Source organism: Hymenobacter sp. DG25A, from assembly GCF_001280305.1.
GTDB lineage: Bacteria > Bacteroidota > Bacteroidia > Cytophagales > Hymenobacteraceae > Hymenobacter.
The window spans coordinates 1-57,671 of the sequence record NZ_CP012623.1 but is presented as its reverse complement, the minus strand read 5'-3'; the positions used below and the strand labels follow the sequence as shown (position 1 = coordinate 57,671).

The window sequence follows — 57,671 nt, the reverse complement described above, 5'->3', positions numbered from 1 at the left end:
AAGATTGAAGTTGTTCCCACCAAGCCCGTCAGTACCCAGCTGGATCTGGCGCTGGCCTACTCTCCGGGAGTTGCCGAGCCCTGCAAGGAAATTGCCGCCGATAAGGACGCCGTTTATAAGTACACCGCCAAGGGCAACCTGGTCGCCGTTATCAGCAACGGAACGGCCGTGCTGGGCCTAGGCAACATCGGCCCCGAAGCCAGCAAGCCCGTGATGGAAGGCAAAGGCGTACTGTTCAAGAAGTTTGCCGGCATCGACTGCTTTGATATTGAAATTGATGCCACCGACCCCGACGAGTTCATCCGGATTGTAAAGGCCCTGGAGCCCACCTTCGGCGGCATCAACCTGGAAGACATTAAGGCCCCGGAGTGCTTCCGTATTGAAACGGAGCTGCGGGAGAAGATGAACATTCCGCTGATGCACGACGACCAGCACGGCACCGCCATCATTTCCTCGGCGGCGCTGCTCAACGGTCTGGAAGTGGTTGGCAAGCGCATTGACGAAATTAAGCTGGTCGTAAGCGGCGCCGGTGCAGCGGCCATTTCCTGCCTGCGCCTGTATCTGGCGCTGGGCCTGAAGCTGGAAAACGTAGTGGTTTTTGATAAGGATGGGGTGATAAACTCCAGCCGCACCGACCTCGACCCGCTGCAGTTCCAGTTTGCCACCCAGCGCCCCATTACCAAACTGGCCGAGGCCATGGAAGGCGCCGACGTATTCCTGGGCCTGTCCGCCGCCAATGTGCTGCCTGCCGAGCTGCTCCTACTGATGGCCGACAACCCCATTGTGTTTGCGCTGGCCAACCCCGACCCGGAAATCCCCTATGAGCTGGCCATGGCCACCCGCCCGGACATTATCATGGCTACCGGCCGCTCCGACCACCCCAACCAGGTAAACAACGTGCTGGGCTTCCCCTACATTTTCCGGGGGGCTTTGGATGTGCGCGCTACGGAAATCAATGAGGCCATGAAGTTGGCGGCGGTGAAAGCGCTGTCGGAGCTGGCGAAGGAAGCGGTGCCGGATATGGTAAACCGCGCCTACGGCGACAACACGCTGGCGTTTGGCCGCACTTATCTCATTCCCAAGCCGCTGGACCCCCGTCTGATTACCACCGTGAGCCCGGCCGTAGCCAAAGCCGCTATGGACAGCGGCGTGGCCCGCATTCAGATTGATGATTTTTTGGCGTATGAAGACGAGCTGCGCAGCCGCCTGGGCGTAAACCAGAAGCTGATGAACCGCATCACGCAGGCCGCCCGCAGCAACCCCAAGCGCGTGGTTTTTGCCGATGGCGACAGCTATAAAACCCTCAAAGCCGCCCAGATCCTCAGCGAAGAAGGCATTGCCAAGCCCATTCTGCTGGGCAACCGCAACAAAATTGCGCGCTTGGCCGCCGAAAACAGCCTAGACCTGGAAGGCTGCGAAATTATTGACATTCTGCAGCAGGACGCCAAGCGCGAAGAGTATGCCAACCTGCTCTACCAGAAGCGCCAGCGCCGGGGCATTACGCTCTACGAAGGCCGCCGCCTGCTACGGGAGCGGAACTACTACGGCTCTATGATGCTGGAAACTGGTGAGGCCGATGCCTTTATTACCGGTCTGAGCAAGGACTACGGCAAGTCCATTGTACCTTCTCTGCAGGTGATTGGAGTGGAAGCCGGCGTGAAGCGCGTGGCGTCTATGTACATCATTCAGCACAAGAAAGGCCCGTTCTTCTTCGCTGATACCACCGTGAACATCGACCCCACGGCCGAGGAGATGGTGGACATTATTGGCCTCACGGCCCGCGCCGTGCGCTTCTTTGATGCCGAGCCGCGCGTGGCCGTTATCAGCTACTCCAACTTCGGATCCAACCCCGGCGATCTGCCCGACAAGGCCCGCAAAGCCACCGAGCTGGCCAAAAAACGCTACCCGGAGCTCATTATTGATGGCGAGATGCAGGCCAACACGGCCCTGAACCCGGAACTACTGCGCGAGCAGTATCCCTTCTCCGAGCTGGCCAACAAAGGCGGCGCCAACACCCTCATTTTTCCGAACGTTATCAGCGGCAACATTGCCTATAAGGTCATCCAGGAAATTGGCGGGGCCGAGGTAATCGGGCCGGTGCTGATGGGCATGCGCAAGCCGGTGCACATTCTGCAGTTGGGCGCCTCGGTACGGGAAATTGTGAACATGGCCGCTATTGCGGTAGTAGACGCTCAGGAACCGCAGCGGGGACTGTAGGCTCTAAACTTATGGCCGTAGCGCAACGCTTTTCGGAGGGTTGCGTTACGGCCATTTTATTTCCCAATAGTGCAGTTTACAGGATAGAAAACCGGCTTTCTGGTGTTAGTTTCTTACCTTCTGGGCTCGTAGCCCGCTCCTCCTTCCTTTCCGCTTTTACTTTTCAACTGCATGATTGCCTACCTCGACGGTAAACTAGCTTATAAAGATCCTACCCTAGCCATTATCGACCTCAACGGCCTGGGATATGAAGTAAAAATCTCTCTGGCCACTTATTCCAAGTTGCCGGCCGAGGGCGAAAAAGCGAAACTCTATACCTATCAGCATATTAAGGAAGACGCGCAGGCGCTGTACGGGTTCCTCGACCCCAACGAAAAGTCGCTGTTTATGCAGCTGATTTCTGTGTCGGGCATTGGGCCGGGCACGGGCATTGTCATGGTATCTTCCATGTCGGTGGGGGAAATCCGGCAGGCCATTGTGCAGGAAGATGTGCGCTCTATCCAGAGTATTAAAGGCGTGGGGCCCAAAACGGCCCAGCGCGTGGTGCTGGAGCTGAAAGACAAATTCCGCAAGGAGGAGCTTTTGGCAAAAGCCGGCTATGATACGGTGCCTTTGGCGCGCCAGCACAATACCAACCGCTCGGAGGCGTTAGCAGCTTTGGTTACCCTGGGCTTTGCCCGGACGGCTGCCGAGAAACAATTAGACCAGATACAGCATCGCCATGGTAATGATCTGAGCGTGGAAGAATTAATTAAATTTGCCCTTAAGTCCCATTAGGAATCCCCCTGTCCCTGCTGACAATTGAATACCGGTAAGCACTCCTTTACCGCCGTATCCGTCGTTTTTGCGTCACTACTGGCTTGGTGGTCGCAGGCTGAGGCCACCGGAGCCGGCGCTTTTGCATTTCAGGACCTATGGTCAGCAGGCCGGTTGATGCTGGCTGTGGATACGCCGCGCACGGTATTGCCGGCCGATACCAGCCGCTACCGGCCCAGCCGCCGCCCCAAAGTGGCCCCGGCCGACCGGGTGGGCAACCGCCTGAGCCCGCAGCGCCGCGAGTCGCCGCTGCTGCTGGATCTGCCTTCCAACGTGAACCTGAACGTGACCGTGGACGACAGCCTGCAGGGCGTGGACCTGTCGGAAACCGTGGGGGACAGCATCAACTACCGCGACCCCACGCGGATGACGTTTGAGGAGTATTCCCGCTGGCAGGAACAGCAAACCATCCGCAACTACTTCCGCAATAAGGCGGCGGGTGGCGTAGCTGGCGAGGCCAACACGCCGGCTGTAGCCCAGCGCCTGATTCCTAAAATCTACCTGGGCCCGGCCGCCGACCGTATTTTTGGCGGCAGCTTCGTGGATATCCGCCCCAATGGCTCGGTTACCGTGCGCGCGGGCGCCAAGTTCAACCGCAACCGCAACCCCACGCTCACCCTGCGCCAGCAGAAAACCGGCGACTTCAACTTTGAGCAGCAAATGAACCTGAACCTCGCCGGCCAGATTGGTGAGAAGCTGCGGGTAACGCTCAACTACGATACGAAGGCGGCTTTCGACTTCGAGAACAACATGAAGCTCGATTTCACGGGCTTCGATACAGACATTATCCGCAAGATTGAGCTGGGCAACGTGAGCTTGCCGCTCAATAACTCGCTTATTCAGGGCGGGCAGAATTTGTTTGGGGTGAAAACCCAGCTGCAGTTTGGCAAGCTGGCCGTAACGGCCGTGGCCGCCACCCTGCGCGGCCAGGCTGATGAGGTGCGCGTGCAGAACGGCGGCCAGAGCCGCCCCTTCGAGATTAAAGCCAGCCAGTACGAGCGGGACCGGCACTTCTTCCTGTCGCAGTTTTTCCGCGACCGGTACGATGCTTCCCTGCGCAACCTGCCCACCATTCAGTCGGGCATAGAAATCCGGCGGCTGGAGGTGTACGTGACCAACGACAACCGCGCTACGGATAATCTGCGCAACGTGGTCAGCCTCATGGACCTGGGTGAACCCCGCGTGATATACCGCAATGAGCTGTTCAGCAAGCAGCAGCCCCCGCGTACTCCGGCTGCCAATGATGCCAACAAGGAGTTTCAAACGGTGATAGCCGGGGGCCAGAGCGCCCGCAGCAACCTCACCACCGATACCTTTCTGAATTCGCTGGGGTTGTCTAAATCCGTGGACTATGAGCACGTGCGGGCCCGCCGGCTCGACCCCCGCGAGTACACCTTTAACGCGCAGCTGGGCTACCTCTCCCTGAATACCTCGCTGCTGCCGGAGCAGGTTTTGGCCGTTTCCTACGAGTATACCTACAATGGCCGCGTATATCAGGTAGGCGAAACCGTAAACGAGTACGGCCCCGATGTGCAGCAGGACGAGGTGGTGTTCCTGAAAATGCTGAAGAGCACCAACCCGGCGCTGCAGTTTCCCACCTGGGATTTGATGATGAAAAACATCTACTCCCTCAATGCCAATCAGCTAAACCGGGACAACTTCCGCCTCGATATTATCTATAAGGATGATGCGTCGGGCATTGACCTGATTTCGCTGAAGGAAGGCGAGAAGGTGAAAAACATTCCGTTGGTGCAGGTTTTCAACCTCGACAACGTAAACGCCAACAACGACCGGCCAGCCGACGGCAACTTCGACTTCCTGACCGGCATTACCGTGGACCCCGAGCAAGGTCGCATCATCTTTCCGGAAGTAGAGCCCTTTGGTTCTTACCTGAAGAGCAAGTTTGACACCGTAACCGAGAAAGGCCTGGTAGACAAATACGTGTACCAGGAGCTCTACGAGCAGACCCAGAGCGACGCGCAGCAACGGCAGGAGAAGGACAAATTCTACCTGCAGGGCCGCTACCAGGCTACTTCTACCGATGAAATCAGCCTGCCCGGCATCCGGGTAGCAGAGGGCTCGGTGCGGGTGTACTCCGGCAGCACGCTGCTGCAGGAAGGCACCGATTATCAGGTATTTTATGATCAGGCCAAGGTTAAAATTCTGAATCCGGCCTATCTGAATGCGGCCAACGAACTGCGCGTAGCATTTGAGAAAGATGCCCTGGTGCAGGTGCAGCCCCGCCGCCTGCTGGGCGCCCGGTTTGATTATCGCCTCACTGAGGACATCAATTTTGGCGGCACCGTGCTGCACCTGGTAGAAAATCAGGCTCCGGGCATCAACCGCGTCAACATCGGCGACGAGCCCGGCAATAACACCATGTACGGGCTGGACGTGAACATGCGGCGCGAATCACGGGTGCTGACCAAGTACCTGGACATGCTGCCGCTGATTGAAACCAAAGCGCCTTCGTCGGTCGCCTTTAGCGGGGAGTTTGCGCAGCTGGTGCCGGGCAAAACCAAGCTGGGCCGCGGCGAGAATGGGGTTTCCTATGTCGATGACTTTGAAGGGGCGCGCACGCCCTACACGCTCAGCGGCATCAGCTCCATCACCTCCTGGCGGCTGGCGGCCACGCCCCTGCCACTGCTGCAAGGCACTGGTTTGGCATCGGCCTACAATCGGGCCAAGCTGGCCTGGTACACCATTGATCAATCGTACTACAACAACGGCTCCAGCAAGCCCAACAACATCCGGGCCGCCGACCTGCTGAACCACTACACCCGCGGCATTGCGCGCACGGAGATTTTCCCTAACCGCGACAACGGCACTCTGGGCAACGGCTACGAGTACCCCCTGGACCTGGCGTATTTCCCCACCGAGCGCGGCCCCTATAACTACAACCCGGCCGTGGGCGCCGATGGTAAAACGCTGCCCGCGCCGGATAAAAACTACGCCGGCATCAGCCGCGAAATCACCTTTGATACGGACTTCGACAACGCCAACGTAGAGTACCTGGAGTTCTGGCTGATGGACCCTTTCATCAAAGGCAAGAACGGCCTGATTGACGATAGTGAGCACCCGGCTGTGAACAACACCACCGGCGGCGAGCTGTACCTGAATCTGGGCGCTGTGTCGGAGGATGTGCTGAAGGACCAGAGCCGCTACGAGTTTGAGAATGGCCTTTCCGATGATGAAGCCAACCCCGAGCGGGATACGGAGCGCACGGAGTGGGGCCGCGTGAGCACCCAGCAGTTTCTGACCGATGCCTTTTCTACGGCCCCCGGCGGCCGCAACCGCCAGGATATCGGGCTGGATGGCCTCAATGATACAGAGGAAAAAACCTTCTTCCAGGGCGTGTATAGCACTTTGGAAGACCCCTCGGCCGATGACTTCCGCCACCACCTGAACGACTACTACAATTCCGGCGGCCGCGACATTAAGATTCTGGGCCGCTACAAGGAGTACAACGGCATGGAGGCCAACTCGCCGGAGAACAGCCAGCAAAGCTCCACGCCCCTGCCCGATAAGGAAGACCTGAACCGCGACAACGTCATTTCCGACACGGAGCGCTACTACGAATACAAGATTTCCCTAAAGCCCGGCCAGCTGCGCGTGGGCGAGAACTTCATTGTAGACAAAGTCTCGAAAAACGTAAACGGCGACGCCATAACGTGGTACCAGTTCCGGGTGCCGGTGCGGCAGCCTACGGCCGTGCGCGGCACCCCCGATGGGCAGCCCTTCGGCTTTAAGTCCATCCGGTTTATGCGGCTGTATCTCACGCAGTGGCAGCAGCCTGCCGTGCTGCGCTTTGTGCAGATGCAGTTTGTGGCCAACCAGTGGCGCCGCTTCCTGGGCACCGTGGCCGAGCCCGGCAAGCCTAACGTGAATACGGATGCCGACGTCGATGCCTTTGCCATATCGACGGTGAGTCTGGAAGAGAATGGCAGCTCCAGCACCAATGCGGTAACGGATGCCATTCCCTACGTGCTGCCGCCCGGCATCCGCCGCGACCGGGAGTATGGCTCCAGCACCGTAAACCGGCAGCAGAACGAGCAAAGCCTGCGCCTGTGCGTGGAAGGCCTGCGCGAAGGCTACGGCAAGGCCGCCTACAAGAATGTGAGCATTAACATGCTGCGCTATAAGCGGCTGCGCATGTTCCTGCACGCCGAAAGCGAAACCGGCACCCGCAACGACCAGGTCCGCGCCATTGTGCGCATTGGCACCGACTATACCCAGAACTACTATGAGTACTCGCTGCCGCTGAAAATTACGCCCCAGGGCAGCATCAACGAGACAGAAATCTGGGACCCAGCCAACAACATTGATATTGCCTTTCAGGAGTTTGTAGATGCCAAAATGGAGCGCTACAAGACGGTGGGCGGCGCCAACCTGCAGGTGCCTTATGTAAAACAGCTGGCCGATGGCCGCACCATTACCATCGTGGGCAACCCTGATTTCTCGGAGGTGCAGGGCGTGCTGATTGGCGTGTTCAACCCCACCAATGACGGCGCCGAGCAGTCGGTGTGTATATGGGCTGATGAGCTGCGCGTGGATGACTTTGACCGCACCGCCGGCTGGGCCGCTACCGCCCGCTTCAATACCCAGCTGGCTGATCTGGCCAACGTAACAGCTACCGGCAGCTACCTTACGGTGGGCTTTGGCGGCCTGCAAGACAAGGTGCAGCAACGCTCCCTGGACGATGTAGCCCGCGGCGACCTGAACGCCACCGTAGCGGCCGAAAAGCTGCTGCCCAGTAAGCTGGGCCTGCGCATTCCGGTGCTGGTGCAGGCCGGCACGGAGTCCCGCTCTCCCCGCTACGACCCGCTGGACCCCGATGTGGAGCTAAAACAGTCGCTGGAGAAGTTTGAAACCAGCAGTGAGCGGGATACCTACCGCAAGGAAGTAACCGACCAGACGCGCAGCCGCAGCATTAGCGTGCTGAACCTGCGCAAGGAGCGCGTGAACCCGGAGAAGAAAGTACGCCCGTATGATATCGAGAACTTCGCGCTGAGCTACTCCCTGAATGAGCAGCTGCACACCGACATTCGCACGGACCGGGACTTCACCAAAACCTTCAATGCCGCGCTGGCCTACACCTACCAGACCACGCCCAAAAGCTACACGCCGCTGGCAGGTGTCAAGGCCCTGGAGTCGCCGTACCTGAAAATGCTGCAGGAGTTGAACTTCACGCCCCTGCCCAGCCGCTTTGCCTTCCGCGCCGACCTGGACCGCCGCTACAACGAGCGGTTCCTGCAGCGCACCACGCTGCCGGGCCAGGTGCCCTCGGCCGAGGGTATTCCGGGCGTATTCCAGAAAAGCTTCTTCTTCAACCGGATTTATGATCTGAAGTGGGACCTGACCAAGAGCCTGGCCCTGGACTATACGGCCGCCAACCGCGGTACCATTGATGAAGGCCCCGGCCGCACCATCGGCGACGATGACATCTCCCGCCGCAACCGTACCCAACTGTGGAAAAACCTGAAGCGCGGGGGCCGCACCACCAATTTCAACCAGACCATAGCGCTTACCTACCGCCTGCCGCTGGACAAGTTTCCGCTGACGGACTGGCTGAGCGCCGACACGCGCTACGCCGCAAATTACTCTTGGCAGGCCGCGTCTACCGCCCTCACAGCACCAAAGGACCCCACCAACCCAGATAGCGAAACCGAGCCGCTCAATTTGGGCAATACCATTCAGAATAATGCCGAGCTCAGCGCCAATGGCCGTATTGACCTGGTGAAGCTCTACAACAAAGTGCGCTTTCTTAACATCATCAACAATGCCCCGCCCCCCCCGCGCCGCCCTACGGCGGAAGAAGCCAAGCGCAACCCGCAGGCACCGGTAGCCCAGGCCCCCGCCGACACCACTGCCGGGCCCGAGCTGCGCGTGCTGAAAGGCGTGCTTCGCTCCCTGATGACGGCGCGGAGCCTCAATTTCACTTACACCCGCACGGCGGGCACGCTGCTGCCGGGCTACATGCCTAAAACCCGCTTTCTGGGTATGAACAGTGATTTTGATGCCCCGGGCCTGCCCTTTATCCTGGGGCGTCAGTATGAGTTGAATGACCTATACAACCGGGCGCAGAGCAATGGCTGGTACACCGAGCGCAGCGACTACTTGAACACGCCGCTCAGCTCCCTAGAAACCACTAACCTGAACCTGCGCACCGCGCTGGAGCCCTTCCGCGACTTCAACATTCAGCTGGATGCTACCCGCCTGACGGTGCGCAACCGGGAGGAGTTCTACCGTTGGAAGATAGACTCCCTCACCCTGGAGCCTTACCGCGACGGCAATGGCAACTTCCAGCTGGCCAATAAGCTGCCATCGGGCACGGGTTCGTTCAGCACTTCTTTCATTTCCATTCAAACCCTGTTTGGTGACCAGAGCCGGGGCGGCACCGAGTCGAAAGCCTTTGACCGGTACGTGGCCAACCGGCAGATCATTCGTGACCAGCTGGCCAAGGCCAACACCAACCCGGGCAACTACGGCTTTAACTCGCAGGATGTATTGATTCCGGCTTTCCTGGATGCCTACCGCGGCCGTTCTTCCGATGGATACAAGCCCAAGAAGTTTGACCCGTTTGCCATGCTGCCGCTTCCTAACTGGCGCATTGATTATAATGGACTGGGCGAACTGCCCTTTATGCAACGCTTCTTCCGCTCGGTTTCTATTACGCATGCCTACGCCTCTACCTATAATATAGGCAGCTACTCTACCTCAGCGCAGTACAACAATGAGCCGGAGGGCCTGGCCTCGAAAACCAATACCAACGGGGACTTTATTCCCTACTTCGTGTTGGGGCAGGTCAGTATTCTGGAGCGGATGTCGCCACTGCTGGGCCTCAACTTCCAGACTCTGGAAAAAGTGACCGGCCGCGTAGAATACCGCACCGAGCGCAACCTCTCCCTGAACACCACCAACGCCGAGGTAACGGAAGTGCACACCGAGGAAATGGTAATTGGCTTTGGCTACGTAACCAACCAGCTGAAGCTCCCTTTCCGCATCGGCGGCGAGCAGCGGATTCTGCGCAATGAGCTGACGGCCCGCCTGGACCTGTCTATCCGGGACAACAGCACCATTCAGCGCCGGATCAATAATGTCTCGGACACCGACCCGGGCCAGCCCAACAGCACCACCACCAATGGCGGCCGCCAGGTGCAGCTGCGCCCCACCATCGACTACGTGCTAAACCAACGGCTGAATCTGCAGTTTTACTTTACGCGCCTCATTTCGGAGCCGCGGGGTAACTCCGGCTACCGCAATGCAGCCACCGAAGGCGGCCTGCAGCTGCGCTACAGCCTCTCGGAGTAAGGATTTTGAAAACCAGCCGCCCGGTTCTTTGTATAGCAAGGAGCCAGCGGCGTATTTCAGATTCCCAGGGCCCATGTCCGGCCGCATATTCTGCGCCGGGGCTGGCGTTGCAAGCATTATATCTTACTTTTGAACACAGGCTGAATTAGCCTAACACCATCCGTTTCCCTTTCCCCAGCACTATGAACTTGCCCGCTAACCTGCAGTACACCAAAGAGCACGAGTGGATTCGCGTAGAAGGTGACGTTGCCTACATTGGCATCACCGACCACGCCCAGAGAGAGCTCGGCGACATTGTGTATGTTGATATCGACACCCTTGACAAAGAGGTAGCCCAGAACGACGTATTCGGCACGGTAGAGGCCGTGAAGACGGTATCAGACCTGTTCAGCCCTATTTCCGGCACCGTGCTGGAAATCAACGACAAGCTGGACGGCAGCCCGGAGCTGGTAAACTCTGACCCTTACGGCGACGGCTGGATGATTAAAATGTCGATAGGCAACCAGGCTGAGCTGGCAGGTCTGCTCTCGGCTGAGACCTATGGCGAGCTGATCGGCGCATAAACTTTCTGCTGATGTATCCGGCCCCGCCCACGTCCCGCCACCGCGCCTATGTCGCGCTGCCCGCGACGTGGGCGGTGGTCATTCTGGTCCTGACCCTCACGCCCCGGGACCACATGCCGCATGAGCCCCAATGGCAGCTGTTTTCCTTCTACACGGCAGCGCACGCCTTCGTGTTCTGGGTGCTGGCTATCCTTTGCTATTTCTCGGCCCAGCGGCAAACGCAATACCCCTGGCTGCGCGCGCATGCGGTTAGCGTGCTGTTTGTAGCCTGTACACTGTTCGGCTCCTTCATCGAGCTGACCCAGATGGTGATGGACCTGGGCCGCTATGCGGAGTGGACCGATGTTTTAAGTGATGCGCTGGGCACGCTGGCCGGCCTCCTGATGGCCAGACTGGCCCTGCGGCGTTTTGCCTGATGGCCCTTTCTGATTTTACCCGTTAGCGTATGCCTGCTATATGCAAGCTAGCCCGACAGCGCCTGCATTGGCTGGGCCTGAGCGTGTGCCTACTCACGCTAGCCCCGGAAGCTGCCCATAGCCAGGACATGCGCGAGGTACGCCGCACCGTGCGTTACCTCACCTCCCGGCACCTGCACGGGCGCGGCTACACGCACCACGGAGACCAGCGCGCAGCGGCTTTCCTGGCCCGCCAATTTAAAAGCCTGGGCTTAGTTCCTTTTAAGTCCGCGGCCGCCTATACGCAGCCCTTCCCGCTTACCGTGAACACCTTTCCGGGCCGGCTGGCAGTTACCGTTGACGGCCACAAGCTGCAGCCCGGGCAGGACTTTATCCTGGCACCGGAATCTGCCGGTGGGCGCTTCACTGCTTCCGTTGTTTATTTCGATTCGCTGGCCTTAGGCCAGGAAGGGGCCCGGCAGCAGTTTCTGGCGCAGCCGTTGCAGGCGGTAGCATTAGTCCTTACTCAGCCCGACTACCAACGTATTCAGGCCCAGCCCTTGCTAGCGCAAAAGCTAGGCGAGGCCCGCGCCCTGGTAATTCTCGTTCCCGGTAAGCTCACCGCTTCTCTCGCCCCTCGGCAAGTGGCGCAGCCCAAATTGCTGGTAGCCGCCCCTGCCTGGCCGCATGCCGCTAGGCAAATCACCTTGGTGCTGGATGCCTGCCTGCAGGAGAACTACCGCACCCAGAACGTGCTGGGCTACATTCCCGGCACTGCCCGCCTCGATTCTTTACTGGTAGTAACCGCGCACTACGACCACCTGGGCGAGTTGGGCCGTCACCACTTTTTCCCGGGCGCCAATGATAATGCCAGCGGTACCAGCATGCTGCTCCAGCTGGCCCGGCACCTGAGCCAGCCTTCCCACCGGCTGCGCTATACCGTAGTGTTTATTGGTTTCAGCGGGGAGGAAGCGGGCCTGCTGGGCTCGCGCTATTTCACGGCTCACCCGCTGTTCCCGTTAGATAAAGTCCGGTTTCTGCTGAACCTGGATTTAGTGGGCACCGGCGATACCGGCGCCACGGTAGTGAACGGCACGCTGCATCCAAAGGAATACCAACTACTGCAACAGCTTAACACCGGTCCGGCGAGCGTAGGGCCACTGAGCGCCCGCGGCAGAGCAGCCAACTCCGACCATTTTCCATTTTCCGAAGCGGGGGTACCGGCCTTTTTTCTCTATACACGGGGTGGCATCGCCGCTTATCATGATGTAGACGACAGAGCGGAAACCCTGCCCCTTACGCGCTATAATGAGCTATTCCAGCTGCTAAGCCAATTCCTTACGCACTTAGCGCACTAAGAAACCCGTTCAGACTTATACAAAAAGCGACTACCCCGGAATAGCCCGACCTAAGGTCAGCGTATTCCGGGGTAGTCGCTTTTTAACGGGTAGAGCGGGAAGCGGGAAAGCTTAGCCGTTTGACTTGAGGGAGTTCATGATTTGCTTGGCCACCATTTCCCACTCGGGCTTCTGACGGTCGGCGCAGGTGAAGGTGCACATGAGCAGTTTGCCTTCCACGTCGGTGAAGAAAATTAGGTTGTATACCTCGTGGCCCAACTCAGGCTTCATCAGCTCGAGGTAGCCAACGTGGCGGCCGCTCACTTCCTTCATGCCTTTTCCAAACCACTTGGCGTCCGGAAACTGCTTGGAGTAGGTCTTGATGAAGTTGTCCGTATACATTTGGATCATATCCTGATCCGCCGTGTTATCGGTGTAGGTGAAAGAGATGCTGGCCTCCTTGCTGTTGGTGTAGATAACGCTGGGACGGCTCTGAGCTTTGGCATAGATGAAATCCATCTGCTGCTCGCTCATCACCTCAAAACCTTTGGGGATAAGAATCTCAACCCGCTCACTCAGAACGCGCTTCTTGATAAGTTCAACTTCTGCGGCAGGACGGGCAGCCATGAGCACAAGCATCAGGCTGAATACTGGGAAGAGTAGAGCTTTTTTCATAGTCGTAGGCAGAAAAAAGATGGAATCAATCTTTGAAAAGGGCCGCCGCAGTAGAATAATCCAACTGTTCGGATAACACAATTTACTTACAATATCCGGAGTCGCAAGTATTTCAAAAAAAATATTTTAGCGACGCCGACACCGGTCCCTTCCAACTTTGGTGAAAACCACCGATGAAGGAGATACTCAGCGTTTTGTACGGGCAAATATAAGAACGTTTTAAATAGCTAAGCCTAAAATTGTTCAATTTTTCATTAAAAATTAATATCCCAATATTTATCGGTTTAATTCTATTAACCTGCCTCATCTACGAAAAATGAAGCTCAATTGGATTTAGAGGATGTTGTTGATCTGTTCTTTTATTTTCTCCAGCTCCTCCTTCATTTCCACCACTAAATGCTGAATTACAGGGTCATTTGCCTTGGAACCGATGGTATTTATTTCCCTTCCGATTTCCTGTGAGATAAACGCCAGCTTTTTGCCCGTGGGCTCAGGCAGGAACACAGTTTCGTTAAAATAATGCAAATGGCTGACCAACCGGACCTTCTCCTCAGCAATGTCCAGCTTCTCTATATAGTAAAGTAATTCCTGCTCAAAGCGGTTGGCATTAAACTGCTCGGCGGTGCTTAAATCGGCCAGGTGGGCCCGCAGCTTTTCCCGGATGGTTTCTACCCGCACCGGGTCGTGGCGGTCCACATCGGCCAACAGAATACGGATCCGGTCAATGTAGCTCAGGATTTCGGTGGTCAGCGTCTGGCCTTCATCCTGCCGGAACTGGTTAAGCTTATCCAGCGCTTCCTGCACTACGGGCTGCAACTCCTCCCACGACAGGGCTTCAGTTTCATCGGGGCGGGCGGCTTCAGTGGGGCTTTGGACAATGCCGGGCATCTTCAGCGCCAGGGCAAACAGGTCGGTTTTGGGCGCGCCTACCAGCTCCGCCGCGCGGGACAACTCCTCGTAAGCGGCCACCAGGGCTTCCTGGTTGAGGGCAAACTGCACGGATGCCGTGGTACGGGGACGGCTGAAGTCGATACTCAGGTTGATTTTGCCGCGACCCAGCGCTCGGGTGACCATGTTGCGGATTTCCAGCTCCTTATCATTGAGAAAGCGCGGCAGGCGCAGGCTCAGGTCCAGGCCTTTCGAGTTCAGGGATTTGGCTTCGACAACGAGAGAATACTGGTCGGTTTCGCGCGTGGCGGTACCGTAGCCGGTCATGGATTGGAGCATGGGGCAAACACAACAAAAGGGTGAGTGCCCTAAAAGTACAGCATCGGCAAACAACCCGCACTAGGGCGGTGCCTTTCAGCCTCAACCGGCCACCATAAAAAAAGCCGGAGCCTAAGCTCCGGCTTTTCGCCAAACTGCCCCGGGGGTCAGCTATTAGTAGTCGGTGCTTTCGGGGGTGAAGTTGGTCCAGCCCTGCACCCAGTTTTCGGTGCCGAAGGCGCCTTTGTAGGTCACTTTATCGAAGAAGCTATCAGCAGCCTTTCCTTCGAAGGCGGCGCCGGTGAGCAGCGGGGAGCTAGCCTCGGGCAGGAAGTTGGGCGCCAACAGGTTGAACGTGGCCGGGTTGAGGCCCAGCGTGCTCAGCTCCGCCCCCAGAACGGTGGTATTGCCTTTCTGGGTTTCCTTGAACCAGGTAGTCAGCTGATCCAGCGTGAAGGCATCGGTATTGTTCTTGGGCACCAGCGCCGTAGCGGTATTGGCCAGCACTACCCCGCTTAGGGTGATACCGCCCGACTGGGCATTGGCCCAGGTAGGGCCGCCATCGAAGCGCAGACCTTCCGGATAACCCACCACGACGGTGTTGAAGATGCTGGTAGACGTGTTCCGGCGCAGGTGCATGCCCGACTGGTACGCGCCGCTGCCCGACTGCTGGGCGTTGGAAGGCGTACCTGCCGTTACGAAGGCGCTGACGTTGCTGAACACCGGTGCCGTGAGGGGCATGCCTTCGTTTGCGCCAATGGTGCCATCGGGCTTGGTGCCGGGGTTGAAGTTATCCGACTCAAAGGCGTTGGAGCCCGACTGGTCCGCAATCTGCGGATCGCGCAGGGAAACGGCGTACTGCACCTTGCCGGTGTAACCAAAGTCGGTATCAAAATCATCGTCCCAGCCCCGGTAGGCCACCAGGTGCTTGGCGTTTACGTTGCCGCCAAACCACTCGTAGGAGTCGTCGCCGGAGTAGGAAATCTGAATGTAGTCGAGCTTAGTGCCCGCGCCCACACCGTACATGGTCAGGCCGTTGATTTCGCTGTTGGCGGCGGCAGAAAGGGGCACGCCGGCAAACTCGATGCGCACATACTGCAGGCTGCCGGAGTTATCAGCGGCATCAGAGCCCCCGAACTCGCCCCGGATACCACCTTCCAGCTTGGTAGAAGATGGCTGGTTCATGGGGGCCCGGCCCACCAGCACCACGCCGCCCCAGTCGCCGTACTTGCGGCTGCCTTTGGCCTGGGCCGAGGTGAACACAATGGGCTTGGCTGCCGTGCCATTGGCAATCAGCTTGGCGCCGCGCTCAATAATCAGGGAGCCTTTCGTGTCTTTGTCGCCGAAGATGACCGTGCCCGGCTGAATTTCCAGGGTCACGCCTTCGGTCACGTACACAAAGCCTTTCAGCAGGTACTTTTCCGTGGCCAGCAGCGTGCGGCTGGTTTTGATTTCGCCTTCCAGCACCACGCGTCCCTGGGGGTCGCGGGGGCCGTTGTCTACTACTACCGGAATCGGGTCCGGATTGTCTTCTTTGCAGCTCACCGCTGCCACCGTCATCATAGCTACCAACAGTGCTTTACTCAGCTTTTTCATAGAAAGAATTATGGGAGTTGGGTACTGTATGAAGCGCGGAATTAGAACTTGAACGTGAGGCCCAGCGTGGAATTAGCACCGCGGCGGAAGGAGCGCACGGCAGGGTCACTCTTATCGATGCGAGCGTTGGTATTGAGGTCCTGCACCAGCTTCACGGGCTGGTTAAGCACGTCCTGCACGGCGGCGCGCAGCTCCAGCTTCTCGCTCAGGCGCTTGGTCAGCACCAGGTCGATGACGTTGCGCGGAGCTTCGTACACCGTGGGGTTGAGGCGGTTGCCCACCGCAAAAATGCGCGGGCCCACTACGTTGTAGAGCAGGTTGACCTGCGTGCCGGTTTCCACGTTATCGTAGTAAGCGCCCAGGTTAATGAGGTAAGGCGACTGGTTTTGCAGGGGACGCTTCTGGTCCTGAATGTCGGCCACGTTTTCGCGGCTTACTTCCCCGCCCAGGTCGGCGGCCAGTACGGTTTCGCCCAGGTCTACGCGGCTGAAGATGTAGGACGCGTTACCAACCAGCGAGATGCGGCGCAAAAAGCTGGAGTTGGTCAGCTCCGACAGTGACTTGCGCACTTCCAGCTCCACGCCGTAGTTCTGCGCTGATTTGGAGTTAACGAAGGTGTTGCTCAGGCCGGAAGGCGTGTACAGCAGGAACGACTCAATGGGGTTGCGGAACTGCTTGTAGAAAGCGCCCAGCGAAATCATTTCGCCGGAGGCCGGGTAGTATTCCCAGCGCGCATCCAGGTTATGGATGTTGGCAGTTTTGAGCGTGTAGTTGCCCACCACGTTCGAGTTCAGGTTGAAATCATAGAAGCTGAACGGCGCCAGCTCCCGGAACTCCGGCCGGTTGATGGTGGAGGCGTAGGCCGCCCGCACCAGGGCCTTGTCGGAAATGGTGTAGGTCATGTTCAGGGAGGGCAGCGGGCTGAGCACGCTGGTACCGCCCTGGGTGGGGGTACCGTCCAAGCGACGGCTGTTCACTTTGATGTCGTTGTACTCGGCGCGCAGACCTACCGTACCCGTAAAGCGGGAGCCTACCGGCACCATCAGGCTGGCATAGCCGGCCACCAGCGTGTTGCTGGCATCGTAGCGGCCGTTGGGCTCAGTGCCTTCCTCATACGTGAACTTACCTTCGGTGCCCGTTACGTTTTCCGGGGCAAATACCTGGTCCAGGGGCAGGTAACGCACGCCGCTGGTGTTGCCCACGCCCTGATAGCCGAAGAAGCGGGAAGCAAAATCCCGGTCTTTACGCTCGGCATACACACCGGCCTTCAGCTTCATGCCGCGCTCTTCTCCCGATACAGACGAAGAATCTTTCTGGCCCAGCTGGTGCGTCAGGTTGGCGGCTACTGTTTCCACGCGCTCCGTCAGCTCCGAGAAGAAGCGGCCGGCATCGGTGGGGTTAGGGTCGGAGGGCAGAGCCACGCCAAACTCGGCGGGTACGCCTTCAGAACCAGGTGTTACGTGGGGGCGGATGTAGCGCACCCGGCGCCAGTCGGGCTCGGTGCGGCGAATGATGGAGAAGCCGCTCTGCCAGTCGATATTGGTTTTGTCGTTGGCCAGCTCGTGCTTGCCCAGCAGCTGCCCGGAGTACAGGCTGCGGCTCTCGTAGCGCTGCGAGTAAGCCCGCACGTCGCTATCGGAGGAAGTAATATCCTGGCCTTCGCGGGTAACGCTTTCCGAGAAACCCATCTGATTGAACAGGTTCTTGAACTCGAAGGAGTTGCGTGGGTTCACGCGCAGCCAGAAGTTCTGTACCAGGCCCAAGCGCACGTTGGTGCTGTAGGTGCGGTCGTTGTACTGCTGGCCCACTTTCTGACCTTCATAGAAGGACAGGTCGATGTCGGAATACTGGTTGTAGCTGCCGTAGTTCAGGCTGGTCATGGTGCCGGCCTCCTTCTCGCCCAGCGAGAAGCGGCGGCCCATGTTGAAGCCCAGGCGGAAATCGGGCAGGGCCTTTTTGGATTGCAGACCCCAGCGGTTCGGCATCTGGTTGGCGTAGGTAGCAGCGCGCTCAGCTGTGAAAGGCGGCACGTGCAGCTGCACCGGATAGTTGCCGGGCAGGTCGCGCTTACCGTCATCGAAACCCAGGAAATCGAGCTTGCCGCCCTGGGCCTGCTGCACCTGCTCTAAAGTGGTTTTGTTGCGGAAGCCGCCGCCAATGCTCAGGTTGGTGAAGTTTTCCTGCGGGGCACGCTTGGTGTACAGCTTAATCACGCCACCGGCAAACTCGCCGGGCAGCTCGGCCGAGCCGGATTTGTAAATCATCATCCGGTCGATGGCGCTGCTCGGAATCATATCGAAGGAGAAAGCGCGGCTGTCTACTTCGGTGCTGGGGGTCAGAATGTCGTTCAGCAGCACGGAGTTGTAGCGCTGCGTGAGGCCACGCACCAGCACAAAGCGGTTATCCTGGATAGAAACGCCGGGCACGCGGCGGGCAATCTGGGCCGCGTCACGGTCCTGCGACTTCACTATCTGCTCAGAAGAAACGCCCACTGCTACCAGCTGGGCGTTCTTTACTTCCGTAATAACGGCTACTTCCGTATTGGTAATGCGCTGGCCGGTCACCACTACATCGGCCAGCTGGTGAGCTGATTCCGAGAGGCTGGTATTCACCAACAGCGCCTTGCCACCTTCCACCGTCAGGTTAGGAATGGTCTTGGTTTGATAGGAGATGTAGGAGATGACGAGCGTTTGAGTGCCGGCCGGCACTTTCGCCAGCGTGAAGTGGCCATCCAGGTCAGTAGAAGCGCCGATGGTCGTGCCCTGCACGCCCACGCTGGCCCCAATGATGGCCTCCTTTGTTTTTTCGTCTTTCACGACCCCGGTAATAGTACCAGTCTGAGCCGCGGCTTCCAGGCTGCTGAAGCTGAACAGCAACAGTGCCAGGGTGATGATTCGGGTTAGAGGTGTGGCCATGTTAGTTATTTATGCCACAAAGGTCCTCTTCTAGTATTACATCAATCGGACCTAATCATTACCAAATCATTACCTAACTGCGCCGGGAGCATAAGCGGAAGCGCCCGCCTAAATCCGTAGCTTGCGGGCCGTGAGCAAACCGCGCGTACTGATGCTGCCCAAGTGGTACCCCAACCGCTACGACGACCAGGATGGGGACTTCGTGGCCCGGCACATCCAGGCCATTGCGCAGGCAGACGCGGCCCTGCAAACGGCCGTAATATTTGCCGCCGTAGCCCGTGCTCCTATACCTAAGCTCATAGAACTGGAAGCAGACCTAAGCAGCATTACGCCTACCTGGCGCTATTACTACCGTTCCCGTCTTACCGGCCTGCCCTGGCTGGATAAGCCCTTGAAACTACTGCTGTGGCTGGTGTGTATGGCCCGTGGTTTGCGGGCCGTCCGCCAACATTGGGGAGGCAAGCCCCCGAATCTGGTGCACGCCCATATTCTGTTTCGGACGGGTATGCTGGCGCTGTGGCTGAAGTGGCGGCATGGCATACCTTATCTGATTACAGAAAACTGGACGATTTTTCAGCCGGCAAATGCCTGGCGGCTGGGGTGGTTGCGGCGTCAGCTGGCCGGGCTACTGGTCAGGCAGGCGGCGGCGTACACGCCTGTTTCGGATGATCTGCGGCAGGCGCTGGCCCGCTTCGGCGGCATCAACCCGCACACCGTTATCATCCCCAATGTGGTAGATACAGCGCTATTTCACCCGCCTGCTACGCCCGGACAGCGGCACGGTCTGCTGCATGTGGCCGCTTTTAATGAGCCAGCCAAAAACCTGAGCGGCACCTTACGCACCGTAGCCCGGCTTCGCACGACCCATCCGGCCCTGAAGCTGCACCTGCGTATAGTGGGCTATGGTGCCGCGGAGGCCCAGATGCACCAGTTGGCCGGCTCGTTGGGCTTGCTGGCCGATAGCACGGTGGAGTTCCTGGGCAAGCTCCCACCCGCTCAGGTAGCGGATGAAATGCGGCGGGCACAGGCCCTGGTACTGTTTTCCAATTACGAGAATTTACCTTGCGTACTAATTGAGGCCCAGGCTAGTGGCTTACCGGCCGTAGCCACCAGGGTGAATGGCGTGCCGGAGCTGCTGCCGGATGATGGCTCCCGCGGCCTTCTGGTACCACCCAGGGATGAACAGGCCCTAGCCCAGGCGCTGCTGACGGTACTTCAGGCTCCACCCGGCCGCTTTGACCCGGCCACACTCCGCGCCGAGGCGGTAACTCGCTTCAGCTACCCGGCTGTAGGTGCCGCTTTTTTAAAAGTATATCAGCAAATAGTCGCCTACCAATAGCCCCATTTAAGTTTATATGCTGCGCCGCATTCTGCACAACTTTGCTACCCGTCTGCTGACTGCCCTGCTCAGCTTTGGGGTGGTGTGGCTGACGGCGCGGTATCTGGGGGCGGCCGGACGCGGGCACATCAGCCTGTTTATGACGGACTGTGCGGCGCTGCTACTCTTTATTGGGCTGCTGGGCGGCTCTTCACTGATTTATCTGGCGCCGCGCCGCAACATCTGGCATCTGCTCCTGCCGGCATACTGCTGGGCCTTGCTGGTGTGCGCGGCGGGCTCCGCGGTGGTGGCCTTGCTGCGGTCAGTGCCCCCGGCCTATTTACTGCATTTATGGGCGCTTTCGTTACTGCAGGCTTTTCTTTCCGTTAATACGCTACTGCTGCTGGGCCGCCGGCGTAATACGCCCTATAACCTGCTGAGCATACTGCCGGTACTGCTGTTAGCCGGCACGCTGCTGCTGAACTTTGCGTTGTTTCGGCAGCGGGAAGTGTCGGTCTATTTTCAGGTTTGTTACCTGGCGTATGGGCTGCCCTTGCTGCTCAGCTTTGGCTGGCTGGCGCGCTTGCCCAGGCCGCCGGTCGCAGGCGCCCCCATCCGCGGCACCATGCGGGAACTGGCGCGGCATAGTCGCGAAGCCCACCTCTCCAACATTCTTACCTTCATCAACTACCGCCTCAGCTACTATTTTGTAGCCCACTTCGCCGATGCCCGTGCCGTTGGTATCCTCTCCGTAGGAGTAGCCCTGGCCGAGGCTATCTGGATGATTCCGCGCAGCACCGCGCTTATGCAGTATGTGGAACTGGTGCAGGCCGATGACAAACAGGCCCAGGTTGGCCGGGGCCTTCGCCTCACCCGCCTGACCCTTTTCCTGACTGTGGCTGCCGTGGTGGTGCTGTGTGCTTTGCCGCCGCAGCTTCTTTCTCTGGTGTTCGGGCAGGAGTTTACCAGTGCCCGCCCAGTAATTCTGCTGCTGGCCCCGGGGGTTGTGGCCATTGCCCTCAGTCAGATTTGCAGCACCTACTTTACGGCTGTTACCCGCTACCGCGTCAATAATCTGGCTACGCTGCTGGGCGTGGCAGTTACGCTGGTGGGCTGTGTAGCGGTAGTACCGGTCTGGGGAATCAGAGGAGCCGCGCTGGTGATGACCGTTTCCTACAGCTGCTCGGCACTGTATCTGGTGCGTGCTTTTTTGCGGGCCACCGGTATCCGCCTGCTGGATTTATTACCGGTGCGCGAAGATGCCACCTACGCGTGGCAGCTGCTCCGTCGTCCGGCCCAACCGGCTGTGGCTACCGCTGAAGACGCGGCTTAGCTGATGGGCACCTTGCGCAGAATGGCTTCAATCAGATCCGCCGTGCGGATACCGTCGGCCTCGGCTTCGTAGTTAAGCAAAATGCGGTGGTTCAACACATCGGAAGCCACTTCCTTGATGTCTTCCGGTAGCACGTAGTCGCGCTGGTCGAGGAAGGCCACGGCTTTGGCGGCGCGGTGCAGGGCAATGCTGGCCCGCGGGCTCACGCCAAACTGCACATACTGGGCAAACTCGGCCAGGTCATACTCGGCGGGTTTGCGCGTGGCAAACACCAGCTCAATGATGTACTTCTCCAGGGTTTCGGAAATCTGCACCTGGTTGATGAGGCTGCGGATGGCGAAGATGTCCTCTTTGTGCAGCACCGGGTTCACCTCGCCCACATAAGAAAGGTTGGCCATGCGGCGCATCACCTCCAGCTCATCGGCCTTCTTCAGATAGTCGACATACACCTTCATCATGAAGCGGTCTACCTGGGCCTCGGGCAGCGGGTAGGTTCCCTCCTGCTCCACCGGGTTCTGCGTGGCCAGCACCAGAAACGGCAGATCCAGCTGGTAAGTGGTTTCCCCGATGGTGACCTGCTTTTCCTGCATGGCTTCCAGCAGGGCACTCTGCACCTTGGCCGGCGAGCGGTTAATTTCATCGGCCAGCACCAGGTTGGCGAAAATCGGCCCTTTCTTCACTTCAAAAACCGACTGGCTCTGATTATAAATCATGGTGCCCACCAAATCAGAAGGCAATAGGTCCGGGGTGAACTGCACGCGCTGAAACGGCAGGTGCAAAACCTTAGAAAGAGTGCTAATTGTGAGGGTTTTGGCCAGACCCGGCACACCTTCCAGCAGAATATGTCCGCCGGTAAACAAGCCAATCAGCAGACGATTGACCATATACTGCTGCCCCACCACCACCTTGCCTACTTCCGTAAATACCTGGCGGATTTTGTCGCGGTAGTCATCCATGCAGTTGCAATATAAAGCAGATAGAAAAGTAAAAGAGAGGCAACCACCCTGGCTGAACAGTAGCTGTATCAACCGGTTTTCTCAAAAATAGAGATTCAGCCAGATTTGCGGTGGTTTTTTCCTCTGGCTATGCGGCGGGCTGCAAACCAGCCTTGGAGCCTGCCTACTCACCGTAATAAATCATACACTCAACAAAAAGGCCCCAAGCATTGCGCTTGAGGCCTTTTTCGTACCAGAGACGGGAATCGAACCCGTACGCTCGTGAAAGCAAGGGATTTTAAGTCCCTCGTGTCTACCAGTTCCACCACTCCGGCAGCCGTGCAGCAAACATGCACAAAAATAAAAAAGGACGCTGCGCGGGCAACGTCCTTTTTTTGAGCGGGAGACGAGGTTCGAACTCGCGACCTCGACCTTGGCAAGGTCGCGCTCTACCAACTGAGCTACTCTCGCTTGAGGTTTGCCACCGTAGTGGCGTTTGGTGTGACAAAGGTACTATGAGTTTCCCTTTTGTCAAGCCTTTGGGCTTAAAATTTCTCTTTTTGCCCGTGAAAAAAGTGCTTCTGGCTCATTGTCAGACACTTTTTTTCTTAACACCTCTAAATTGGGACTGCAAAATCACCCAACTCACACCCTGAAAAATGAGCGCCCGGCACTAGCGTCCGGAAATCAGCCTGCGCTGAGCCCCGCTGTTATTTGCCGCCCAGCACCAGCTTCAACTCATTTATTTTTAACAAAGCTTCAATCGGGGTTAGGGTATTCACGTCCAGGTGCTGCAGCAGCTCCCGCACGCGCTCCAGGGCCGGATCAGCGGGCTCAAACATGCTGAGCTGCAGGCTGGGACGCGGCGCAGTGGCTACGGCCGCGGCGGGTTGCGCCACCGGCCCCCGAACTGCTTCTTTGCCATTGCTGGCTGGCCGCTCATCCAGGCCGGCCAGCACGTCATCGAACTCCGTGGGGCCATCTTCCAGACTGGTGCTGGTGCGCTCCTGCTCCAGGTGGTGCATAATTTCGTTGGCGCGCAGCACCACGGCGGTGGGCATGCCGGCCATGCGGGCCACATGGATACCGAAGGAGTGTTCGGAACCTCCCTCCTGCAGCTTGCGCAGGAACAGAATACGCCCATCGGCCTCCTTCACGGCCACGTTGTAGTTGCGCACCCGCGGGCAGTCGTCGGCCAGCTGGTTGAGCTCGTGGTAGTGGGTGGCGAACAGGGTTTTGGCCCGCGCTTTGGGGTTGTTGTGCAGGTGCTCCACAATGGCCCAGGCAATGCTGATGCCATCATAGGTGCTGGTGCCGCGCCCAATTTCGTCCATCAGCACCAGGCTGCGGTCGGAGAGGTTGTTGAGGATGCTGGCGGTTTCCGTCATCTCCACCATGAAGGTGCTTTCGCCCTTGGAGAGGTTGTCGGAAGCGCCTACGCGGGTGAAGATTTTGTCGATAACGCCAATGGTAGCGGCCTCGGCGGGTACGAAGGAGCCGATTTGCGCCAGCAGCACAATAAGTGCCGTTTGGCGCAGCAGGGCCGATTTACCGGCCATATTGGGGCCGGTAATCACCACAATCTGCTGGTCTTCCTGATCCAGGCAGATGTCGTTGGGAATGTAGGCCTCGCCGGGCGGCAGTTGGCGCTCAATAACCGGGTGGCGCCCCTGGCGAATATCCAGTACCGTCGACTCATTCACCTCCGGCTTCACGTAGCGGTGCTGCCGGGCCGTGGTAGCGAAGGAAGCCAGGCAATCGAGCACGCCAATGGCGCGGGCGTTTTGCTGAATCTGGGGCACAAACTCCCCGGCTGTGAGTACCAGCTCGTTGTAGAGCTGCTGCTCGATGACGAACAGGCGGTCCTCGGCGTGCAGGATTTTCTCCTCGTAGGTTTTGAGCTCCTCCGTGATGTAGCGCTCGGCATTTACCAGGGTTTGCTTCCGAATCCAGGTGGTGGGCACCTTGTCTTTGTGGGCATTGGTGACTTCCAGATAGTAACCGAACACTTTGTTATAGGCCACTTTCAGGGAGCTGATGCCGGTGTTGCGCTGCTCGCGCTGTTGCAATTGCAGCAGGTAGTCCTTGCCCGAAAACGCAATGCTGCGCAGCTCGTCCAGCTCGGCGTGCACGCCATCCAGAATCACGTTGCCCTGGTTGGTGAGCACCGCGGCATCGGGCCGGATTTTGGTGTTGATTTCTTCCCGCAACGAGGCGCAGGGGTTCAGCTGATCGGCCAGCTTCTGCAGGGCTTTCAGGCCGGAACCGGCCAGCAAGGCCCGGATGGGCTCCATGGCTTCCAGGGCGCGGGCCAGCTGCAGCAGCTCACGCGGGTTGATGCGGCGCACAGCTACTTTGGAAATCAGGCGCTCCAGGTCGTTTATCTGGCGCAGCTGCTGGTTCAACTCGCCCAGCAGCTCACTGTTCTGCAGCAGGCCATCCACGGTATCAAGGCGGCGCTGAATCTGCACGGGCTCTTTCAGGGGTAGCACCACCCACTTGCGCAGCAGGCGCGCGCCCATGGGCGTTACGGTCTGGTCCAGAATGTCAATCAGGGGCACGCCGCCGGGGTGCTGGGGATACACCAGCTCCAGGTTGCGAACGGTGAAGCGGTCTAGCCACACATACTTATCTTCTTCCAGGCGGCCGATGCTGCTGATGTGGGCTACATCGTCGTGCTTGGTTTCGGCGAGGTAGTGCAGGATGCAGCCGGCGGCCGTAATGCCCTCGCGCAGGCCGTCAATCCCAAAGCCCTTGAGAGAGGTGGTGTTGAAGTGGCGGGTGAGGATATCGTGGGTATAATCGAAGCCAAATACCCATTCATCGAGGGCGTAGTGGCAGAAATCGGGGCCGTAGTGGTGCTCGAAGTCGTGGCGGCTTTTCTTGCAGAAGAGCACCTCGGCGGGGCTGAAATTCTGCAGCAGCTTGCCGATATAGTTATGGTCGCCCTGGGCTACCAGAAACTCGCCGGTACTGATATCCAGAAAGCTGATGCCGCACTCCTGCTTGCCAAAATGCACGGCGCAGAGGTAGTTGTTGCTCTTGCGCTCCAGCACGTTGTCGTTGAACGACACGCCCGGCGTGACCAGTTCCGTAATGCCGCGCTTCACCAGCCCTTTGGCCTGCTTAGGGTCTTCCAGCTGGTCGCAGATGGCTACGCGCTGCCCGGCACGCACCAGGCGCGGCAGGTAGTTATCGAGGGAGTGATGGGGGAAACCGGCCAGCGGGGTTTCGGAGGAAGTGCCCGCGCCGCGCTTGGTAAGCGTGATTTCCAGAATGCGCGCCGCCGTAACGGCATCCTCGCCGAAAGTCTCATAGAAGTCGCCGACGCGGAACAGCAGCAGCGCGCCGGGGTGCTGCTGCTTAAGCTGATAGTACTGCTTCATCAACGGCGTATCAATCACGGGCGCGGGGCCAAGCGTGCCGTGGGTGCGGATGGGCTTTTTATCGGAAGCAGCTACTTTGGATTTCACGGAAGCGGAACTACAGAAAGAGGTAAAAAATGCCATTGGTCATGCAGAGCGTCAGCGAAGCATCTCGCTAGCGCCGTTTGTTTAGCATGGCAACATCAGCATGCGAGATGCTTCGCTGACGCTCTGCATGACGGGCTAATTAAGGCAATAAGCGAACAGCCAGCCGGGCCTTCCTACCTTTGCGCTATGCGCAAACTTTCCATGGAAGAGCTGAACCGGCTGACGGTGGCAGACTTCAAAAATACGCAAAAATTCCCCCTCACTTTAGTACTTGATAACGTGCGCAGCCTGCATAATGTGGGGGCAGCCTTCCGCACGGCCGATGCCTTTGCTATTGAGAAAATGTGGCTCTGCGGCATTACGGGCCGCCCGCCCCAGCGCGAAATTACCAAAACGGCGCTGGGCAGCACGGAGTCGGTGGTGTGGGAATACGCGGCTTCCACGCTGGAAGTAGTGCGGCAGCTGCAGGCCGCGGGCTACGTGGTGGTGGCCGTGGAGCAGACTACCGGCAGCCTGCTACTGCCCGCCTTTGAGCTGGAGCCCGGCCGGCCCTACGCGCTGGTGATGGGCAACGAGGTATTTGGGGTGGATGATGAGGTGCTGGCCCAGTGTGATGCCGCCGTGGAAATTCCGCAGTTCGGCACCAAGCACTCACTCAACGTCTCGGTGGCGGCCGGGGTAGTGCTCTGGGATTTTCTCACCAAGATGGGCTTTCAGGCGCCGGTTCGCTAACCAGCAGCCGGCTAAGAAAGCAAAAGGCCCTTCGCTCTGAGCGAAGGGCCTTTTGCTTTCTTAGATGTGAACCAGCAAGGCTACTGCTGAATCATCAGCCGCTGCGTCTGCCGGTTGCTATCAGTACCGATGGTGACATAATAGATACCCGCCGCCAGATTATGCAGACTAATGGGTTCTTCCACGCGCCCCTGCACGGCGGTTACCGTCATGTGGCGTACGGCTTTGCCCAGCTGGTTATACACCACCAAGGGCGCACTGGTCACGGACTTGTCCAGCTGCGTGCTGACGGTAAACTGGCCGCTGCTGGGGTTGGGGAATACGCTCAGGCCGCTGGCCGCTGCAATAGGCAGGGGGCGCGGCGTCTGGATGTAGAGGTTATCTACGGCCCAGCCCCAACCGTGGGCGCCGGCGTCGGCAAACAGGCGGAAGCGCAGCTTCACCACTTCTCCGGCCGAGAATTTATCGCGCAGGTTGAGTTTGCGCTCCTTATATAGGGCGGGCGTACCGGTGCCGGTAGAGTTGTTGCCACTGGTGCCTTTATTCCATTCCGCCAGCCAGACGGCATTGGCGCGGGCATCGTAGCCATCGGCCAGGGGCGTCCAGGTCTGGCCGTTGTCGGTGCTACCTTCCACTACCACGTAATCGAAGAACTCGGGGGTACCGAAGGCGGCGCCGGTTTCGCCGGGCTCTACCAATACTATCTCATCAAAGGTGACGGTAGCGGCAGCGGCATCCGCGGCCACCGTAATGGGCACCAGCAGCTGATAGATAAAGTTGCTTTCCTGGTTGGGCCCGGTTCCATCAGCGTATGGGTGCTCCGTATTCATAGCGCCATTGCTGAAGCCGGTGGGCTTACCAATGGAGAAGCCGTTGCCAACAAAGTCAGTGGTAGCAGTGGCGTTAAAATCGTTGATGTACTTGGCCTGGGCCGGCTTGAAGTCCACTACGGGCACCGTGTGGAAGCCGGTGGCAGGGCTATAAGCCAAGTTTTTGGCCTGGGAGGCATCCTGCGCCACAATACGGTAGGTAATAACGTCGCCGGCATTAATGGCGCCGCTGGCGGTGGTGAGGCTGCCTTTATACAGGCCATCGGCCTGGCGGGTCAGCTCCACATCGGGGCGGGCCTGGCCGTTTACTTTGAACTCGGCATACACCCGCGCCACCCCAATATTGTCGGTTACTTCCGCTACCAGTTGGTAGGGCAGCTGGGAGGTAAACAGGAAGGCCGGCGGCTGGTGGCCTACCACGGGGGCTTCGGCATCGGGGCCAATGACAAACTCGTAGCGCGGCTGCTCCGGCTTGCCGGGCGTGCCCGCGCCGGGGGCCGTGTACGTGCGCTTGGTTTCGTTGTCGGAGGCCTTCAGGAAGTAGCTGATTTTAGCCCCGGCCGCCGGCTTGGGAATGCTGCCGGCATACTCGTTGGCGCGGCCGGTGGGCTGCAGCGTGATGGTGGCATCGGCCCCGCCATTGGCGGCATACACCAGCTGGACGGAGCCCGGAGTTACGGTGCCATCTGATTCAATAACGGCCGTTACGGGGTAGCTCTTCAGGGTTTCTGCGTCGGACAGGGGCGTGTGCCGGATGGCCGTGTTAAACCAGCCCATGTCGTTGAACATAGCCAGCACCAGCGGCCCTGGCTGATGGTTGGATTCCCCATCCGCAATTTGCGGCGACATCAACGAGTTTTCAGTGCCCGCCTTATACACCGTCTCATCCAGGTGAGAAACGCTGGAGCCGCCGCTAAACGTAGCCGGCGCATATAGCTTGGGCCGCACGTTTTTGTTGGCCTCCAGGGCCAATGGGCTGTTGAAATGCAGGCCGGCACTGGTGAGCTGGGTACCCAGCTGCGTGGATGGATTGGTGAAGGTTGTTTCGTTGGTCAGGCGCTGGCCACTGGTGTTTTCAATAAACGAATCATACACCGAGGGCAGGCCGCTGAAGCCGTAGCTGCCTTTTTTCTGGTCATCCTTGTCCATGCTATCCACAAAGCCCAGGCCGTGGCCCAACTCGTGCAGCACCACGGTAACCAGGTCGTACTGGTCGGGCGGAGTTTTGCCGTCCAGCCCGTAATACCAGTCAAATTTGCTGTTGAAGCTGGCGGCAACATCCGGCTCCGAGGCGCCATTCAGATCCTGGCCATTGATTTTCTCCGCCAGCGCTACCGGAAACCAGGCATTGGTTCTAGGCGTGCCGCTGAAGTTACGGTAGTAAGCAGTAGAACCGGCCGAGCCCAGCGTACCAGCCGCCAGCTCTTTCCAGGTAGCATCAATGTGAATCTCTACCGGACTCTGCAGCAAGGCTTCCCAGATATCCACGGCATACTGAAATGCCTTCTGGGCCTCCGGCGTGAAGTTGTGGTAGGTTACGGTGATGGAAGCCGTGCCGGTGGGGCGGGCTTTTCCGGCCCGGATCTGAAGAAATTTTTCCGGGGGCGCTACCCGCGTCAGCCCCGTTTGGGTGGTAGCAAAGCATACTGTACTGTGCCCCGGTGCCCGCTGTAGCTTATTGGATTGGCCCGATACCGTCTGGCCCGATGCGCACAGACCTAGCAGTAGAAGTAAGTGTCTTTTCATGGAGAAGAAAGGGATTTTTCGCAACTGACTGCTACTCGATATAGTGCAATAATACTGCTATGGAACTGCCCCTGCATGCTCCCGGTTCGGGACACAGGCAGCTTCAGAATAGTTGCGTTCAGGAAAAATACTACCATTTCCTGAGTCCGCATAAAAAGTAGCCCGCAAAACGGATTTTCAGGTATCCGGGTACCCTGCTATCAGCCGGCAAAAAGGAAACTCTCGGGAGGGGCAAAATAATTCCACAGCCCTCGCCAATCAAAAGGCTTTCCTTTCAGTTTGTTATCTTTCTAAACTCTTTTACTAAAATCCGTTTCCCGTGCGTACAACTTCTACCCTGCTGTGCAGGCTGTTGGTGGTGGGGCTGCTGCTGGCGCTTCCTCAACTGGCTACTGCCCAATCTTTTTCCGCTGACTATGCTCGGCAGTACCTGGCCAGCCACCGCGCGCAGCTGGGCCTGACGGAAGCCGATGTAGCGGCCCCGGTCGTAACAGATACCTATACCGATGCCCACAACGGGGTTTCGCACGTGTATCTGCGCCAGCAGTACCAGGGTCTTGAAGTGCTGGGCACCGAGATGGGCCTGCACTTTGATGGCAAAGGAGGGCTGCTCACGCAAACGGGAAATTTTGTCCCGGATTTGGCCAGCAAAGCCCCCGCTCCAACGGCCACGGTATCCGCTCCGGCGGCTACGGCGGCGGCGGCGCAGGTATTGCACCTCACGCCTACCGCGCAGCAATCTTCTCCGGCGCAAAGCCGCTCCACCCGCCTTACGCTGTATGATGCGGCCCTTTCCACGGAGGAAATTCCCACCCAGCTGGCCTATGCCGCGCAGCCTGATGGCAGCGTGAAGCTGGTATGGCAGCTGGTGCTGCACCCACCCAAAACCACCCACCAGTGGAGCCTTCAGGTAGATGCCACTACCGGGAAAGTACTAAAGCGCCGGGACCGGAATCCGCAGGAGAAGCTGGCGCCGCCCACTTCCCCCACGGTGGCTATTCCTACCCTACCCGCCAGCCGGGCAGCGGCCCGCCCCTCGGGCACCGATGCTACCTACAATGTATTTGCCGTTCCGGTGGAGGCCCCGGGCTTTGGGCCCCGCAGTCTGGCGCGCAACCCCGCCGACACGAAAGCCTCGCCCTATGGCTGGCATGATAATAACGGCGTAACCGGCCCGGAGTACACCACTACCCGCGGCAACAATACCTCCACCTATATCCCCAGCAGCGCTACCTCTGCCATTTACTTTGCGGATGGGGGCTCTGGTCTCAACTTTGATTTTACCTATGACGCCCAGAAGTCGGCCGTTACCAACAAGAATGCCGCGCTGACTCAGCTGTTCTACCTGAACAACATCATGCACGACATCTCCTTTCAGTATGGCTTTACGGAGGCTGGCGGCAATTTTCAGACAAAAAACTACACCGGCCAGGGCCTAGGCGCCGACCCGGTCAGGGCGGTGGCCCAGGACCCCGATGGCGTCTACAATGCCTATTTCTCGGCGGCAGCGGATGGCAAGAGCTCGGCTATGCACATGTTCCTGTGGCCCGGTGTTACCACTTTCAAAGTAACCAGCCCGTCAGCCATTGCCGGGCAGTACCCGGTGATAGTAGGCGATATTGGGCCGGCTTTGCCCGCCGGCACGCCACTTACCGGCAAACTTGTTTTGGTAAATGATGGAAGTGCCGCTCCCACGCTGGGCTGCAACGCCCCCCTGAAAAATGCGGCCGCGCTGAAAGGCAATATTGCCGTGATTGACCGAGGCTCCTGCACTTTTGTAGAAAAAGTAGAAGCGGCCCAGAGTGCCGGCGCCATTGCTGCCTTGGTCATCAATAACCAGCCTGATACGCTGATTACCATGAGCGGAGACTATAAGCTCAGCATTCCAAGTGTATTTATGCGCCTGGCCGACGGCAACCTCCTCAAGGAGCGCCTGAAGGCCGGCGAAACAGTAACCATCAGCATGGACACGCCGATAGGAAGGGATGGGGCATTTGATAATGCTGTGGTAGCGCACGAGTACACCCACGGTATTTCCATTCGCCTCACGGGTGGGCCGGCCACAGTAGAGTGTCTGAACAACCAGGAGCAGATGGGCGAAGGCTGGAGCGACTTTTTCGCGCTGTGGCTGACCACTAAACCCGGCGATACGGGCACCACGCCCCGCAGCATTGGCACCTACGTTATGGGGCAGGCCACCAGCGGTGTGGGCATCCGGGGCAAGCTCTACAGCACCGATATGGCCGTGAACAACTACACCTACGCCATTATTGGCACCCCTCCCTTCGACGAGGAGCACGCCATTGGGGAAGTGTGGGCCTCTGTACTCTGGGATCTGAACTGGGAGATGATTAAGCAATACGGCTACAGCACCGACCTGTACCGGGGCACCGGCGGCAACAACAAAACCATGCAGCTGGTGATGGATGGCCTGAAGCTGCAGAAATGCAGCCCCGGCTTCCTGGACGGCCGCGACGCCATTCTGGCCGCTGATAAAGCTTACTTTAAAAGTGCTAACCAGGCCCTGATCTGGCGGGTATTTGCCCGCCGGGGTATGGGCAGTGATGCCGTGCAGGGCAACAGTGACAACCTGAAGGATAACAAAGCCGGCTATGCTATGCCGGCCGTGCTGGCCACTACCAAAGAGCTGGCCGCTTCCTCCGTAGAGCTGTACCCCAACCCGGCGCAGAATCTGCTCACGCTCCGCACGTTTGGGCTGGGCAATGCCCCCGTGCAGGTAGCCCTCTATTCCGTGCTGGGCACGGAGGTGCTGCGCGAGTCGTTTACTGCGGCGCAGGCACAGCGGGGCAGCCAGCTGGCGTTGGGCAACCTGGCCAATGGCGTATATATGGTGCGCATCTCTACCCCCGATGGGGCGCTTACCCGCAAAGTGGTAGTGCAGCACTAAAAGAAAATGGTTAAAAGAGGAAAAAGCGGCCCACCAGCGGGGCCGCTTTTTTGTTTTCTAACCGCCTGCACTTTCTGATACCCCGCATTATGCCCACTACTGATTCCACCACTGCCCGGGATGCCGCCTTACTGGCCCTGCGCCCCGCTATTGACGGGTTGCCAGCGTATGAAACGCCCCAGACCGTGGGCGACTTTCTCCATCATACGCTCCGCCCCCTGCTCAAGCTGCAGAATACGCCCCTGCTGCTCACCTTCACAGACTATGTGCAGGACCACCACATACCCCTCGCCCAGCGCAGCGCCACCGAGCAGCAGCGCCTGCTAACCGACTTGCTGGCGCGCAACGTGAAGCTGCGCTATACCCTGGTAGGGCTTATAGCGGCGCTGTTTACCAAGGAGGAAATGGCTTTCTACCGGCAGCACCGCGCCGAGCTGAACAGGCGGCTGATTGAAATGGCCACCCACCGCCTGCTCGACCAGCTGCCCGCCCTCAACCCCTCAGCCATTGGCTAAAAGAAAAGGCCGCTCCTGTATGGGAGCGGCCTTTTCTCTGGGCTGTTTTGCCAGCGGCTACGTCCGGCGTAGCAGCCCCGGGCAGCTTAGTCGTACTGCGAGTCGCGCAGGTGCACGGGCTCCGTTTTCTTGCGCAGGCGCATATTCAGTATTTCTACCAACAGGGAGAAGAACATGGCGAAGTAGATGTATCCTTTCTCAATTTCCTTGTGGAAGCTTTCCATCACCAGCATCACCCCAATCATAATCAGGAAAGACAGAGCCAGCATTTTGATGGTGGGGTTGCGGTTCACGAAATCGGCCACCATGCCCGAGAAAATCATCATCACTGCCATAGACAGGATAACGGCCAGAATCATAATCAGCACGTTGTCTACCAGGCCTACGGCCGTCAGAATGGAGTCAAAGGAGAAGACAATATCAATCAGGATGATTTGGATGATGACGCTGCCCATGGATGCGGCGACTTTGCCGGTAGTGGCCTGCTCTTCCTCGCCCTGCAGCTTGGTATGAATCTCGGTGGTGCTTTTCCCAATCAGGAATAAACCGCCGCCCAGCAGAATAAGGTCGCGTCCCGAGACGCCCCAACCGCCTTCCATCCACGGCAACGGCAGGTTAAACAAGGGGTCTTTCAGGCTCACAATCCAGGAAATACTCAGTAGCAGGCCAATTCGGAACAGCAGGGCCAGCATCAGGCCAATAGTACGCCCGCGGGCATGCTGCTCCCGCGGCAGCCGGTTGACGATGATGGAAATGAAGATGATGTTATCAATACCCAGCACAATTTCCATGAACGTGAGCGTGAGCAGGCTCACCCAGGTATTGGCACTGGAGAAAACGGAGAAGTCGAAATTCATTGGGTATGCTTAATGAATTAGAAAGGAGGTGCCAGGCCCGGGGCTACGCCCGCGGCTGCATCATGCCGCACTTATAAGCGGGCTTAGCTCTTCATGTTTACAAACTGCAGGGGCTGGCCGATATCGGTGCGGCGCAGCAGGGAAATAACGGCCTGCAGGTCGTCAATCTTCTTGGCCGATACGCGCACCTGGTCGTCCTGCATCTGGGCTTCCACTTTCAGCTTGGCGTCTTTGATGGCTTTGATGATTTTGCGGCCGGCATCCTTATCTACCCCGGCCCGCACCTTTATGGTTTTCTTCACCAGGGCCCCGCTGGGCAGCTCATCGGCCGTGAAGTCCAGGGCTGTGCCGTCGATGCCCTGCTTCACGATGCGCGTGAGCAGGATATCTTCCAGGGCTTTGATGCGCATGGAGTTTTCGGAGCTGAGCTGGATGGTGTTGTTCTTTTTATCGAGTTCCATGCCGCCTTTGGTGTCGCGCAGGTCGTAGCGGGTCTGCAGTTCTTTTTTGGCCGTATTCACCGCATTTTCGAGGGTTTGCGGATCTACTTTGCTCACGATATCGAAGGAAGCCATAGCGCAGAATGCATCAGGTGGGAGAAAACGCTGCCCGAGAACCGGGAGCGAAGGGGGCCAAAGGTAGGAGTTTGGCGGAATGCTACCTTTACCGGGGGTCAAAATTCGGCGTTTCCGGCCCCCGCCCTGCCAGTACGAATTCTGTCCCTTCTGCGGTTATGTTACCACCCGTTCGCACGCCCCACTCGCCCTCCGACCGGGCCGCTTATTACCAGCTTCGCTACGAAGTGCTGCGCCAGCCCTGGCAGCAGCCCCCCGGCTCTGAGCACGCCGAGGATGACGCCCTCCCAGACACCTTTCATGCCCTGGTAACCGCCCCGGATGGCACTGCCCTGGGCGTTGGGCGCGTGCACACGGCCGCACCCGGGCAGGCGCAGGTGCGCTTTATGGCCGTGCACCCCAGCGCACAGGGCCAGGGCGTGGGGCGGGCGGTGCTGGAGTATCTGGAAGCCGAAGCCCGGCGCCGTGGGCTGACTGAATGCGTGCTACACGCCCGCGAGCAGGCCGTGCCGTTTTATCAGCGGCTGGGCTATGAGGTGGTAGCGCCTTCGCACACGCTGTTTGGCAGCATTCCGCACTTTCTGATGCGCAAGCGGCTTTAGAACCGCTCCCGCCCGCGCACCAAGTCCCAGTACAGGCGGAAGTCGCCGCGCAGGGAAAACCATGGGTGCTGGAAGGTGGCAGGCCGGTTGTGCTCCACAAAAAAGTGACCTATCCAGGCAAATCCATAAGCGGCCACTACGCCATACAGCACCAGCATGGGCCGTTGCAGCACTATGCCCAGCATAAGGCAGAGCAGAAACAAGCTGGTGCCGATGAAATGCAGGATACGGGTCCCGCGCTGCTGGTGCTCGCGCAGGTAGCGCGGGTAGAACTCCGCAAAAGTCAGGGGCCGGGCCGTCATAGAAAGCAGGGATTTACGTAAAGAAGCCTAACTTTTCCCTGAAATCACAGCCTGCCCTGCGCAATGGACCAATTACCTGATGTAGCCACTCTGGTGGCTATTTACAACCAAATGAACCAATACGGCCGCATAAACGGCATGGTGCTGCACGTAGCCTCGCCCGGGGAAGTGAAGTACACCATGACAGTGCGCGCCGAGCACCTCAGCTCGCCGGGCACCTGCCACGGCGGGGTGCTGGCCGGCCTCATGGACTCGGTGCTGGGAGCAGCGGCCCTGTCGGAGGCCTTCACCGCGGGTGAGCTGGTATCTACGGTGGAGTTCAAGATGAACTACCTGCACCCGGTGCGCCTGCATGATACGCTGGTGGCCACGGCCAAAGTAGACCACGCCGGCAAAACCCTGCTGGTAGCTACCGGCGACATTTACTGCGCCACCCGCGAGCTAGTGGTAGCCAAGGGCATGGGCACCTTCAACCGCTACCCCGCCGACAAGCGCGACTTCCGCAAGCTGCTGTTCCCCTCCGCCGACGACGAGCAGGAATAAAGCGCAAACCGCCGGACCGTTCCCGTAAAGGAACCGCCCGGCGGTTTATAGCAGTGCCGGCTTACCGGCCCTGGCTACTTAGTAGCGCGAAGAAGCCGACTCGTGCTCTTCTTCCTCCTGGGGAGAATCGTCGTCTTCGTTTTCATTCATAATAGGGGGCTGCACTTTGCGCACGTTGCGGGCACAGTCCTCGTCGCGGTGGTTGCGGCCAACGGTAAATTCCACCCAGTCGCCTTCCTGCAGGTCGTTGAAGTCGCCTTCGGCCATATCAGCGTAGCTGAAGAACAGGTTGTTGGGGGGCATTACCACAAAGCCAAACCCGTTTTTCAGGTTCTTGATGGTGCTTACGCCAATGGAGCCTACCGGACCGGCGGCCGTAGGGCCGGCGGGGCGCAGCGGCTTGGGAGCAGCGGTATAAGCCGCGGGCTCCGGCTGGTTCACGAACAGGTCCTCAATCAGCGGGTCGTTCTTGCTCAGGCGCTCATCAATTACCTCGTGCATGGCTACGGGGTAGGTAGCATGGTCGAGGAGCTGCTGGGAGGCGCGGGTTACGCGGTTTTCACCTTTGTAGTCCGTGTATTTAAAGTCCCAGTTGAGCAGCATTACGCGGGTTCCCACGGTGTTGAGCTTCTTCACCAGGGGCAGGTAGTCGCTGTCGCCGGCAATCAGCACAATCACGTCAAAGCTTTTGTGCAGGGCCATTTCCAGGGCCTCCAGGCTCAGCCACACATCAATGCCCTTTTCCTGCAGACGGCCGTCGCGGGTTTTCAGGGGCATGTAGTGGGTGGTGATGCCCAGGTTCATCAGGATATCGTCGAGCAGACGGTCATGAAATAACCGGTCTTTTTCGCGGGCTTCCGTGGCGCTTAAGCGGCCGCGGAAGAAGTGAGCGTCGGTAATCTGGCACAAGCGGACATCGGTGTCTTCGTCTTCAGCTGCCTGATGGCGGATAAATTCGTGCAGTCCTTCCAGGCTAATGCGGGCCTTACGCTCATGCTGAAAGTAGTAGTAATCACTGATCTTAAGGAAATAATTGCCGTCATAAAAGACACCGATCCGGATCAGCGGGCTATTCATCTGATTCATAAATTCTACTCGTTTTGGGAATGTGCAGGGGGGTGTGTCAGGACACGTAACAGGTCAGGTAGGCCTTAAGGAGGAGAGGCCGTGTCAAAGGTACGAAGTATGCATAAAATACATAATATAAATTTAATATGCTAACTGATTGATTTCAAGCCTATATACCACAAAGTAGTTCCATAAATAATCATATTTATGAATACTTCCGAAGGCGCCAATTTACGGTGAAAAACAAGGTTTGCCAAAGCATCTATTCTAACTCTATGCAGCAAAGTGCAACTTTACTGTCGAGCTTACCAGGGCTGAATCTAAAAGCCAACCAAGCCTTTTAAGTACAAAACAGGCAGGCCATTTACCTGCAAAATCCGGGTATATTGAGCTAACAACACCAAATGAATTAGAATTTCATTCTGCTCACTATCAGCAACAACACCACCGCACCATATACGCCGCAAACTGCTACTTCCAGCAAATTTCCCATAGCCGAGCCGGTGCGGATGAGCGGCAATTTAACAGCCAGATCGGTAATGGGCATAAAATACTTCACGCCGGACTTGGTCAGCGTATCGGCCAGCAGGTGGGAAAGGTAGCCGCCGCCGGCAAACAGGGCTACGCCATGCCAGCCAAGGGTTTGGTTGGCCAGGTGCCCGATATAGGTCCAGAGAGCCGCGGCCCAGATGGTATGCGTCCAGGTGCGGTGGCTGGTGAAAGGGGCCACAGACACAAAGGTGCCCAGCATGCTCAGCCAGAGCATACCGGTATACAGCCCCGCCACCACTGTGCACAGGCCCGTGAACAGGAGCGCCAGCTTGCGCGCCGAGCCGCCCTGCATGGCCGCTCCTACCATACCAAAAGCCAGCGCGGTAGTAAAGCCCATGCGCCGGTCGACGGCCAGCAGCATGTAGTGCGTGTAGGCAGCTATGCCAATGCCCGCCAGCACAAACGCCCAGCGCACGTAATTCTGGGCAAAGCCCAGGCGCTTGCTCAGGCGGGAGCTGGGGTGGTCCAGGTCGGGGGCCAGGGCTGAGAAGCCTGCCAGGGCAATGCCGGCCGGCGAAAAGGGAATACCCGGCACCAGGCCGGCCACGGCTACGCCGGTAATAAGGCCAATGGCCAGGTGAGAAGAGCCGCGCACGCAGAAAAATACCTTTGAACGAAAGAACGAAGGTACGCGGCTATCGGCTAGGAACCAGAAGCTGAAGCAGGGAGCGGGCAGGCCGCGCCCTGGGCAGCGGCTTCCCGGGTATAAGGCCGTGGCGCCTGCACGGCAGCCAGGCAGCGCTGCCGGTAGATGGCCAGCCAGGCATGTTTAGCCTGTTGCCAACGCTCCCAGGCGTCGATATCAAATTCGGGGTCCGGGGCGGGGTTGCGGGTGGGGTCCATACGGCAACGGTGGGATGGGTGGGGGAGCAGAGGACTAAGATATATACTTTTCGCTATAGATCATTACCAAGCTCAACAATAAAAGCCTTAATAGCACATCCGGGAAACTTTCAGACCTTGGCGGCGGTATTGCTACCGCCCCCAGCCCGACCGGATTCTCATTCGGCCGGGCTTCTCCCGTTGTTTTGCCTCCTAGCCGATATCCGTTTTGCAGGTCTCCGATTTCCTCAAGCTCTATACCCTGGACCCCACTGTGCTGACCATTGGGGCCCGCCTGAACCCGGCTACGCGCCACAGTATGCGCCCCGAGGCCAACGCCCCGGCCGCCCCCGTGCGCCTACACCTACGCGGCCTGGTAGGCAGCCAGGATGCCGTGCTGGCCGCCGCCCTGCACCAGGACTTTCCCGACCAGCACCACCTCTTTATTCTGCACGACCGGGAAGAGGCCGCCTACTTCCTGGCCGACCTGCAGCACCTGGTGCCCGATGAGGAGCCTTTGTTGTTCCCCAGCTCCTACAAGCGCCCCTACGCCTTCGATGAGACGGAAAACGCCAACGTGCTGATGCGGGCCGAGGTGCTGAACAAACTCAACTCCCACCGCGGCCCCAAAACCACCGCCGAGCAGGCCGCCGAAGATGCCGACGACGCCCTGCCGGATGGCGACGCCACGGCCCGGAGCAGGAAAATCAGCGTGAAGGATACGGCCGGCGCGCTGATTGTGACGTACCCCGAGGCGCTGTTTGAGAAGGTTATCAACAAGAAGAGCTTAGTTGCCAACACTTTTATTGTGAAGGTGGGCGACAAGCTGGACGTGAACTTCATCAGCGACATGCTGGCGGAGTATGACTTTGAGCGTTCCGACTTTGTGTATGAGGCGGGGCAGTTTGCGGTGCGCGGCGGTATCGTGGATATCTTCTCGTACGCCAACGAATTGCCCTACCGCATTGAATTGTTTGGCGACGAGGTGGAGACCATCCGCACGTTTGACCCCGAGAGCCAGCTGTCGGTGGAGAAGCGGCAGCAGGTGAGCATTATTCCCAACGTGCAGACCAAGCTGCTGCAGGAAACGCGGGAGGCTTTTCTGGACTTCATTCCGAAGAACACCGCCATCTGGGCCAAGGACGTGCGCCAGACCCTGGACGTGGTGGAGGAATCCTTCGAGCGCGCCGAGCTGGGCTTTAAGGAGATGCTGGAAGGCGCCGGCGGCGTGCAGATTGTAAGCAAGCCGGAGGATTTGTTCGAGACGGGCAAATCATTCAAGAAGCTGCTGGAGAACTTCCCCATCGTGGAGTTCGGCAAGCGCTTCCACTTCAAGGGCGGCGAGGATTTCCAGTTCAGCGCCAAGCCTCAGCCTTCGTTCAACAAGGACTTCAACCGGCTGGTGAAAAACCTGCACGAGAACCAGGAGAAGGGCTACGTCAATATTATCGGGGCGGAATCGGTAAGGCAGGCGGACCGGCTGCGCACCATCTTTGATGAGCTGGACAACAACGTGCAGTTTCAGCACCTGCTGCTGGGCCTGCGCGAAGGCTTTATTGATGACATGTTGAAGCTGGTAGTGTACACCGACCACCAGCTGTTCGAGCGCTTCTACCGGGCGCAGGAAGGCCGCAAGTTCTCCAAGAAAAAGGCCCTTACGCTAAAGGAGCTGCGCACCCTAGTGCCCGGCGACTACGTGGTGCACCAGGATTACGGCATTGCCCGTTTTGCGGGCCTCACGCAGGTAGAAATAAACGACCGGCTGCAGGAAGCCATCCGGCTGGTGTACCGCGACGACGACGTGCTGACCGTGAGCATACACGCCCTGCACAAAATTGCCAAGTACTCCGGCGCCGAGGGCACCCCGCCCACCATGAGCAAGCTGGGCTCGCCGGAGTGGGAAAACAAGAAGAAGTCGGTTAAGAAGAAGGTGAAGGACATTGCGGCCGAGCTGATTCGGCTGTACGCCAAGCGCAAAACCGCGCCCGGCCACGCCTTCGCTCACGACTCTTTTATGCAGGCCGAGCTGGAATCGTCGTTCATTTACGAGGACACACCCGACCAGGGCAAGGCCACTGAGGACGTGAAGCGCGACATGGAGCAGCCCCACCCCATGGACCGCCTGGTGTGCGGCGACGTGGGCTTCGGCAAAACGGAAGTAGCCATTCGGGCGGCCTTCAAATCCGTGGCCGATGGCAAGCAGGTGGCCGTGCTGGTGCCCACCACCATTCTGGCCATGCAGCACTACAAAACCTTCCGGGAGCGGCTGGCGGCCCTGCCCGTAACGGTGGAGTACGTGAACCGCTTCAAGAGCACCAAGCAGATTAAGGAAACGCTGGGCCGCGTAGCCGAGGGCAAAACCGATATCCTTATCGGCACGCACCGCCTCACCAACAAAGACATCAAGTTCAAAGACCTGGGCCTGCTCATCATCGACGAAGAGCAAAAGTTCGGGGTGAAAACCAAGGACAAGCTGAAGGAGCTGAAGGTGAACGTAGATACGCTCACCCTCTCGGCCACGCCCATTCCGCGCACCCTGCACTTCTCCCTCATGGGCGCCCGCGACCTGAGCGTAATTGCCACGCCGCCCCCGAACCGCCAGCCCGTGCAAACGGAGCTGCACGTATTCGATGAGCTGCTGATTCGCGACGCCGTGGCGCGCGAAATCAAGCGGGGCGGGCAGGTGTTTTTTGTGCACAACCGCGTGAAGGACATTGAGGAGCTGGCCAACATGGTGCTGCGCCTGGTGCCCGATGCCCGCGTGACCTACATCCACGGGCAGATGGAGGGCGACCTGCTGGAAAAGCGCATGATGAAGTTTGTGGACGGCGAGTATGATGTGCTGGTGAGCACCAACCTGATTGAGTCGGGGCTGGATATTCCCAACGCCAACACCATCATCATCAACCGCGCCCACCTCTTTGGGTTGAGCGACCTGCACCAGATGCGGGGCCGCGTGGGCCGCTCCAACAAGAAGGCTTACTGCTACCTGCTCACGCCCCCGGTGGCGGGCCTTCCTTCCGATGCTCGCAAGCGCCTGAGCACCCTGGAAGAATTCTCCGACCTCGGCGACGGCTTCAAGGTAGCCATGCGCGACCTGGACATCCGGGGTGCGGGCAACCTACTGGGCGGCGAGCAGTCAGGCTTTATTAATGATCTGGGCTTTGAGACCTACCACCAGATTCTGGACGAGGCGGTGCAGGAGCTAAAGGAAACCGAGTTCCGCGACCTGTTCCTCGGCGACCCTACCCAGCGCCTGCAGGAAGCCGCCGCCACCAAAGGCCCCAAGGAGTGCAACATTGAAACCGACCTGCAAATCCTGATTCCCGACCACTACGTGAGCAACGTCTCGGAGCGCCTGCAGCTGTATAGCAAGCTGGACCGCGTGAAAGGCCCCGAGGAGCTGCGCAAGCTGGTGGCCGGCATTGTGGACCGCTTCGGGCCGCTACCCCAGGAAGTGGAGCAGCTGGCCGACATTGTGCGCCTGCGCTGGCAGGCCTGCCAGGTGGGCTTTGAGAAGCTCACGCTGAAGAAGAACCTCATGAAAGGCTTTATCCCGGCCACCAACAACGAGGCCTTCTTTCAGGGCGACGTCTTCGGCAACGTGCTCAGCTACGTGCAAACCCACCCCCGCTCGGCCAGCATGAAAGAGCGCAAAGAGCAGCTGATTATCTCCTTCGAGGAAGTAAAAAGCGTGCAGGCCGCCAAGCGGATACTGAGTGAGTTGGGGAGTGAGGAGAAGGTGGGAGTGTAATAGTAAATGAGCTAAGAATGTAAAGAAGAAAGCCTCTTGTATTTTGTACTAGAGGCTTTCTTCTTTACACAAATATATTTCAGGCGCGGGCCACCTAGGCAAGAAAGCTCCACACTCCTTCATAACATGGTAAGCAGTTACAGCTTCATTACACTGAATTAGCTCATCATGTGTAAGCTGTTTTATTAAACCCAAAGAACCAGTACAATTAGCTACACCTAATAAAGCATTAGCACATTTACGAGCAGCTGCGTCATCAGAAACCAAAGCAAACCCATTTTCCCTGCAAGCTAAAATAGATTCGCATTCCCCATCATCAATTGAAAATTGATTAGCTAAGTCAATAAAGTCCTCTATACCAGGCTCGAAGTCAAGTAAGTTTAATGCTCCTGCAGCTATCATATTTGCCACCTCTCCTTTACAAGAAGTACATTCTTTATGATACACTAAAGGTGTCACATAAAATTTATGTGGCAGCCTAGTACAGACATCTAACAAACCACCATTAGCAAGATTAACCAATGAACAGTTATCAATAATATAGTTCATCTTGAAATCTGCTATGAATTTCAAACAAATGCTCTAATTTAATACCTAAAACAGCTGCTAGCTTAGAAGATGAAATTTCCCCTTTATCTACAGCTATAAAAGTACTTTTTAAAACATTCACAGAAGCACTATTTGGAAATATTGGAATCTTATTTCTAATTAAATCAACTTCACTACCTCTATTTTCAGGACTTCTAAATTCCTTTAAAAGTTTTTCATAATACGATTTAGCACTTCCAACAGGAAGAAGACGCAGCTGTTCACATCTCATCGCAGCGGCCTCAAAACTAACACCAAATACATGAGAAGCGTTTATTATATCAATATCACCAATATGATCTAACGGAATTTGGTGCTCTTTCTTGAAATCAATAATAGCCCTTGCAAATACTGGCTCGGGCATAAGGAGATTCGTAGAAAAATCATTAGCTAATTTTTCCAAAATATTATGGTGCTTTTTCCTAAAAACATCAACCCCGTTATAATCAATAAAAAGCGAGCTTTGATGATGTTGTAATATTAAATGACCCAACTCATGAGCCAGAGTAAACAACATTCTAGGCGCAAACCTAGGTGAAATTATTATGTAGGCAAAGCCATCTATATATGCTGAAGCTCCATCAACACCTATATCTTTAACAATAATAAATATATTTAATTTCTCAGCAATAAGTAGCGCCAAGTCTAATAATGGACGTCCATGATCATCATCAAGCAAACTATATCGAACTAATCTACTTACAAAAGCAGTATCCTTGGTTAGCTCATTTTCCCAATTTTCCGGAATAAGACTAGGAGACGCATATTTTTTAAGCAAAGAATGTAGACTTGCTACAATATAAGTAACTTTTTGATCCGCAGTAAATTGATTTAAGTTTTCAGCTGTTGATCTAAATCTAAAGTCCAGTTTATCCTCATTACTTGAGACAAACTGGGTTATAGACATTTTATACTTTGAGGCTAATATGCTTATTTCCGAGAATGAAAAACTTCTAATATTGTTTAACACAGACAATACAGCTTCCTCCTCGATTCCCATTTTTTGGGAAAACGCAGGCACTTGCTCCCGATGAGCTTGCAGGAAACTTATTAACTGAGGAAGCATTTTTATGAAGCTTGCTTAATTGACCTAAGCCATTCTAATATACCTTTCACCTGACTTTCATCTAATTTTCTCCATCTTCCTAACACATCAAATACATTATCCCCATCACTTTTAAATGTCCTCTTTAAAAAATCTAAAGTTTCAACTCTAGCCAATTCTATTTGATCTGGTTTATTAATATACAAAGGATTTTTACCAACCACGTAGTTATCCAACCGCTTTTCAAAATTAGTATGATAATCTCCTTGAACTTGACTACCATCTCTGTTAACTATAATATTACCTCTAAAGCTTCCATCTTCTGCTTTTGACAAGGCTTTATCAGGGAAATAATCAAGTGCTGCTAAGGCATTTAATTTATTTTCAACTTCAAAACCTCCTATTATATATTGCTTAACATTGGGAACTCTACCACTTATTGTGAAAATATAGTCACCTTTTGACACCAAACGTCTTATGTTTGGCATACAGGCTCCAAGAGTAGGGATTCCCTCGAATATAGGGTCAGTCATGACAAAGCCCCTTCCTGGATCTGCGCCTCTATATAAAGAGTAGATATAACCTTTCATTTATTTTTATTTTTTACCGTTCCAAAATTCAAAGTTATTGAGAGCAGCTTGAAGCATTCCATCATAATGGAGACTAGTTGCAATAAAAGCATCCCGAACGCTGGCTTTGATTAAATCAATACCATGAATTGCAACACCCTCATCTATTACTTCAAATGCCCTTTCAGCGTGGTCCAAGTCTAGACTAGTATGTATTCTATACGTCTCTGCTTCCACAGGTGAGAATCCGTAATTATTTATATAACTTTCATAGATACGCCCACATAATTGGCTATAGTAGTATTCAACTACACCTGCACCTATGATGTGACAAGCTGGCCCACGGTCTGCTATATCCTTGTACAATGCAATAGCAGCAATGTTACCTGGGGTATTTTCTATGTGATTAAGTTCCTCTCGTTTTCTTCCATCTGCTAAACACAGGTTGATGATTAAATCAAGATGAGTTGGTGTACCATCTTGATCAGTACACTCTTCGATATACGTTGGCTCAATAGCTTCTAATAGCCGTTTATTTGTTCTTCTACACTCAATTACAGCTGCTTTTCTAAGAGCCCTTCCAGATCTTGTCCGTAAAAAGTGTTGCTCTTCGGCGAGAATAACTTGCTCTTTGGATATGGTCCCCCGTATTATAGCTTGCCAGAGCGGGTGATCATGAAAAGGAAATAAGTCATACAACTTGAGTAGTCCCTGTACTTGTTGACTGTATTTGCTGGTATCAATGGCAGCTATCATTTAGTGTTTGTATTAAAAAATAAACTATTTATTGGTTAAATAAGCTTTATACCGCCCCTAAAGTATAGAATTTTGTTACAAAACTTGATTCACTCCCAATTATAATAATTTTTATATGGCTCATCAGGTCCTCATTGTAAGGTGACCCTATGATATATGGTGAGTTTATACCCCATCTGGCGCGAGCTTGTAGTTCGTGCCCAGCCATGAGAATGAGGTTGTACCTCATCTGCCGCAACGCGGCAAACCAGCACAATGCCGACTAACCTTTCAAGGGAGGCGCAGCCTCCCATCAACGAAAGCACGAGCTACAAGCTCGCGCCAGTGAGTAGCAAAAGTCTCCGCCCTATTCCTCCCCTTCCTGCTCCACCGTCAGCACCTCGGCTACTTCTTCCAGGCGCTTGCCAATGAGGTCCAGCAGCTCGGTGGGCACGGGCACCTGGCCGTCGCTGCGGGCTTTGAGGTAGCGCACCACGGCCATTTGGTTGTGCAGCACTTCTTCGGCTTCCTCGCGCAGCCGGTCCCAGCCGTGGGTATTTTGGGTGGTGTGCAGCTGGCGGCGCGCTTCCAGGGCCAGCATCACCAGGTCGGCGAGTTGGGCGAGGAGCTGCTGCTCGGGGCCGGTGAGCTGGCGCGGCTCATACCCGGCCAGGCACACGGTACCAATGGGGATGCCCAGTGCGGTACGCACGGGCACGCCGGCATAAAACCGCACGTTGCGCTCCTGGCTGGTAGCGGTGCCCGGCCCGGGCTCGGTGGCTAAGTCCTCAAACACCAGCACCGGCTCCTCGGCCGCTATGGCTTTGGTGCAGAGGGTTTGCTCAAGGGCCAGAAGCTCCTGCGCGGGCATGCCCACACTGGCTTTGTGCCACACGTTCTTCTCGTGAATGAAGGCAATGCGGGCCACGGGCACGCTAAAAATGTAGGCGGCCAGCTCTACCAGGTCGTCAAACAGCTTTTCCTGGGCAGAATACAGGATATCATATGATTCCAGCACCGCCAGGCGGTTACGTTCTTCGGTGGTCATAAGCGCAGGGCAGTGGGTGATGAGGTAACCTACGCACCTCTGCCCAAACAGGGTGCGGAAGTGGCGGCGGAAAAGGCCGCCACTGGGTGGGGCGGGCCATGGTTTTAGCCAGGGAGGCAGGGCAACTCAACAGAGGCCCCCCGTCGGAAAGTGCCTTTTGGGCGCTATCTGCCCGGTACGCTCAGGAATTCGAAGGGCATCTGCACTTCGGCGGCCACGGGCCGGCCGGCTACCGAAGCGGGCAGCCAACCCGCCGAAACCACCTGCGCTACGCGCATCACCTCTTCATCTATCCCAGAACCCACCGACTGCACTACCCGGTAGTTGCTGGTTTTGCCATCGGCCTCCAGCGTGAAGGCCACTATGGCTGTACCACTCACCCTATTTCGCACCGCCTGCACGGGGTAGCTAATGGTTTGGCTCATGAGCCTAGCCAGAGCAGAGAAGCCCCCGATGTAGACGGGGTTCAGCTCCAGTGCGGCACCACCGGCCAGGGGGCGGAAGGTAATGTTCGTTTTGTCGGGGTCATTCATCACCAGCTGCCGCCGGGTGTAGTCGTACTGCTGCTCCAGCTTGCCATCGTAGGTATAGAACTCCCACACGCCCACCTGCTCGTCGTTGCGGTAGCGGCCTTTGGCCTGCACCTTGATATCCCGCCCGTAATAATACTGGTGCCAGATGCTATCCTTGCGGCCCTGGTTGTAGAAACCCGCCACGCTGGGGTTCTATGCTCTCAGGTGGAACCACTTGTACTCCCCATGCCGGATTGTGCGGTCTTCTTTCAACACGGAGTACTCTTCGCGGTACTGGGGAATTTCGGGAAACTGATGGTATTTCACCACTTTCCTGGTGTCCTGGGCCTGGCTGAGCAGGGGCAGCACGGTAAGGGCCAGCAACCAGGCCCCGGATAGAATGCGCATACTTTGTAATGATGGGATAAGGTGTTCTAAAGCGTATTGATCCGCCAGGCTTCCGGCCGGAATTCGGCCGTCAGGCAGAGCGGTAGCGAAGCATCTAGCGGGCTGATGTTGGAGGGGAAGGCCAGTGATAAAAGGAGCGGGTTATAAAAGAAAGTACAAGTCATGCAGAGGCGTAGCCGAAGCATCTCGCGTGCTGATGTTGTTGGGAAAAAGAACGTCATAAAAAGAACGGGGCATGCTGAGCGCAGTCGAAGCATCTCTACTGCTTCGTTGCCAAGGTATACCACACTACCAAGATGCTTCGACAAGCTCAGCATGACGGTTACTTTGGCAACGACCCCACGCGAGATGCTTCGGCTGCGCCTCGGCATGACGTTCTTTTGGCTCTGTATGGCATATCTATTTGCTGATCTTGTCACACGTTGCCTGGTAAAGAATATCGAAAGGTAATAGCCTATTGGCAATCTGCGGCCGGCACGCGGCAGAAACGGTGGTAAGAAGGAATAGGTGGGCGGCTGGCCCCGTATAAGGAAGCCAACTTACCCTGCTCCTGGCTATGTCTGCTCCTGCTCCCGCTCCTGCCCACATCCGGCCGGCCACGCCCGCCGATGAACCTTTTATCCGGGAAGTGCTGCCCCGCCTGCTGGCGTTTGGCCCGCCGGCCTGGCGCGACGAGGCTCAGCTGAAGGCGCGGGATATAGCCGTGCTGCTGGAAACCCTGCACCACCCCGCCCCGCACAGCGGCGTGTTCCTGGCCGAGCAGCAGGGCCAGCCCGTGGGCGTGCTGCACCTCACCACCTCCACCGATTTCTACCAGCAAACCCAGGCCCACATCACCGACCTGGCCGTGACTACCGCCGCCGAAGGCCAGGGCGTGGGCCGCGCCCTGCTGGCGTTTGCCGAAACCTGGGCGCTGGAGCGCGGCTACCACTGGCTTACCCTCAGCGTATTTGCCCAGAACAGCCGAGCCCGCGCCGTGTATGAGCGCGCCGGTTTCGGGCCGGATATGATGAGCTACGTGAAGGTGCTGCTGCCGCCCGCTTAGGCGGCCCCGTCATTCTTTGGCAAGATGATGGCGAAGGCCCCCATTTCACTCACATCATTATGTGAAACACCCTGAATAACAGCACGCTTATATTTGCCAACACGCTTACCTGCCCTGTTGCCGATGAGAGTTCTGCTGTTTTTCTGCTGCCTGCTGCCCCTGCTGGCCGGGGCCCAACACCGCGTAGCGTATCAGGTGCACTACGCCCCGCATATGAGCACGGAGGGCCTGCGGGTGCAGGTGAGTGTGCGCACGCCTAAGGCCACCGATTCCACCTACTTCCACTTCGCCAATGAGGTGTGGGGTGAAAAGGATTTGCTGCGCTGCCTGAGCGGCTTTGCGGGCGAAGGCGCCGACTACCGCTTCCGGATAGTGCCCGACAGCAACCGCATAGTAGTGTACCACCCCCGCACCCGCGACGTGCGCTTTTCCTACCGCGTGAAGCAGGACGCGCAGGAGTATACCCGCGACCAGGTAAACCGCCCCCGCGTAACGGATACCTACTTCCATGTGCTGGGCGAAAGTCTGTTTACGGTGCCCGATGCCCTGGCCGCCTCCCCCACCCCGCCCAACATCACGGCTACCATCCGGTGGGTGGGCTTCCCCCAGGGCTACGTGCTGCACAACACCTTTGCCTCGGGCGCCACCGTGCGAACCTTCCGGGGCAAGCTCTGGACGGAGTTCTACCGCTCACTCTATGTGGGCGGCGACTACCGCCTACACCAGCTCAGCTACCAGAACCGCCCCGTGTACGTGGCCATGCGCGGGCAGTGGCAAAACTACGAGGAGGCCCGCGTGCTCAGCACCATTCAGCAGGCCCTCACCGCCCAGCGCGACTTCTGGCATGATGCCGGCCCCACCCGCTACACCGTGTTCATGAGCCCCACCGTAACGGCCACCGACAGCACCTGGCGGGGGCAGAGCATTCGGGGCGAGGGCCTGTACCAGGGCTTCAAACTGCAGTCTACCAACAACCCCTTCAATAACTGGGACCTGCTGCGCTACATGTTCCACCATGAGATGCTGCACGACTGGATTGGCGGCCAGATAACCGCCGCCCATCAGGAACTGAACGCCTGGTTTACGGAAGGCTTCACCGACTATTACGCCTACAAAAACCGCCTCCGCTCCGGCGAGCTGACCATGGAGCAGTGGGTGCAGACCTTCAACGCCGACGTGATTCAGCGGCTCTACAAAAACCCGGAGCGCAACCAGCCTAACTACCTCATCAAAGACAACTACTGGAAGAACCCCAGCTTCGGGAAGCTCCCTTACCGCCGCGGCGCCCTCTTTGCCTTCTGGCTCGATAACCTGATTCTGAAACGCTCCGGCTACACCCGCTCCCTCGATGATTTGATGCGCGAGCTGCGCCAGGCCTGTCTTCCACCCGACCAGAAATTCACCGACGAGCGTTTCCTGGCCCTGGCCCAAACCTACCTGCAGGAAGACATCAGCTACGAGTTCCAGAAGTACATCCTAACCGGCGCCGACCTGCCCCTCACGAAGCAGGATTTAATCGAAGGCTTCGACGTGGACACCTCCCAGCCAGTGCCCGTGCTGAAAGCTACCGGAGACGGCGCGGCTTTGCGGGAGCGGTATCTGAACCCGAAGCCGGTGGGGAAGGCGGTAGCGCGGGAGTAACCGAGTTGTGGTGGTTGCTCACTTGGGCATTATTGGTCATGCAGAGCGACAGCGAAGTATCTCGCGTGGGGTTGTTGCCAAAGTAACCGTCATGCTGAGCTTGTCGAAGCATCTCGCGTGCTGACGCTGTTGGAAATAAGAACGTCATGTCGAGTGAAGTCGAGACATCTCGCGTGCTGATGTTGCCAAGGTATACCACACTAGCGAGATGCTTCGACAAGCTCAGCATGACAGTTACTTTGGCAACAACCCCACATGAGAGGCTTCGCTGTCGCTCTGCCTGACGGACATAGTTGTGCGGGCCGTGACGGGGTTTTATGGGGGCGGGCTTTCTGGGATTTTCCTGTCACTTCTTCCCCTGCTTCCACGTTTTATCAGGCAGGCTAGGCCAGCTACCCGTTATGGTCCCACCGGTTGAGCGCCTCATTTTACTGCATCATGAAGCTATTCCTTCTCCTGTTGCTGGTAGTGCTGGCCGGGGCTATGCCGGAGCCAGCGGGCAAAGTGAGTCCTACGGCCATTGTGGGCTTCTGGCAGCCCGCTAATAAGCTGGGCGTGCTGCGGATTTATGAGGAGAACGGTCTGTTTTATGGGGTAGTGGTGGGGCCCATCTCGCCTCAGTACCTCGACGCGCAAAACCCGGACGCCACCCTACGCACCCGAGACCTGCTGGGCACCATTATTCTAAAAAGCTTCCGCTTCGATGGCAAAAACGCCTGGCGCGGCGGCACCGTCTACGACCCCGAAAACGGCAAAACCTACAAGTGCATTCTGCGGCTGCGCAATGCCAACACGCTGGTGGTGCGCGGCTACATTGGTATTTCCCTAGTGGGCCGCACCGTTATCTGGACGCGCTTACCCTGAGCCGGCGCGCCCGGCTACTTCGCCACGCCTTCCAGAATACTGAACGGCGACCTGGTGGGAATAATCCGCGTCAGGTCCAGGCCCGCCTGATCAAACAGCCGGCGGTATTCCGGCTCGGTCCGCTCGCAGCCGGGCAAGTACAGGAGCATCTGCAAATCCAGGAACTTGCCCACGGAGGGCGCATTGCCTTCGGGCACCACAATTTCCACTACCAGCACTTTGCCGTTGGCGGGCATGGCCTGGCGGCAGTTCTGCAGAATGGCCACGCATTGCGCATCGTTCCAGTCATGAATGATATGCTTCATGATGTAGGCGTCGCCGCCGGAGGGCACGCTCTGGAAAAAGTCGCCGCTCTGTCGCTCGCAGCGGTCGGCTACGCCGTGGGCTTCCAGCAGGGTTTGGGCGGCTTCTGCCACGGCGGGCACATCGTAGAGCACGCCGCGCAGCTGGGGGTATTTCTTGAGGATAGAAGCCAGCAGAATGCCGTGGCCGCCACCCACATCTACCAGCCGCGCGAAGGGAGAAAAGTCGTAGGCCTCTACCACGGCGGCGCTGGCGTGGGCGCTGTTGCTGGTCATGGCATCATTAAACACCTTCCCGGCCTGGTCATTGGACCAGAAGTAATCGAAGGAAGTCATGCCGTGTACTTCATCGAAGGCTGGTTTGCCGGTCCGGACGCTGTAGGGCAGTTGGGCCCAGGTTTGAAACTGCCAGTCGGTGGTTATCATGGTGGCAAAGGCCCGCAGGCTGCCGGGGTCGTTGGTCAGCAGCGGCTGCGCCAGGGGCGTGAGGGCAAAGCGCTGGTTTTCGTCTTCGGAGAACACGCCCACGCTGGCGCAGGCCCGTAGCACGCGGTACAGGGAGCGGGCGTGGGAGTTGGTTTGCCGGGCCAGTTCTTCCGCGCTTTGGGCACCATCCTGCAGTAAATCGGCAATGCCCAGCTCGGCGGCCACGCCAATGGCCCGGGAGGCGGCAAAGCCAAACAGCATTTGCATGAGTTGGGCGGGTGGCGGTAGCTGCTGTTCCATAAGGGCCGGTGATTTTAGAATTGAGAGGCTACAAATTATCAATATTTTACCAATAAATATATTTATTTCAATTTACAATGGCATTTCTTCCGGGTGCAACTTATGGCTGGCAGGATAGTACTATAGCAGAATAAAAAGGGCCTTTTTATATTTGCGGCCATTTTTTGCTTTTTATGCGCCACCGAGTACTTCATCACTTTGAGTTCCTGACCCTGGAATATGACGCTCTGGAGGAGTATATCCATGCGGTGTGGCAGGGGGAGCAAACGGATGAGAGCATTCGGCGGGGCTACGAACAAATTCTGTACTTCCTGAACCAGGAGCGCTGCTCCCGCCTGCTCGATAACCACGAGGCTATTCAGGGCATTTGGGTGAGCCAGGCCAGCTGGTTTGCCAACGAGTGGTACCCCACGGCAGTGGCGGCCGGCATGCAGCGGTTTGTGGTGGTGTACGCCCGGGACTACTTCAGCCGGCGCTCCACGCAGGAAGCCCTGATCCAGATTCCCGGTGGCCTGGCCGTGGGCTATAGTGATGTAGAGGCCGCCCGGCACGCTCTGCTAGCCGTGTAGTGCTGCTGGCTCACCCTCAGCGTGTTTACCCAGAACAGCCGCATCCGTGCCGTGTACGAACGGGCTGGTTCCGGGCCGGATATGATGAGCTACGTGAAGTTGCTGCCGTTAACCTGGTGCTACTTGCACCGGCCGGCCATGCGCTGCGTAGAAGGACTGGCAGCAGCATACCGCCAGCTGCTTTATCCGGATTTCCTTTCGCATGCACCTGTTTCTTCTTTTGTGGTTCCTGGCATTTGGCGGAGCCGAAAGCACACCGACTGCCAAGGCCATTGTGGGCCGCTGGCAGCCGGCCGATAAGCGCGGCACACTGGAAATTTACGAGCACCAGGGGCGCTTCTACGGCAAAGTAGCAGGCCCCACCAAACCCCGCCGCCTCGATACCCACAACCCCGACCCCAAGCTGCGCACCCGCCCAATACTGGGCGTAGTCATCCTGCAAAACTTCCGCTACGATGGCCAGGGCAGCTGGAAAGACGGCACCATCTACGACCCCAATAGCGGCAACACCTACTCCTGCATTCTGAAGCTGCGCAATGCCAACACGCTGGTGGTGCGCGGCTACCTCGGCATTTCCCTGCTGGGCCGCACCGTGGTCTGGACGCGGGCGCACTGAGCCGGGAAGCTGTCGGGGTGCGCTTGTCCGCCTCAAGAGTTTTTTGCTGACAGATGACAACCTTTTCGGGGGTAGTGGGACTCTTCTGCCTGTACATCAGACACTCTTACTCTATGCGCTTCGCTCTTTCTGTATTTTGCCTGCTGAGTTTGCTGGCCTCCTGCCAGCGGTTAGAAAAGAATGCCGAGCCGGCTCCCCGCCTGGAGAACAACCGCTGGATGCTGGTGCAGGTAGAGGAAACGCCAGTGCCTACACCAAGCTATTCATTGTCGGCCCGCTCCTACTTGGAGTTTGCCTCTGCTGATCATAAAACCAGTGGCCTGGCCCCATGCAATACTTATGGGGGCACCTATACGCTGGGCAGCACGCAGGGCACCCTAACCATCAGCGGGCAGATGTCGACGAGAGGCACCTGCCCGGCCCAGGCGCTGGAGTATCGCTACCTGAGTGGCCTGACCCAAACCGTGCGCTATGAAATAACCGGCGACGAGTTGCGCCTGTACGGGCCTGATAACTCGCTGCAGCCCAAGCTGACTTTTAATCTGGCGCGCTAAGGCGCAAAGATCTGGGCGCCATTATTACCGCTTTCCCTTGTATGTTCCGAGCTATACACCTTGGCCTGCTAAGCCTGCTGGCCACCGGCTGCTTCGCCCAAACCACCATCAACCAGGGCCTGAAAAGGGGCTAAATACCATAGAGGCGGAAGGCCAGAACCGATGACCCTGGCCGAAGCGCAGGCCATTGAGAAGGCCATTGAGAAGGCTGCCCAGGCTCATCCGTAAGAAGTTACTCTTATTAGAGCAGCGTAATAGAAAAGCCCCGGCGCATGCCGGGGCTTTTCTATTGCTTTTCACCCAAAAAAACCTCAGGTGAAAATATGCTCCCGCTCGGCGGGCTTAATATTCTGGTTTACCCGGAACAGATTCTGCGGGTCGTACTGAGCCTTGACTTTGGCCAGCCGGGGGTAGTTGGCGCCGTACGTGTCCCGGATTCGCTCATCCCCTTCTTCCATCATAAAATTAACGTAGGCGCCGCCCGCCGCGTAGGGGTGCAGGGCATCCCAGTAGGCCCGGGCCCAGGCCATAATCTTTTCATCGTTGCGCGGGTCGGGGTCTACGCCCACAATCACCATAGACCAGGTAGTATCCCGGAAGTTCCAGGCCGTATCGTGGCGGCCTACGCGGGCGGCCGCGCCATTGATGGGGTACAGGTGCATGCTGGAGTGCATGGTAGGCAGCAGGTTGCCAAAGCGCACGTGCTCGGCAATGGCCTCCTCCGGCAGCTCGTCCACGAAATCGGCCTTCCAGTACCAGCGCAGGCCGGGCGGGTAAAGGCCATCGAACATACTTTGCAGCGCCGGCATGGGCAGCGTGCCCACCATATCCAGGGCCGGAGTTTTGAATTTACGGGCCGGTTGCAGGGCCGCCTCCGCCCCAGAGGGCGGGCCGGTGTAGCACCACACAATGCCGCACATCTTCTTCAGGTGCAGGTGCTCGGGGAAGGGCGCGGCGGGCGGCACCGTGAGGAAGGCAAAAAAACCGTTGATGGTTTCCGGGGCCGTTTTAATGAACTGGCCGTACCAGCGCAGTACCTCGGGGGCATCTTCCATAGGCCAGAGCATGGGCCCGGCCACCACGTTATCCGCGGGGTGCACTCGGAACAGGAAGGATGTTACTACCCCAAAATTGCCACCGCCGCCGCGCAGGGCCCAGAATAAATCGGGGTTGTGCTCCGCGGAGGCCTTCACCAGGTGGCCATTGGCCAGCACCACATCGGCTTCCAGCAGGCTGTCGATGGTGAGGCCGTACTGGCGGGTGAGGTAGCCCAGCCCGCCGCCCAGCGTGAGGCCGGCCACCCCGGTAGTGGAAATTATGCCCCCGGGCAGGGCCAGCCCAAAAGCGTGCGTGGCGTGGTCTACGTCGCCGAGGGTGCAGCCGCCCTCTACCAGCACGGTGCGCGCTTCGGGGTCTACATGAATGCCGCGCATCAGGCTCAGGTCGATGACCATCCCATCATTGCACATACCCAGACCCGCCCCGCTGTGTCCGCCGCCCCGGATGGCCAGCAGCATGCCTTCTTCGCGGGCATAGTTCACGGCCGAAATAACGTCGGCTACATCGGCGCAGCGTACCAGCATGGCCGGGTGCTTGTCAATCATGCCGTTGTAGATGTGGCAGGCCGCGGCGTAGCCCGCATCCTGGGGCTGCAGAATCTCTCCTCGCATGCTGATAGGGGGCAGCACGCGGTTTTTTTCCATTAACATATACCAGAGCAATAACCAGAGTAAACAGGCCGGAGCGGCCAGCATAACAGGACTGCCAGACGGCAGGCGGCAGGGAGCACCGGCAGAAATAAATACCGGACCAATGTTTATATATCAATTTACTAATAAATATTATAATAAACACAAGCCAACACTTACTGCAGCTTAGGGCGTGATGGCCGGATAATGGAGCAGGGGGCTTGAATAATTTCCGGAATATTAGTTGATTCCGGGAGCGTTAAAAAGCATATTCTCTCCGGCTTTGCTGCGTATGCGCATTCCACAGACAGCGGGCCCACTGGCCCGGGGCTGGTACTACTGCCGCAAGTAAATTACCGCCCTTCTGCGCCTTACCTAAACGCCCTGCTTGCGCGGGGGTGGGGCGGCTTTCACTCTCCGGTTCGGGTGTTTTCCGGGTTGCCGGATAGCCTGCTGCCTTAGGGCGAGAGACCTTTGAAAGCCGCCCTCTGGCCTTACTCGGGAGGTAAAAAAACAGCATTTGAGCTTCAGGTTGCCCCAATCTTTGGGTATCTTCCGTAGCACTCCAGCGGCATTGCGGTTATGGATGTTACTACCTCCCCTGCGCCTGTTGATACCGTGCGCCCTCTCATCAGCTGGCGGGCGCGCATCATCCGGCTGGTACTAGCCCTGGGCGGCGGGGCCTCGGCCTTCTGGTGGGCCCCACCCGATTTTCCCCTCAATACCCAGCTGATGCTGGCCTGGGACGGATTTATTGTGAGCATTCTGCTGCTGACCTGGTACACCATGGCTCAGGCCAATACTGCCTACATCCGGCAGGCCGCCTCGCTGATACACCCTGACCGCACCCGCTTTGTGATGCTGTTTATTACGCTGTTGGGCTCCACGGCCAGCCTGGCGGCTGTACTGCTGCTGCTGCGCGGGCTGGAGGCTATGGACTATGAGGAACGGGTGGAGCATATTCTGGTTTCAGTGGTGGCCGTGCTTACTTCCTGGCTGCTGCTGCACACGCTTTTTACCCTGCGCTACGCCCATATCTATTTCAGCAAAAGCCTGTGGCCGCCCCATGTGCAGATGGGTGGGCTGGAGTTCTCCGGCGAGCCCCCCACTACCTACTGGGACTTTGCCTATTTCGCCTTCGTTATCGGCATGACGGCCCAAACCTCGGATACGGGCGTGAGCACGCTGCGCATGCGCCAGCTGGTGCTCTATCATAGCCTGCTTTCCTTTGGCTTCAACACGGCCGTGCTGGCCCTGAGCATCAATATTCTCTCCGGGTTGCTGTAGGCGGAAAAGGCCGCATAAAAAAGGCCGCCTCCTTACGGGGCGGCCTTTTTTATGCGGCAGGAGCGCGACGGATTTAGCAGGTGCCGCTTTCCAGGTCGCAAGCCGCGCCTTCGGCACCGGCCAGCTGCACGGGCTGCGGGCGGGCTTCTTCCCACACTTTCTGCAGCACTTCCTCAAACAGCTCGGCGGGTTGCGCGCCAGATACTGCATACTTGTCGTCGAAGACGAAGTAGGGCACACCGCGCACCCCCAGCTGGCGGGCCTGGTACTCATCGTGGCGCACTTCCTCAGTGAAGTTATCGGACTGCAGCAGTTGCTCTACCTCGGCAGCGGGCAGCTGCAGCTCGGCTGCCAGGCGCGTGAGCGTGGCGGTGTCATTGATATCGAGACCCTCTTCCAAATAGGCTTTAAACAGGCGCTCTTCGGCGGCATCCTGCTTACCGTGCTGGCTGGCCAGGTGAATCAGGCGGTGGGCCCGCAGGGAGTTAGTGGGCACCAACCGGTCGAAGTCGAAAGCCAGCCCTTCGGCGGCGGCCATCTGCGTCATGTTGGCGCTCATTTCCCGGGCCCAGCTTTCGCTCTTGCCGTACTTGGCGGCCAGCAGCGTGTACTGGTTTACGCCGGGCGTGGGGTTAGCTGCAGGGTCCAGCTCAAAGCTGCGCCATTTCACTTCTATCAGGTCGCGCTGTGGGAAGCGGGCCATGGCTGTTTCCAGGCGCCGCTTGCCAATGTAGCAGAACGGGCAGAGGATATCAGACCAGATTTCAACGGTTATCTTTTTCATCAGGTAGAGTCGGATTAGGATGCTGTATAAGCCGGATACGGTCTAAAAGGTTTCCTAGGGCGGCAGAGGTACTAACGGGCCAAAATTATGCGTATTCTTACGCTGTAACCCAACCCCTGCCTTTTCTCCTGTTTGCTGATGAAACGCTTTCTTTTGCCGCTGCTGAGCGTGGCGCTGCTCTCTGCCTGCAACCAAACCACCCAGCCCGCCGAGCAACCCACCACCGCGACTCCGGCCCAAACCACCAACGCCGACACCACCGCAGCCGATGCCACGGCCACCGCTCCCGCTGGACAAGCCCCGGCCGCGCCGGCTGCTACCCCGGCAGCGCCCGCCGTAGAAGACGTACGCCTGTCTCTGCGCTTTAAGCCCGTAGCGGGTGCGCAGCCGGCTCGCACCCAAGCCTTCCTCAAGCTGCAGGGCAAGGAAACCAAGGAAGTAGACCTGGGCTCGTTTCCCGGCAAGCCCGATGTGATAGACGCGGCCAAAGCCAAGCGCGCCGGCTACCCGGCCGGCTGGATAACCGGTTTCCGCAGCTATGATGGCGCTTCCGGTACTGGCGCCGATGTGGCCATTCTGCCCGGCACCGACGCCACCCACCTGCGCATTATGCAGCGCCGCATAGACGAAGCCGCCACGGAGACTTTCACCTTTCAGGTGGCCCGTGAGCTGAGCCTGGCCGGCCCCAGCAACCTGAGCGCCGCTAAGTAGCCACCCCATGCCCGGCTTTGCCTGCTCGTTTACGGCCCTGCTGGAGCCCGGCGGCCCCAGCTTTATGCCTACCCAGATTGTGG

At 57.7% G+C, this 57,671-nt stretch carries 45 protein-coding genes and 2 tRNA genes (1 of these 47 running past the window's edge); 22 read left to right on the top strand and 25 right to left on the bottom strand.

Features of this window, described 5'->3' with window-relative positions:
- The 6 genes from AM218_RS00225 to AM218_RS00200 all read left to right on the top strand — a co-directional run.
- Positions 1–2,217 carry the 3' portion of an NADP-dependent malic enzyme gene (locus AM218_RS00225; RefSeq protein ID WP_197273990.1) on the top strand. 57 nt of this gene lie to the left of the window's left edge, so only the last 2,217 of its 2,274 coding nucleotides appear in the window; the start codon falls outside the window, past its left edge; it ends in the stop codon at positions 2,215–2,217.
- Between the two features lie 171 nt (positions 2,218–2,388).
- Complete coding sequence (gene ruvA, locus AM218_RS00220) at positions 2,389–2,994, top strand: Holliday junction branch migration protein RuvA (RefSeq protein ID WP_054410783.1); 606 nt, start codon at positions 2,389–2,391, stop codon at positions 2,992–2,994.
- A 156-nt stretch (positions 2,995–3,150) separates the two neighbouring features.
- A complete protein-coding gene (gene sov, locus AM218_RS00215) occupies positions 3,151–10,344 on the top strand; it encodes a T9SS outer membrane translocon Sov/SprA (RefSeq protein ID WP_082317979.1) in 7,194 nt (2,397 codons plus the stop codon).
- A 182-nt stretch (positions 10,345–10,526) separates the two neighbouring features.
- The gene (gene gcvH, locus AM218_RS00210; protein WP_054410779.1) at positions 10,527–10,907 is read left to right on the top strand and encodes a glycine cleavage system protein GcvH; all 381 of its coding nucleotides are present in this window, start codon (positions 10,527–10,529) and stop codon (positions 10,905–10,907) included.
- 11 nt (positions 10,908–10,918) lie between these two features.
- A complete protein-coding gene (locus AM218_RS00205) occupies positions 10,919–11,323 on the top strand; it encodes a VanZ family protein (protein WP_054410777.1) in 405 nt (134 codons plus the stop codon).
- 29 nt (positions 11,324–11,352) lie between these two features.
- On the top strand, positions 11,353–12,660 hold the full coding sequence (locus AM218_RS00200; RefSeq protein WP_082317978.1) for a M28 family metallopeptidase: 1,308 nt from the start codon (positions 11,353–11,355) through the stop codon (positions 12,658–12,660).
- A gap of 111 nt (positions 12,661–12,771) precedes the next feature.
- Here AM218_RS00200 and AM218_RS00195 read toward each other — a convergent pair whose 3' ends face one another.
- The 4 genes from AM218_RS00195 to AM218_RS00180 all read right to left on the bottom strand — a co-directional run bounded on the left by AM218_RS00195 (position 12,772) and on the right by AM218_RS00180 (position 19,031).
- Positions 12,772–13,314, bottom strand: coding sequence for a hypothetical protein (locus AM218_RS00195; protein ID WP_054410774.1), 543 nt, complete (start codon positions 13,312–13,314; stop codon positions 12,772–12,774).
- 333 nt (positions 13,315–13,647) lie between these two features.
- Complete coding sequence (locus tag AM218_RS00190) at positions 13,648–14,541, bottom strand: YicC/YloC family endoribonuclease (RefSeq protein ID WP_054410772.1); 894 nt, start codon at positions 14,539–14,541, stop codon at positions 13,648–13,650.
- A 153-nt stretch (positions 14,542–14,694) separates the two neighbouring features.
- Entirely contained in the window at positions 14,695–16,116 is a 1,422-nt protein-coding gene (locus AM218_RS00185) for a beta-helix domain-containing protein (protein ID WP_054410770.1), read from the bottom strand.
- Between the two features lie 41 nt (positions 16,117–16,157).
- Entirely contained in the window at positions 16,158–19,031 is a 2,874-nt protein-coding gene (locus AM218_RS00180; RefSeq protein ID WP_071843648.1) for a TonB-dependent receptor, read from the bottom strand.
- A 130-nt stretch (positions 19,032–19,161) separates the two neighbouring features.
- Here AM218_RS00180 and AM218_RS00175 point away from each other — a divergent pair, with 130 nt between their 5' ends.
- On the top strand, positions 19,162–20,370 hold the full coding sequence (locus AM218_RS00175) for a glycosyltransferase (protein WP_157547450.1): 1,209 nt from the start codon (positions 19,162–19,164) through the stop codon (positions 20,368–20,370).
- Positions 20,371–20,386: 16 nt separating this feature from the next.
- Positions 20,387–21,682 carry a lipopolysaccharide biosynthesis protein gene (locus tag AM218_RS00170; RefSeq protein ID WP_054410764.1) on the top strand — a complete coding sequence of 432 codons (1,296 nt, stop codon included), beginning with the start codon at positions 20,387–20,389 and terminating at the stop codon, positions 21,680–21,682.
- Here the strand turns inward: AM218_RS00170 and AM218_RS00165 are convergent.
- From AM218_RS00165 to mutS, 4 genes are all read right to left on the bottom strand, one after another.
- Positions 21,679–22,638: an AAA family ATPase gene (locus tag AM218_RS00165; protein ID WP_054410762.1), complete on the bottom strand. Its 960-nt coding sequence runs from the start codon at positions 22,636–22,638 to the stop codon at positions 21,679–21,681. The genes AM218_RS00170 and AM218_RS00165 overlap by 4 nt on opposite strands.
- 230 nt (positions 22,639–22,868) lie before the next feature.
- Positions 22,869–22,952 (bottom strand) — tRNA-Leu (locus tag AM218_RS00160).
- A gap of 63 nt (positions 22,953–23,015) precedes the next feature.
- A tRNA-Gly gene (locus AM218_RS00155) sits at positions 23,016–23,088 on the bottom strand.
- 239 nt (positions 23,089–23,327) lie between these two features.
- Positions 23,328–26,003, bottom strand: coding sequence for a DNA mismatch repair protein MutS (gene mutS, locus AM218_RS00150; RefSeq protein ID WP_054415144.1), 2,676 nt, complete (start codon positions 26,001–26,003; stop codon positions 23,328–23,330).
- Between the two features lie 273 nt (positions 26,004–26,276).
- Here mutS and AM218_RS00145 point away from each other — a divergent pair, with 273 nt between their 5' ends.
- Complete coding sequence (locus AM218_RS00145) at positions 26,277–26,822, top strand: RNA methyltransferase (protein ID WP_054410761.1); 546 nt, start codon at positions 26,277–26,279, stop codon at positions 26,820–26,822.
- 80 nt (positions 26,823–26,902) lie between these two features.
- Here the strand turns inward: AM218_RS00145 and AM218_RS00140 are convergent, their stop codons facing one another.
- Positions 26,903–29,398 carry a T9SS type A sorting domain-containing protein gene (locus tag AM218_RS00140; protein ID WP_054410759.1) on the bottom strand — a complete coding sequence of 832 codons (2,496 nt, stop codon included), beginning with the start codon at positions 29,396–29,398 and terminating at the stop codon, positions 26,903–26,905.
- A gap of 319 nt (positions 29,399–29,717) precedes the next feature.
- Here AM218_RS00140 and AM218_RS00135 point away from each other — a divergent pair, with 319 nt between their 5' ends.
- Positions 29,718–32,306: a M36 family metallopeptidase gene (locus AM218_RS00135; RefSeq protein WP_082317976.1), complete on the top strand. Its 2,589-nt coding sequence runs from the start codon at positions 29,718–29,720 to the stop codon at positions 32,304–32,306.
- An 89-nt stretch (positions 32,307–32,395) separates the two neighbouring features.
- Positions 32,396–32,821: a hypothetical protein gene (locus AM218_RS00130; protein ID WP_157547449.1), complete on the top strand. Its 426-nt coding sequence runs from the start codon at positions 32,396–32,398 to the stop codon at positions 32,819–32,821.
- An 86-nt stretch (positions 32,822–32,907) separates the two neighbouring features.
- On the opposite strand, the gene AM218_RS00125 is transcribed toward AM218_RS00130, so the two are convergent.
- Together AM218_RS00125 and AM218_RS00120 are read right to left on the bottom strand one after the other, a co-directional pair.
- The gene (locus tag AM218_RS00125) at positions 32,908–33,678 is read right to left on the bottom strand and encodes a TerC family protein (protein WP_054410754.1); all 771 of its coding nucleotides are present in this window, start codon (positions 33,676–33,678) and stop codon (positions 32,908–32,910) included.
- A gap of 83 nt (positions 33,679–33,761) precedes the next feature.
- Positions 33,762–34,253 carry a YajQ family cyclic di-GMP-binding protein gene (locus AM218_RS00120; RefSeq protein ID WP_054410753.1) on the bottom strand — a complete coding sequence of 164 codons (492 nt, stop codon included), beginning with the start codon at positions 34,251–34,253 and terminating at the stop codon, positions 33,762–33,764.
- 158 nt (positions 34,254–34,411) lie between these two features.
- On the opposite strand from AM218_RS00120, the gene AM218_RS00115 reads away from it, so the two are divergent.
- The gene (locus AM218_RS00115) at positions 34,412–34,855 is read left to right on the top strand and encodes a GNAT family N-acetyltransferase (protein ID WP_054410751.1); all 444 of its coding nucleotides are present in this window, start codon (positions 34,412–34,414) and stop codon (positions 34,853–34,855) included.
- Here the strand turns inward: AM218_RS00115 and AM218_RS00110 are convergent.
- Positions 34,852–35,157: an Mpo1-like protein gene (locus AM218_RS00110; protein WP_054410749.1), complete on the bottom strand. Its 306-nt coding sequence runs from the start codon at positions 35,155–35,157 to the stop codon at positions 34,852–34,854. The genes AM218_RS00115 and AM218_RS00110 overlap by 4 nt on opposite strands.
- Positions 35,158–35,220: 63 nt before the next feature.
- On the opposite strand from AM218_RS00110, the gene AM218_RS00105 reads away from it, so the two are divergent.
- On the top strand, positions 35,221–35,700 hold the full coding sequence (locus tag AM218_RS00105; protein ID WP_048826181.1) for a PaaI family thioesterase: 480 nt from the start codon (positions 35,221–35,223) through the stop codon (positions 35,698–35,700).
- A gap of 78 nt (positions 35,701–35,778) precedes the next feature.
- Here the strand turns inward: AM218_RS00105 and AM218_RS00100 are convergent, their stop codons facing one another.
- From AM218_RS00100 to AM218_RS16880, 3 genes are all read right to left on the bottom strand, one after another.
- Positions 35,779–36,786 (bottom strand): NYN domain-containing protein, encoded by a 1,008-nt coding sequence (locus tag AM218_RS00100; protein WP_054410747.1) that lies wholly within the window; start codon positions 36,784–36,786, stop codon positions 35,779–35,781.
- Between the two features lie 391 nt (positions 36,787–37,177).
- Positions 37,178–37,915 (bottom strand): metal-dependent hydrolase, encoded by a 738-nt coding sequence (locus AM218_RS00095; protein ID WP_054410745.1) that lies wholly within the window; start codon positions 37,913–37,915, stop codon positions 37,178–37,180.
- A gap of 47 nt (positions 37,916–37,962) precedes the next feature.
- Positions 37,963–38,163, bottom strand: coding sequence for a hypothetical protein (locus AM218_RS16880; protein ID WP_054410743.1), 201 nt, complete (start codon positions 38,161–38,163; stop codon positions 37,963–37,965).
- A gap of 208 nt (positions 38,164–38,371) precedes the next feature.
- Between AM218_RS16880 and mfd the strand changes: the two genes are divergently transcribed.
- Positions 38,372–41,896 carry a transcription-repair coupling factor gene (mfd, locus tag AM218_RS00085; protein ID WP_054410741.1) on the top strand — a complete coding sequence of 1,175 codons (3,525 nt, stop codon included), beginning with the start codon at positions 38,372–38,374 and terminating at the stop codon, positions 41,894–41,896.
- A 48-nt stretch (positions 41,897–41,944) separates the two neighbouring features.
- On the opposite strand, the gene AM218_RS16630 is transcribed toward mfd, so the two are convergent.
- From AM218_RS16630 to AM218_RS00060, 7 genes are all read right to left on the bottom strand, one after another.
- On the bottom strand, positions 41,945–42,445 hold the full coding sequence (locus AM218_RS16630; RefSeq protein ID WP_157547448.1) for a PIN domain-containing protein: 501 nt from the start codon (positions 42,443–42,445) through the stop codon (positions 41,945–41,947).
- Complete coding sequence (locus AM218_RS00080) at positions 42,429–43,550, bottom strand: ImmA/IrrE family metallo-endopeptidase (protein WP_082317974.1); 1,122 nt, start codon at positions 43,548–43,550, stop codon at positions 42,429–42,431. The genes AM218_RS16630 and AM218_RS00080 overlap by 17 nt, the downstream gene beginning before the upstream one ends.
- A 2-nt stretch (positions 43,551–43,552) precedes the next feature.
- Positions 43,553–44,119, bottom strand: coding sequence for a hypothetical protein (locus tag AM218_RS16625; protein ID WP_157547447.1), 567 nt, complete (start codon positions 44,117–44,119; stop codon positions 43,553–43,555).
- A 6-nt stretch (positions 44,120–44,125) separates the two neighbouring features.
- Positions 44,126–44,854, bottom strand: coding sequence for an iron-containing redox enzyme family protein (locus tag AM218_RS00075; RefSeq protein ID WP_054410738.1), 729 nt, complete (start codon positions 44,852–44,854; stop codon positions 44,126–44,128).
- A gap of 346 nt (positions 44,855–45,200) precedes the next feature.
- Positions 45,201–45,881, bottom strand: coding sequence for a GAF domain-containing protein (locus tag AM218_RS00070; RefSeq protein WP_054410736.1), 681 nt, complete (start codon positions 45,879–45,881; stop codon positions 45,201–45,203).
- A gap of 164 nt (positions 45,882–46,045) precedes the next feature.
- A complete protein-coding gene (locus tag AM218_RS00065; RefSeq protein WP_054410734.1) occupies positions 46,046–46,597 on the bottom strand; it encodes an energy transducer TonB in 552 nt (183 codons plus the stop codon).
- Between the two features lie 9 nt (positions 46,598–46,606).
- Positions 46,607–46,801, bottom strand: coding sequence for a hypothetical protein (locus AM218_RS00060; protein ID WP_054410732.1), 195 nt, complete (start codon positions 46,799–46,801; stop codon positions 46,607–46,609).
- A gap of 556 nt (positions 46,802–47,357) precedes the next feature.
- Between AM218_RS00060 and AM218_RS00055 the strand changes: the two genes are divergently transcribed.
- From AM218_RS00055 to AM218_RS00045, 3 genes are all read left to right on the top strand, one after another.
- The gene (locus AM218_RS00055) at positions 47,358–47,846 is read left to right on the top strand and encodes a GNAT family N-acetyltransferase (RefSeq protein ID WP_054410730.1); all 489 of its coding nucleotides are present in this window, start codon (positions 47,358–47,360) and stop codon (positions 47,844–47,846) included.
- A 123-nt stretch (positions 47,847–47,969) separates the two neighbouring features.
- Positions 47,970–49,487, top strand: coding sequence for a M1 family aminopeptidase (locus AM218_RS00050; protein WP_054410728.1), 1,518 nt, complete (start codon positions 47,970–47,972; stop codon positions 49,485–49,487).
- A 438-nt stretch (positions 49,488–49,925) separates the two neighbouring features.
- A complete protein-coding gene (locus tag AM218_RS00045) occupies positions 49,926–50,351 on the top strand; it encodes a DUF2147 domain-containing protein (protein ID WP_054410726.1) in 426 nt (141 codons plus the stop codon).
- Between the two features lie 14 nt (positions 50,352–50,365).
- On the opposite strand, the gene AM218_RS00040 is transcribed toward AM218_RS00045, so the two are convergent.
- A complete protein-coding gene (locus AM218_RS00040; RefSeq protein WP_054410724.1) occupies positions 50,366–51,379 on the bottom strand; it encodes a methyltransferase in 1,014 nt (337 codons plus the stop codon).
- A gap of 173 nt (positions 51,380–51,552) precedes the next feature.
- Here AM218_RS00040 and AM218_RS00035 point away from each other — a divergent pair, with 173 nt between their 5' ends.
- The 3 genes from AM218_RS00035 to AM218_RS00025 all read left to right on the top strand — a co-directional run bounded on the left by AM218_RS00035 (position 51,553) and on the right by AM218_RS00025 (position 53,118).
- On the top strand, positions 51,553–51,948 hold the full coding sequence (locus AM218_RS00035; protein WP_054410722.1) for a hypothetical protein: 396 nt from the start codon (positions 51,553–51,555) through the stop codon (positions 51,946–51,948).
- 202 nt (positions 51,949–52,150) lie between these two features.
- A complete protein-coding gene (locus AM218_RS00030; RefSeq protein ID WP_054410720.1) occupies positions 52,151–52,564 on the top strand; it encodes a DUF2147 domain-containing protein in 414 nt (137 codons plus the stop codon).
- Positions 52,565–52,677: 113 nt separating this feature from the next.
- On the top strand, positions 52,678–53,118 hold the full coding sequence (locus AM218_RS00025; protein ID WP_054410719.1) for an META domain-containing protein: 441 nt from the start codon (positions 52,678–52,680) through the stop codon (positions 53,116–53,118).
- 311 nt (positions 53,119–53,429) lie between these two features.
- Here the strand turns inward: AM218_RS00025 and AM218_RS00020 are convergent, their stop codons facing one another.
- On the bottom strand, positions 53,430–54,821 hold the full coding sequence (locus tag AM218_RS00020) for an FAD-binding oxidoreductase (RefSeq protein WP_197273989.1): 1,392 nt from the start codon (positions 54,819–54,821) through the stop codon (positions 53,430–53,432).
- A 567-nt stretch (positions 54,822–55,388) separates the two neighbouring features.
- On the opposite strand from AM218_RS00020, the gene AM218_RS00015 reads away from it, so the two are divergent.
- Positions 55,389–56,093 (top strand): DUF1345 domain-containing protein, encoded by a 705-nt coding sequence (locus tag AM218_RS00015; protein WP_054410714.1) that lies wholly within the window; start codon positions 55,389–55,391, stop codon positions 56,091–56,093.
- 73 nt (positions 56,094–56,166) lie between these two features.
- On the opposite strand, the gene AM218_RS00010 is transcribed toward AM218_RS00015, so the two are convergent.
- Positions 56,167–56,877: a DsbA family oxidoreductase gene (locus tag AM218_RS00010; protein WP_231717515.1), complete on the bottom strand. Its 711-nt coding sequence runs from the start codon at positions 56,875–56,877 to the stop codon at positions 56,167–56,169.
- A gap of 138 nt (positions 56,878–57,015) precedes the next feature.
- Here AM218_RS00010 and AM218_RS17110 point away from each other — a divergent pair, with 138 nt between their 5' ends.
- Complete coding sequence (locus AM218_RS17110; RefSeq protein WP_054410713.1) at positions 57,016–57,588, top strand: lipoprotein; 573 nt, start codon at positions 57,016–57,018, stop codon at positions 57,586–57,588.
- Positions 57,589–57,671 lie beyond the last annotated feature (83 nt).

Coding starts and splice junctions, on each gene's coding strand:
- ruvA (WP_054410783.1), top strand. CDS start 2,389: ATGATTGCCTACCTCGACGGTAAACTAGCTTATAAAGATCCTACCCTA.
- sov (WP_082317979.1), top strand. CDS start 3,151: ATGCTGGCTGTGGATACGCCGCGCACGGTATTGCCGGCCGATACCAGC.
- gcvH (WP_054410779.1), top strand. CDS start 10,527: ATGAACTTGCCCGCTAACCTGCAGTACACCAAAGAGCACGAGTGGATT.
- AM218_RS00205 (WP_054410777.1), top strand. CDS start 10,919: ATGTATCCGGCCCCGCCCACGTCCCGCCACCGCGCCTATGTCGCGCTG.
- AM218_RS00200 (WP_082317978.1), top strand. CDS start 11,353: ATGCCTGCTATATGCAAGCTAGCCCGACAGCGCCTGCATTGGCTGGGC.
- AM218_RS00195 (WP_054410774.1), bottom strand. CDS start 13,314: ATGAAAAAAGCTCTACTCTTCCCAGTATTCAGCCTGATGCTTGTGCTC.
- AM218_RS00190 (WP_054410772.1), bottom strand. CDS start 14,541: ATGCTCCAATCCATGACCGGCTACGGTACCGCCACGCGCGAAACCGAC.
- AM218_RS00185 (WP_054410770.1), bottom strand. CDS start 16,116: ATGAAAAAGCTGAGTAAAGCACTGTTGGTAGCTATGATGACGGTGGCA.
- AM218_RS00180 (WP_071843648.1), bottom strand. CDS start 19,031: ATGGCCACACCTCTAACCCGAATCATCACCCTGGCACTGTTGCTGTTC.
- AM218_RS00170 (WP_054410764.1), top strand. CDS start 20,387: ATGCTGCGCCGCATTCTGCACAACTTTGCTACCCGTCTGCTGACTGCC.
- AM218_RS00165 (WP_054410762.1), bottom strand. CDS start 22,638: ATGGATGACTACCGCGACAAAATCCGCCAGGTATTTACGGAAGTAGGC.
- mutS (WP_054415144.1), bottom strand. CDS start 26,003: ATGAAGCAGTACTATCAGCTTAAGCAGCAGCACCCCGGCGCGCTGCTG.
- AM218_RS00145 (WP_054410761.1), top strand. CDS start 26,277: ATGCGCAAACTTTCCATGGAAGAGCTGAACCGGCTGACGGTGGCAGAC.
- AM218_RS00140 (WP_054410759.1), bottom strand. CDS start 29,398: ATGAAAAGACACTTACTTCTACTGCTAGGTCTGTGCGCATCGGGCCAG.
- AM218_RS00130 (WP_157547449.1), top strand. CDS start 32,396: ATGCCCACTACTGATTCCACCACTGCCCGGGATGCCGCCTTACTGGCC.
- AM218_RS00125 (WP_054410754.1), bottom strand. CDS start 33,678: ATGAATTTCGACTTCTCCGTTTTCTCCAGTGCCAATACCTGGGTGAGC.
- AM218_RS00120 (WP_054410753.1), bottom strand. CDS start 34,253: ATGGCTTCCTTCGATATCGTGAGCAAAGTAGATCCGCAAACCCTCGAA.
- AM218_RS00115 (WP_054410751.1), top strand. CDS start 34,412: ATGTTACCACCCGTTCGCACGCCCCACTCGCCCTCCGACCGGGCCGCT.
- AM218_RS00110 (WP_054410749.1), bottom strand. CDS start 35,157: ATGACGGCCCGGCCCCTGACTTTTGCGGAGTTCTACCCGCGCTACCTG.
- AM218_RS00105 (WP_048826181.1), top strand. CDS start 35,221: ATGGACCAATTACCTGATGTAGCCACTCTGGTGGCTATTTACAACCAA.
- AM218_RS00100 (WP_054410747.1), bottom strand. CDS start 36,786: ATGAATCAGATGAATAGCCCGCTGATCCGGATCGGTGTCTTTTATGAC.
- AM218_RS16880 (WP_054410743.1), bottom strand. CDS start 38,163: ATGGACCCCACCCGCAACCCCGCCCCGGACCCCGAATTTGATATCGAC.
- AM218_RS16630 (WP_157547448.1), bottom strand. CDS start 42,445: ATGAACTATATTATTGATAACTGTTCATTGGTTAATCTTGCTAATGGT.
- AM218_RS00080 (WP_082317974.1), bottom strand. CDS start 43,550: ATGCTTCCTCAGTTAATAAGTTTCCTGCAAGCTCATCGGGAGCAAGTG.
- AM218_RS16625 (WP_157547447.1), bottom strand. CDS start 44,119: ATGAAAGGTTATATCTACTCTTTATATAGAGGCGCAGATCCAGGAAGG.
- AM218_RS00075 (WP_054410738.1), bottom strand. CDS start 44,854: ATGATAGCTGCCATTGATACCAGCAAATACAGTCAACAAGTACAGGGA.
- AM218_RS00070 (WP_054410736.1), bottom strand. CDS start 45,881: ATGACCACCGAAGAACGTAACCGCCTGGCGGTGCTGGAATCATATGAT.
- AM218_RS00060 (WP_054410732.1), bottom strand. CDS start 46,801: ATGCGCATTCTATCCGGGGCCTGGTTGCTGGCCCTTACCGTGCTGCCC.
- AM218_RS00055 (WP_054410730.1), top strand. CDS start 47,358: ATGTCTGCTCCTGCTCCCGCTCCTGCCCACATCCGGCCGGCCACGCCC.
- AM218_RS00050 (WP_054410728.1), top strand. CDS start 47,970: ATGAGAGTTCTGCTGTTTTTCTGCTGCCTGCTGCCCCTGCTGGCCGGG.
- AM218_RS00045 (WP_054410726.1), top strand. CDS start 49,926: ATGAAGCTATTCCTTCTCCTGTTGCTGGTAGTGCTGGCCGGGGCTATG.
- AM218_RS00040 (WP_054410724.1), bottom strand. CDS start 51,379: ATGGAACAGCAGCTACCGCCACCCGCCCAACTCATGCAAATGCTGTTT.
- AM218_RS00035 (WP_054410722.1), top strand. CDS start 51,553: ATGCGCCACCGAGTACTTCATCACTTTGAGTTCCTGACCCTGGAATAT.
- AM218_RS00030 (WP_054410720.1), top strand. CDS start 52,151: ATGCACCTGTTTCTTCTTTTGTGGTTCCTGGCATTTGGCGGAGCCGAA.
- AM218_RS00025 (WP_054410719.1), top strand. CDS start 52,678: ATGCGCTTCGCTCTTTCTGTATTTTGCCTGCTGAGTTTGCTGGCCTCC.
- AM218_RS00020 (WP_197273989.1), bottom strand. CDS start 54,821: ATGGAAAAAAACCGCGTGCTGCCCCCTATCAGCATGCGAGGAGAGATT.
- AM218_RS00015 (WP_054410714.1), top strand. CDS start 55,389: ATGGATGTTACTACCTCCCCTGCGCCTGTTGATACCGTGCGCCCTCTC.
- AM218_RS00010 (WP_231717515.1), bottom strand. CDS start 56,877: ATGAAAAAGATAACCGTTGAAATCTGGTCTGATATCCTCTGCCCGTTC.
- AM218_RS17110 (WP_054410713.1), top strand. CDS start 57,016: ATGAAACGCTTTCTTTTGCCGCTGCTGAGCGTGGCGCTGCTCTCTGCC.